Origin of the sequence: Lactobacillus sp. UMNPBX4, from assembly GCF_002554115.1 — a bacterium.
Lineage (GTDB): Bacteria > Bacillota > Bacilli > Lactobacillales > Lactobacillaceae > Lactobacillus > Lactobacillus gallinarum.
This window is the reverse complement of the sequence record NZ_PCZF01000004.1, coordinates 1-57,671: the sequence shown is the minus strand read 5'-3', so window position 1 is coordinate 57,671 and position 57,671 is coordinate 1. Positions and strand designations below refer to the sequence as shown.

Below are 57,671 nucleotides of genomic sequence, written 5' to 3'. Positions count from 1 at the left end.
GCTTAGGGTACAAACTACCTAATACTAAATTGGTTTCACCAATCATAAGCGGTAATTGACTAGGATTATGACTAAATTTAGCCCCAATAGCTGAAATTATCTCTTTGTATTTAGGGGCTTTTTCTAAAAGCAAAGTATCTGCAGGAATAAATTCGGTTAAATCATCCAAAACCCACACTTTAAATTTATCTTTCAACTTTAGTCTAATAAGATCTTCACAAAGAGATAAGCGCACAGCGAATTCTGAAATAGGTTCTAATAAAATACTTTGAGCAAAAGTTGTAAAATTAACCAAATTTAATTTATGCAAGCTTTCATAATCCATTTGGTTAACCTGCTTTTTTGCCTTAAAAGACTGCATAATTTGCTGTTGCTTTTCTTCAGAAACAGGCTGCACCTTAAAAGGTAATTCTAACCCTGTAATTTCTTTTAACTGTAAAGCTTCTATTAAAAAGTTATTTTCCTTTAAAACTTTACAATACATCCGATATACTTGCTTATTAGAAAAAAGATCAGGCTCTTCTTTAATTAAAGCATAGGCCTGATCTTCTTGTTTATTTGCACAATAGAGATCACAAAGCTCCAAGATCACATCTAATGAATGCTCTCCTCGCAATGCTTCTTCTAAATTTTGAATTGCCGCAGCAAGATCTCCCTTGTGCTTATTTTCTTCAGCAAGTTTCAATAAATTCTTTTGACTTACTGATGTCATAATTATTCTTTCTTTTCTTTATTATTTCTTGTTTTATTGTTTGATGAATGTGATTTGTTATTTTCTTGCTTTTTCTCATTACGCTTTTGCATAGCACGATGACGGTTTTGGTTTACTTCCATCACAACTGGCAAAATAACGGGACGACGATTTGTTTTCTTATATAAGAATTTCTCCAAATCGCTGCGAATATCTTGCTTTAATTCTGTCCAATCAAACTTCTTGTGCTCGAAGTTGCTGTTAATTGCCTTTTTAATCACATCAATTGAATCATTCATCAACTGTCTATTGGCTTTAATGTAGACAAATCCACGGCTAGTTACTTTAGGTTCTGCGATAATCTTTTTCTTTTTACGATCAATTGTAACTACAGCAATGAAAATACCATCATCAGAAAGCACTTCTCGATCGCGCAAAACAATGTTACCTACATCACCAACACCTGAGCCATCGATCATAGTGTCTTCACCAGGGACAGGATCAGATAAGTAGAAGCGTTTCTTCTTAAAGTCGTAGTCTAAGCAATCACCATTTTTAGTAATATAGATATTCTTAGGACTCATACCAGTCTTAATAGCCAAGCTACGAACAATTTCTAATAATCTATACTCACCAATAACTGGGATTAAGAACTTAGGCTTTAAAGTATCAATCAATAATTGAATATCACGACCGGTTGCATGCCCACTAGTATGCATGTTGCGGCCCAATTGAATAACTGTTCCGCCTGCTTTATAGACAAGGTCACTGGTTTCAGCCACCATAGTTTCAACGGCATGAGATGGAGTTGTAGCAATAAAGACTAAATCACCATCATGAATAGTAATCATACTATGGCGCTTCTTAGCCATTTTTTGTAATGAGTTAAGTGGTTCACCCATTCGACCAGTTTCCAAAATAACTGTTTGATTATCTGGCACGGTCTTTAAATCCTTAACTCGCATTAAAAGGCCATCTGGCACATCTAAATAGCCTAATTTCATTGAAGTTCTAACAATTTTAGCCAAATCACGACCAGTTAAAAGTACTCTCTTTCCAGTAGCTTTAGCTGCGTTTAGAACTTCTTGCACGCGATTCAAATTAGATGCCTTAGCTGCAACGATAATTCGACCAGTTGCATTTCTAAAAACATTAGTTACAAAGTTACCAATATCTTGTTCTGAAACATTAGGATATGAAGCTTCCGCATTTGATGAATCACTTAAAAGAGCAAGAACTCCTTTTTGTTCAATTTCAGCTAAGCGATCCATATCAGTCCGGTAGTTGTCGGCAGCAGTTGGATCAAACTTGAAATCACCAGTATAAACGATCTCACCTGCTGGAGTATGAACATCAATACCTAATGAATCAGGAATTGAGTGGGTAGTATGGAAGAATGAGATACTTGCATTCTTAAAATCGATTTCGGTATCTGCATCAATTACGTGGAATAAACTATTTTTGCGATGCTTATTTTCACGTTGAACTTCTATCTTGGCAAGTTCAATACTTAATTGAGAACCAAATACTGGAATATCATACTTACGCAAAATATATGGCAATGCACCAATTGAATCAGCATGCCCGTGCGTTAAAAAGATTCCTGCTACTCGGTCTCCATATTGTTCAAAGAAATCAAGATCAGGAATTACTACATCGATACCGAATAAAGAACTATCAGGATACTTCAGTCCGGCATCAAGAACAAAAATTTCATCATTAACCTGAACGGCAAACATGTCTTTACCCTGTTCACGTACACCGCTCAAGACCATAATCTTTAGTTGATTAGCCATTATATTTCCTTTTCTATATTAAAATTTTTAATTTTTTATGGATCTAAAAGATCACAACGTAAAAATATCTGTTTCAATTTTAGCATAAAGGAGGAAAATATGACAGATGCAAAAAAAGCCAACCCTATGGTTGACTTTTCTTTCGTTATGATTAAGAAATTAACGACGAAGACCTAACTTCTTGATCAATTCACGGTAACGGTTAACGTCGTTGTTTTCTAAGTAACGAAGCAAGTTACGACGGTGACCGATCTTCTTAAGCAAACCAACGTATGAGTGGTGGTCGTGCTTGTGGCTCTTCATGTGGTCAGTCAAGTTGTTGATGTCTGCAGTTAAAAGAGCAACTTGAACTTCTACAGAACCAGTGTCGCCTTCGTGAGTTGCGTATTCTTTAATAATGTTGTCTTTTTCAGTTTTTGAAATTGCCATAAAAATTTCACCTTTCATAAATAATTGCCATTAACAACGTTTACCGTCGGTGTGAGCGGGTAAACAGCGTTAACGGTTCACTCGAACTATATTACACAATATTTTTTAAAAAAGCAAGCTCAAATTATCTTGCATCCCAAGTGGTTCTTAAGTATAATGGATGAAGTAAATTTCTAAATCATTGGAGGTGAATTTCATGCCACAAATCAAATCAGCTATCAAACGTGTTAAGACGCAAAACGCTACTAACAAACGCAACGCTTCTGAATTGAGCAAGTTAAGAACTGCTGTTAAGAAGTTCAAGAACGCTGTTGAAAGTGATAGTAAAGAAGACGTCTCCAAATTGCATTTAGAAGCTGTTCGCGCTTTGGACAAGGCTGCTTCAAAGGGCTTAATCCACAAGAACAAGGCTGCTCGTGACAAGAGTCGTTTAACTAAATTAGCAAACAAGTAATTTTACTTATTACTAATCAAAAAGAGAGAAGAAATTTGATTTCTTCTCTCTTTTTTTGCTTTAAACAGATAATACAAACAACTTTAAGAAATTGTCTTCATGATATGTTCCATTTTTGTAATTAAACTCCAGTTGAATTGCTTTTTGCAATAACTGCTCTAATTTAGACATATTTAACTTATTTTTTAAAGCCAATTTTACTCTATAGGGATGGACGCCGAGTTCTTTCACAATTTGTACTTCGCTTCTACCCCTTTTAGCTAGAATTTTTACCACTAATATTAATTCTAATTGGTTTTCAAAAACTGCTAGCAGTTGAATCGGATTTGTACCTTCTCTTAATTGATTATCAAGACGCTCTATGGCTTCTTGATAATTTTTATTTAATGCGGCCTCTAAAATAGCAAAAATATTTTGCGCTAATGATAAATCCACGTTCTGCATAACGGATTTTTCAGTGATCTTATTATCACTAGCTGCCATCTTTAATTTCTGATAATTACTTAAAATAGTATCAATAACTTGATCGCTGCGTTCAATTAATAGTTGCAAAGCAGATTGCGTAATAGTATATCCTTCAGCTTTAATAAGCGATTTTACTACTGCCCCTACTTCATAAGAACGAATAGTTGGCTCAACCACATTAAACTGCTTTAAGACCGTCTTAGTCAGCTTTTTACGACGATCAAGTTTATCATATGAAGCAACAATTACCACTACATCTTCTAATTCACTTAGATTATCAAAAATTTTCTGTAAATCATCCATCTGTTTCTTTAGCTTTTTTGGTACCTTTGCCGTTAAGAAAAATGGATTCTTTATAAGGATTAATTTATTTTCACTAAATAAACTCGACTCTGTCAAACTAGCAATTAATTCATCCAAACCATCATTTTCACAATCTACACTGACATGCTCTAAGTCCTTAAATTGATCTTCTTTAATATATGAATTAGCTAGATAATCATTAAGAAAATCATCTCCACCCCAAATCAAAGTATGGGGGTTATTATTATTCGTATTTTTAAATAAAGAAAGTAAGGTCATTTTTTACCCCGCTTCAAAAAGTAATTAAATTCTGATTTTTGCATTCCACCATAATACCAGCTAATCATACCACAGTCTTGGGTTGAAACCCATGGTATCTGTTGTTCACTAAGCGTGGTTAGCGTCTCTTGATGTGGGTGACCAAAACGGTTCTTTCGTCCTGCTGAAATAAAAACTTTTTGCGGATGAATCACTCGTAGAAAATCCGGATTGGATGAAGTTTTACTGCCATGATGTCCCAATTTGAAATAATCAACAGATAAATTGGATTTCTGCATAATCTCTTTTTCTCCTTCCTGGCCTAAATCTCCTGTAAAAAGCCAATTCTTATTGGCGACTCTAAAGAATAAACTTAAAGAATCCTCATTCTTTCCTTCTCCAGGTTGGTACGGATAAACCACATTAAACGTAATTTTAGGATCTTTTACTTGCATCCCTGCCAGTAGTTCAACTAATTTAGTATGTTTAATTCGACCATTTAATCTTTTTTGAAAAGAAGGATTATTAATCAAACCTTTAGCCATAAAAATTCTTTTCACATGAACTTGCTCAAGTAGCGGCCCTAAATCACCAACATGGTCTGCATCCTGATGCGAAACAAATACTCCATCAAGTGTACTAATCCCCAAACTTTTTAGAAAAGGAATAGTAATACGATTGACTTGGGGTGTTACTTTTTTACCCGAAAAATTCAGCTTTCCCCCTGTGTCAATCATATATGCCTTGCGCGGAAACGGAGTAGTAATCAAAATACTATCTCCTTGTCCTACATCAATCAAGGTTACTTGTCCTCGCAACGGAAAATGTATCATGCCGAAAAATATTAGATAAGTGCTAATTAAAACCATGCTTAATTCTTTTTTATTAAATTTCCATTCCGGACGTTCTCTTAAAGCAATTATCAGCAACATTGTTATCAATATTAAAATTAAACACTGCCACCAATTTATTTTGCCAAATGTTAATAACCCTAATTGGGTATTAGATAAACTACCAATTGCTTTTTCACCCAATTCCAAAATCTGTTCAAATAATGGAGCCAATTTTTTAGTAAAGCTAAATAATACGATATTGGTAAACGTTACAGGCATAACAACCCAATTAAAATAAGGGACCACCATCAAATTAAATAAAACAGTCAGGAAATTAACCTGGTAAAAATAAAACAGTAATAATGGCGTTAATAGCACATTCAATAAAATCGATTGTTGCATTTTGCCAAATTTATTTGTCAGCTGTAAGCCTAAAGCCAACAAATAACTCAAAATTGCTCCAGCTATCATAAACAGACGTGGCACAATCATAATATGCAAAATGCAAGCTAAGCCCAATATATCAATTGCCGCTACTCGATATCCTTTGAATTTGCAAATTTTACCTAGAAAGTACGTTAAGCTGGCCCTAACAAATCCTGCTTGCCCATAGCTTAAAAAGATGCCCAACAATAGCACTGCGCAACAACAAATAAATGCTTCTTCATCTGTCATTTTTAAGTAAAAACAGATTGTACTAATTATTAAGACGTATAATCCAACGTGCAAACCAGAAATGCTTAATAAGTGAATAACTCCCAAATCACGATAATTATTCAGAATTTCTTGATTTTCTTGCGCATTATTTTCACCTAAAAGTAATTCACTGGCAAAAAAGCCTAATAATTGTGGCATTTTTTGAAAATAATTTTGCAAATTAAAGCGCAATTTATGCAAACCAGTAATTACGTCATTTGATTTGACAGCCTTCATCTCGCAGCTAAAATATTTTATCTTTTGAGTGATTCCTTTTGCCGCGTAATAAGTTTGATAATCAAATTCGCCAATATTAGTTGCAGGTTCAATAATTCCGCATTCACCTTTAATCTGGCTAACTATCAATGGCAGTCCTTGCTTTAAATTATTTTCTTGTTCAGTTGGTACTTTGCCACTTATTAAGATTTTCCCCTGCTTAAAATGACCTACGCCCGTTAAATAATTATCTTTAACACGAACTTGATCGGGATAAATCTGTATTTGACTTTGCTCAGATAATTCAAAATGCACTTCTTTTTTATTCAAAATAATCGAACCAATAAATAGAGTGACTAGTACTAAAACCAATTTCAAGCTAGCAGCATATTTTTTTAACAATAAAAAAGAAAAATAACCAGCAGCAGAAATGCAAACTATTTTTTGACTGAATGAGTCACAAATAAATGCTAAAAAAGAGATTGCAATCAATAATAAAGCTGTTAATAAATAAAATCCAACATCATTTTTAAACAGTGAGTTGATCCTTGAGACTGGCAAAAGTCTTCTCTCCTATTCCTGATACCTGCATTAAATCCTCCACTTTTTTAAATGAGCCATTTTGTTCACGGTAAGCAATAATTTGCTCTGCTTTCTTTTCTCCTATTCCCGTTAATTTCTGTAAGCCAGCTACATCTGCTGTATTTAAATTAACCTTTTCCCCACTTCCTTGATTTTCAGAGGAGCTATTAGCAGCCGCTGAAGCTGAATTATTGCCCGTACCAGCAGTTAATGCACTATCTACTTTTTCGCCTTTATACGGAATATGAATTTTGTCTTGATCCTTTAATAAAATAGCCCGATTAATCGTCTTTAATTGCGCTTTATCCGTAGTTCCACCAGCGGCTTCAATTAACTCTTGCAATCTAGCCCCATTTTTTAACGTATAAACTCCCTGATGCTTAACGGCACCTGAAATATCGCAAGTTACTGTTTTAGACTCAGAAGAAGCAACATTAGACGCGTTGCTTGCTGAACTAGCATTAGCCGCAGAATTATCATTTGAGCTCATATTACTGGACTGACTTACTTTCTGATTATTATCAAATGAGGGCTCCTCTGCCCCATCTCCTTTTTTAAGCCATAGTCCACCTAGTAGCAATACAACCGCTACAATGAAATATAATTTCTTTTCCAACACAAATTCTTTAATTTTTTCAAAATCCATAAAATTTCACCTCTACTATTTAATACGCAAAAAAAGCCCAGAATTTTTTCTGGACTTTAATTTTTTTGCAAAAATTTTTAGTAATGTGATTTCAAATAGTTCAGAGCATCATCAAAAGTATCTACTGGAACTATTTTCATCTTTGTATGGATTTTTTTAGCAGTTCTTTTAGCTACAGCATAATTAGTTTCACTCTTTTTCACGCTTGATGAATCAGTTGGGGCAAAGAAGACTTCTGCTCCTTCTCGGCTGGCTGCTACTACCTTTTTATCGACCCCACCGATAATGCCGACCTTACCTGTTGGTGAAATTGTGCCTGTACCGGCGATTTTATGTCCATGACTAAGATTTTGCTTGCTGAATACTTCGTAACTTTCCAAAGTAAACATTAAACCAGCAGATGGACCACCGATTTCGCCAGCATTAATTGCTAGTTTAGGCTTAGTTTTAACTTCAACATGTTCAACTAGCTGAATACCAATTCCCGGTTTATTGGTTCCCTTAACTTTAACAACTTTACCGCTGATCTTCTTCGTTTGTTTTTCTCTTAAAACTGAAATAGTTATTTTGGAACCAATTTTTTGCTTACGTAAATATGTCATCATTTCTTCTGTTGAATGAAAACGATGACCATTTGCACCTAAAACAGTATCTCCGATTCTGAGTTTATGCTTAAAGCTAGAATTCTTTTGAACTTCCATTACATAAACGCCTAAATACTGCAAACTATGCTTTTTACCGGCCTTTTTAGCTGCATAATAAATCGCATTTTGTTGACTAGTTTCCATATACCAATCTTGCAACTCATTATATTGCACACTAGTCTGACCACCGAGTAATTCCTTGCTAGGAACTCGTTCATCATACGGCTTAGTGTAACTCCACAAGTATTGCAAAATAGATGCCGGCCGACTAGTTACGCTAACGGTGACTAAGTAAAAATTATCCGGCTTTTTATTTTTGGATTTAATAAACTGACTCACCGGAACCGCTTCACCCGGAGATTCAATAAAATAATCCGTTGGCCAAAATATTAATATACCAACAACTAAAATAGCAATAAGTGCAAGCAGCCAATTTCGTAATTGATGCTTCTTATTCTGCGTATTCATTGTTTAATTTCTTTCTTAAAGCCTTAGCAGCTTTTTCAGGTAAAAATTGACTAACGTCTTTGTCAAATCTAGCCAATTCCTTGATCATGCTGGAAGCTACAAACGAATTTTCTGGACTGCTAAACAATAAAACTGTGTTAATATCCGGAGCCAAGCGTTTATTAATTCCCGCAATTTCTTGTTCATATCGAAAATCAGCACTATTACGGACTCCACGTACTATTGCCTTAGCTTTTAATTCATGAGCCAAATCAACTGTAATCTCATCTGGCTTTTCTAAAACTTCGATGTTAGCAATATCTTTTAATGCATCCCTCGCAAAATCAGCTCTTTCTGCTGGAGAAAACAGATAATGCTTAGAAGTATTAGTCATTGCTACTAAATAAACTTTTTCAAAAATTTGAGCTGCTTTTTTTGCCGTTTCAATATGTCCATTTGTGATAGGATCAAAACTCCCTGGAAAAAGTGCAATAGTCATTTCTAATCCTTTCGATAAATTCTCACAATCGTTTTACCCAAATGGTGTTTCTTAATTAAGGAAAAGCCACTGATATCACCCAATTCAGTGTGATCATCAGTCTCTGCTACCACAGTTGCATTTGCATTCAACAATCCCAACTTATCCATTTGCAACATATCTTTAGCAATTTTTTCTTTAGCATATGGTGGATCCAAAAATACTAAATCAAATTTCTCTTGATTTTCTGCAAACAATTTTAATGCAGCATTGCTGCGCATATTATAAACGCTAAAACGATTTTCTTCTTTAGTTAAAGCTACATTCTTTTTAATAATAGAACAGGCGGCATGATTTATATCCACCAAACTGGCATGGTCGTATCCTCTTGACACGGATTCTATTCCTAAAGCACCGCTACCAGCATATAAATCTAAAACATTACCACCATTAAAAAATTGTCCTAATGAGTTAAAAAGCGATTCTTTAACTTTATCACTAGTAGGCCGAGTTTTATTGCTTTTTAAAGTAAATAAATTTCTTTTAGCATATTTTCCTGAAATGATTCTCATTGCATTTGATCCTCATTCTTTTCTTGTTCAAGTTGTAACTTTTTCTCCGCTTCTTTAGCCATTTCAACCAACTGCCCCTCAATATGTTGGCTATCTAAATTGACTTTTTCTTCTGGAGAAATTTCTACGTGATTTACAAAATCTAATTGTGCTATTTCATTTTTTAACTCTTTAGCTTCTTTGCGATTCACATACAGAACACAGTATTTCATATTCTTAGAGAAATAAACGATGTCACCATAATGACGCAGTTTGTATTGATCACTAACAGATCTTAGATAAATAATTAGTGCTACTCGTTTGGTTAAACGAGTATTTTCTATCTCTTGATTGATACTCACGCTATTGTTTCATCCTTTTCTTTGAGCATTTTTTCATTAGCAGATACATTTAAAACTAGCCCAATTGCGGCCGTTAAGACAATCATAGAAGAACCACCATAAGAAATAAATGGTAAAGTTACCCCGGTAATTGGTAATAATCCCAATACAGCTCCGATATTAAAAAATGCTTCAGTAAAAATAATCGTGGCAACGCCAAAACAAATTAGAGCATCAAATTGAGAAACAGCATGAATTCCCACATTCATGATTTCCAGCATTAAGTAAAATAATAAGCCAACTAACAAAATAGTTAAAATTACTCCAACTTCTTCAGCTGTAATTGACAAAATAAAATCAGTATATGGCTCTGGCAAATAGCCTCTTTTTTGCATACTATTGCCTAGCCCTACTCCTAATACGCCACCATTATGAATGGCATAGTACGAGTTAACTAACTGAGCTCCACCTTTTCTTTCTAATTCAAAGGGATGCAAAAACGACATTAATCGTTGAAATTGGTAACTCTTTTGCAAAAACTCAGGATTCCAAATAATGATTATAAGAACCACCAAGCCAATAACAAGTGCTATACCGATTAGCCAAGTTAAAGCTAATCTAGCTGGTATACCGGATACTGAAAACATTACTAGAGTAATCATAAACAGAATTGCAGTACCACCTAAGTCTGGCTCAACAATAACTAAGCACATTAAAAATGCAGCTAAAATAGCAGGGTGTGATAAATTATCCTTAATCTTACCTTTAACCAATTTACCATCCCTATGGTCTAAAACATAAGCCAAGTAAATAACTAAAGCTAATTTAGTGACCTCTAGTGGCTGTAAATTAATAAAACCTAAATTAATCCAACCTACAGCACCATTAACCGCTGCCGAACTATGGAAGAAGCGCAAAAAGACTAACCATAACAGCATTAAAATACAAATAATTAAAAAGCCCGCCACAAATTTAGGACTTTTAAATACCTTTATTTTTAGTGCAAAAAATGGAATACCAAAAAATAAAAATGCTACTAAAGCATAAATCGCTTGTCTAATACCATAAACACTTGGCTTAAAACCATTAACTAATAAAATATCTGAACTTGCTGAATAGACCAAAACTATCCCCAGAACTACCAAAATTAGATATGGGATAAATATACGATAGTTAAGGTATCTTAATTTTCGACGCACGAGCGTTGCCCCTTTTATGAAATAATACTTTTTCATTATAAAACAAAAAGGCCACCACTTCTATTAAGTGATGACCTTTTTAAGGTTATCTAAAATTAACCATTAGCACGAGCACGCTTCTTATCAGCCTTTTGACGCTCTGAAGTATTCAAGATCTTCTTACGTAAACGAATTGATTCTGGAGTTACTTCACAGTATTCATCATCGTTCAAGAATTCAATAGCTTCCTCAAGAGTCAAAGTTCTAGGGGTCTTAATTGCAGCTGCGTGGTCCTTACCTGCAGCACGAGTGTTAGTTAAGTTCTTACCCTTAGTTACATTAACTGCAATATCACGTTCACGTGATGATTGACCAACAATCATACCTTCGTAAACTTCAACACCAGCACCGATGAATAATTCACCACGTTGCTCAACTGATTGAAGTGAGTAAGTAGTTGATTGACCTTGGTTAATTGATACCAAAGCACCATTACGACGGCCTGGGTTCCAGTTCTTAACAACTGGCTTGTATGCTTCAAAGGTGTGGTTCATGATACCGTACCCACCAGTTTGTGACATGAATTCATTGTTGTAACCAATCAAACCACGTGATGGAACTAAGAATTCAAGACGAGTTTGGCCGTTACCAGTTGATTCCATGTTCTTCATTTCACCTTTTCTTTGTGAAAGTGAATCGATAACTGAACCAACGTATTCATCTGGAGTATCAATTTGAACAGACTCGAATGGTTCACACATAGTACCATCAATTTCACGGTAAATAACCTTAGGACGTGAAAGTTGTAATTCGAAGCCTTCACGACGAAGTTCTTCAACCAAGATTGAAAGGTGAAGTTCACCACGACCAGAAACAGTCCATGCGTTTAATTGATCAGTAGGTTCAACCTTTAATGAAACATCAGTACGAGTTTGACGGATCAAACGATCTTCAAGCTTCTTAGGAGTTACTTGGTCACCTTCACGACCTGCAAATGGTGAGTCGTTAGCAACAAAGTCCATTTGAAGGGTTGGTGGATCAATCTTAAGAAGTGGCAATGCTTCTGGATGTTCTGCTGAAGCAATTGTTTCACCAACGTAAATATCATTAATACCACTAATAGCAATGATATCGCCGGCCTTAGCTTCTTTAATTTCGTTACGCTTCAAACCGAAGTAACCAAATAATTTAGTAACACGGAAGTTTTGAGTAGAGCCATCACGCTTCATAACAGTGATGTTGTCTCCAACTTTAACCTTACCGCGGTAAATTCTACCAACACCAATACGGCCAACGTAGTCATCCCAGTCAAGCATTGTGATTTGAAATTGTAAAGGCTCATCTGAATTGTCGATTGGAGCAGGAATATTCTTAATAATGGTATCAAAGATAGGATCCATAGTTTCTTTTTGAGTACTTGGATCTGCATCATATGATGAAGTACCATTCAATGCTGATGCGTAAACAACTGGGAAGTCAAGCTGTTCATCGTTAGCACCTAATTCGATGAAGAGTTCAAGCACATCATCCAAAACCTTCTTAGGACGAGCACCTGGACGATCAATCTTGTTCAAAACAACAATTGGCTTTACACCGGCTTCCAAAGCCTTCTTCAAAACAAAACGAGTCTGTGGCATTGGACCTTCATAAGCATCAACCAAAAGTAATGCTCCGTCTACCATGTGCATAACACGTTCAACTTCCCCACCAAAGTCGGCGTGACCTGGTGTATCCAAGATGTTGATAGTAGTATCCTTGTATCGAACAGCAGTATTCTTAGATAAAATAGTAATACCACGTTCACGTTCAATAGCGTTTGAGTCCATAGCACGATCTTCCAGATTCATATGTTCTGGTAAAGTATCAGATTGCTTCAATAATTGGTTAACCAAAGTAGTTTTACCGTGGTCAACGTGGGCAATGATAGCAATATTTCTAAGATCGTCTCTTCTTTTTTCTGACAAAAGTATTCCTCCCCACTCTTCAATAAAAAAACTGTGACTCTGTCACAGTTTCGGTAACGCAGTAGCGCCTTATCGAAGTGCTTCTATTTTTGATCTGTATAGTTACGTTAGTGAATTTTACCACCTAACTGCACGCGGGTCAACGCTTAACAATAAGTTAACTTTTAATTGTTTTCATCTAAAATCAAGCAAAATCGCTTAAAATATGGTAAAAATATATTAGATAAGTTTTTTAAAAAGGAGTAATTATTTTGATCTTAATGAAAGATATCGTGCGTGACGGCGATCCCGTTTTACGCCAAGTTGCTAAGCCTTTAACTTTTCCGCTTAGCGACCACTACAAGCAATTAGCAGAAGATATGATGGAATATTTAGTTAATTCACAAGATCCAAAGATCGCTGAAAAACATCAACTTAGAGCAGGTGTTGGATTAGCTGCTCCACAAGTTGGCGAAGGCGTTCAAATGGCTGCGCTTTTAGTTCCTGATGATAAAGGTGAAATCATCTTTAAGGAAGTTTACGTTAACCCAGAAATAGTTTCTGAATCCGTACGTCAAGCTTGCCTTAGCGAAGGTGAAGGTTGCCTTAGCGTTGACAAAGTAATTAATGGTTACGTACCACGTCCAGACAAGTTAACTATTCATTACTACACTGTTGATGGAGAAGAAAAAACTATTCGCTTGAAAGATTATCCAGCTATTGTATCTTCTCATGAAATCGATCACCTTAATGGTCATCTTTTCTATGACAGAATTAATAAAAAAGATCCATTTGCACTTAAAGAAGATACTGTGGTTATTTCTTAATTGTTATTTAACCAAAAAAAGAGTCTGCATAATGATACATTCCCTGTCAAGTAGACAGTAGAAATACATAAAGCTTTTATTCCTCAGTTGATTAATAATCAGCTGAGGATTTTTTTAGCTTCTCTAATTTTCTTTTTGCTTATATCTTGCCAGTATCGTTCAATTCGATGATTTGGGGCAATGGGGCAGTTCTTAATATTACCCTTCATTGCTTCTTTGCGCATTTCACCAGCGGTCAAGCCATTGAAACGCTTCTGTGGATCTTCATTGATGTAGTAATCTATTGTTTTACAGATGGACTCATTAAGTTCTTCGTAACTAGCAACTTGAGGATGAAGAACAATTCGCATTTCTTTGATAATACCTTGCCAGCCTTCCATGGGACCATTATCAATACAGCAGCCAACGCGAGACATTGATTGTGTCATGCCTTGATTTCCTAGTTGATTCTGAAAAGGCGCACGAGTGAATTGAAATCCACGATCACTGTGAAAGAGCGGATGAGCATCTGGATAAGCTTCAATGGCTTGTTTATAGGCTGATTGAACTAAGGCAACATCATTTCGTTTACTAATTGCATAGCCGACAGGATAGCGATCATAGAGATCAAACACTGTACAAAGATATGCTTTAGGTAAACTAGGTACTACAACTTCAGTGATATCTGTACACCATTTTTCATTAGGTTTAGAAGCATTAAAGTTTCGCTTTAATTTGTTTTCAGCTGTTTTTTCTGGTGTTGTGTGTTTGAATTTAGGCTTCTGGTATCTCGGCTTTTGAGATCTGATGCCATTAACACACATTAAACGATAAACAGTTTTATGATAAATTGGCGTTTCATCAGGCATTTGACGATTAACTGCCATGGTCATCTTTTCCGTTCCAAATAGACTGTTGTTAGACTCAGTTATTTCAATAATCTTGGCTTCAATTCTCTTGTCTCGCTTTTCTCGCTGACCAGGCTCGCGTTTAGTGTCAAAGTATCTATAGTAGGCTGATCGTGCTATCTTAGCCCATTTACACATTAAATCGATTTTCCAATTGTACTTTTGATGACAGTCACGAATTAACTGATACGTATCTTTTTTCCAGCGTCTTCTTATTGCGGCTTGTCTGTATTTTGGCTGTCCGGCAAGCACATCCTTTCTAGTTGATCCAATTTTTTTAGGAACTCATTCTTAGTTTGTTCTTCTTTGAGCTGACGTTCTAACTCTGCAATTCTGTGATTAGCTAGTTCTAATTCCGTTAATTCTTCAGATTTCTTATGTCTACCTCGTTTATCTGTTAAGCCAATTTCACCTTTAGCCAAATATTTATGTGTCCAGCTATAAACCTGCTGGTAGGAACAGTTATATTTAACAGCTGTTTGAGTGTAATCCTTATTGTATTTAAGACAATATTGAACGATTTCAATTCTTTCTTGCTGGGTAGTTTTCCTTCTTGCTTTAGCCATATGGACCTCCGGGTGGGGATCATAATCCCAATTCTCTATATGACTATTATACTTGGAAACCCATTTTCTTACTGTTTCTCGACTTCTAATACCATATTTATTGGCTAAAGTTAATAATGATTCTTTACCGCTTAAATATTCTTGTACAATATTTTCTTTGAATTTTTTAGAGTAATGTTTATTATGCAGGCCAGAACTAAGGAACATATTTCGGTTACTTTGATATTGAAGAGCCCAATCTCTCACTCGATGGTCCCCGTTTTTACCTGTCATATTAAGCTTTTTAGCTATTTCAACAGCACTCAAATTACCATTCAAGTATTGTTCAACTGCCCATTTCTTTTGATCAAGTGTGTATTTGCTTTTTCTAGACATAGAAAAATCCCACCTCCGTGAATGATTGAATACTTTACGTGTTTCAATCGTCCACTTTAGTGGGATTGTATCATAAGCAGGCTCTTTTTATATAATAAAAAACCACTGGGTGACTGGACCAGTGGTTCATACATTGGGAATTAAGAAGATTGAAGAGACTTCTTATAGCGAGTAAATGAGTTTATTCATCATTCACTACAAATTCATAGTACAACTAATGTTATTTTACGTCAATAATTATCAAGAGAATTCCTTAATGATTTTCAAATGAATATAGATCTAAACATATTTATATACTTACCTTTACAAATATGATAAAATTTTTATTAGCTATAGAGTAATTTCACTCTAAATTGAACGTTTATACATTAATTAAGGAGAATCATTTATGATTTACAAAGTTTTGTATCAAAAAGACAAAATTGTCAACCCACGTAGAGAAACTACTCAAACTCTTTACATGGAAGCTGACAACATGGTCGAAGCAAGAAGTACGGTTGAGGACAACACCCCCTATAACATTGAACTCATCCAAGAATTAACAGGCAATTCTTTGGCTTACGAAAAAGAACACGCTGACTTTAAGTTAACTACGTTCGATAAGAAGTAATAAAGAGTGCGAATTAAAAATAATGAAGTAGCCGTTTATGCAATCGGGGGTTTGCATGAAATCGGTAAAAATATGTATTGTGTCCAGTATCAGGATGAAATTATCATCATGGACTGTGGTATTAAATTCCCCGAAGACGATTTATTAGGTATTAACTACGTTATTTCAGATTATTCATACCTAATCAAAAACCGTAAGAAGATTAAGGCTCTTGTAGTTAGTCACGGACATGAAGACCACATTGGTGGTATTCCATTTTTATTGGAAAAGATTCCTGAAATTCCTGTTTATGCAACTCCATTTGCCCTCTCATTAATCAGAGGCAAATTGGAAGAACATGGTATTTTGAAGACTACCGAACTGCATGAAGAACATGAAGATACGGTTTTAAAATTTAAGAAATTATCTGTTTCTTTCTTCAGAACCACACACTCCATTCCTGATACTTTAGGAATTGCTGTTCATACACCGCTTGGTGCTGTTGTCTTTACCGGTGACTTTAAGTTTGACTTAACTCCTGTTATGAATCAACCTGCACCAGATTTCCAAAAAATGGCTCAATTAGGTAAAGAAGGTGTACTTGCCCTTCTTTCAGATTCTACTAACGCTGAAGTTAGTCAATTTACTAAATCTGAAAGATTCGTTGCACAGTCGCTTCATAATATTATTACTGGTATTCATGGGCGAATTATTTTCGCTACATTTGCCTCTAACCTTTATCGTGTTTCTACAGCTATACAAGCAGCTATCGATACAGGTAGAAAAGTTGCCATTTTTGGACGTAGTATGGAAAATGGTGTAGATAACGGAATCGATTTAGGATACTTAAATGTTCCAAAGGATTTAATTGTTGATGCAGAAGAGATTAACAAGCTGCCACCTGACAAAGTTATGATTCTATGTACTGGATCACAAGGTGAACCATTAGCAGCTCTTTCAAGAATTGCCAATGGTACTCACAGACAAATAACTTTACAGCCTGGCGATACAGTTATCTTCTCTTCTAACCCTATTCCAGGAAACACATTGAGCGTTAACCACTTAATTAACAAATTAATGGAAGGCGGCGCTAATGTCATTCATGGTCGTGTTAACAACGTCCACACTTCTGGTCACGGTGGTCAAGAAGAATTAAAGATGATGGTTCGCTTATCTAAGCCTAAGTACATGATTCCAGTTCACGGTGAGTACAGAATGCAGGTTATTCATACACAGTTAGCACAAGAAGCTGGTGTACCTGCTGAAAATACTTTCGTGTTGTCCAACGGTGAAGTTGTTTGTTTTGGGCCAAATGGAGCTAGAATTGCTGGTAGAATCCCTGCAGGCGATGTTTATGTTGATACTTCGGGTACTGCAGATGTTGGTAATGTTGTCGTACACGATCGTCAAATTCTTTCAGAAGAAGGTTTGGTTGTCGCTGTAGCAACTGTTGATTACAAACATAAACGTGTCTTAGCTGGTCCTGATATTCTCAGTCGTGGTTTCGTCTACATGCGTGAATCAACTGAACTGATTAACCAAGCACAAAAGCACGTCTACCACGTTCTTCGAAATGAAATGGCTAAATCAGACAAGCCTAAAGAAAGTGATATCAAGAAGGCAATTTCTGAAAATCTTTCTGATTTCCTTTACTCTAAGACTGAACGGCGACCAATGATTTTGCCAATTATTATTGAAAAGAAATAAAAAATTAGACTCCTTCGGGAGTCTTTTATTTTGAATATAAGATATATGAATAAAAAAATTAAAGTACATTTATTAGTTAATGAAGTAGCTGGAAATGGAAATGCTGTTGCAGCTGACCATTCCTTGCAAAAGGTATTAAATAATCTAAATATTCCATTTAGTCATAAAAAGAGCAATTATCCTGGCGAACTCATTAAGTTGGCTGAAGATTATGCCAATAAAAATCCTAACCCAAATGATATTTTAATCGTTGTGGGTGGTGATGGATCTTTCAATGAGGTTTTAAATGGCATTAAAAGATCAAATTTCCCTGAAACACCTATAACATATTTACCTGCTGGAACTGGCAATGATTTTGCGCGAGGAGCTGGATTAACTAACGATCCTTTGCAACTAGTTAATAATTTATTGCAAGATCCCGAGCCGGAACGCGTTGATTGCGGATTCTTTACTTCAAATATAGCTAAAATGCCGCATGGTTATTTTGTTAATAATTTTGGAATCGGCTTTGACGCATTTGTTGTTCATGAAAGCAATAATGAGAAACTAAAGAAAAAGTTAAATCATGTTAATTTTGGTAATTTGATTTATGGCTTAAATATTATTAAAGCTCTTGCAAAACAGAATACATTTACGGTTACGATCAAAACGGCAAATGAAACTGTGCGCTACGGGGATGCTTATTTCGTGACTACTACCAATCATCCATATTTTGGTGGTGGAATTGCGATTTTACCCAAAGCTGACATTTACAGTCATCATTTAGATACTGTGATCGTAGAAAAGCCCAACTTATTCAAATTTATCCATCTTTTTGGCAAATTATTAAAAGATGGATCACATGTAAATGCTCCCCAATTTCACTATATAGAGGCTAAAGAGATTCAAGTTACAACTCAAAAGCCAGAGTTTGCACAAATTGACGGTGAAGATTATGACGCCCAAGATTTTAAATTAACATTTAAAATAGATCACTTTAATTTGTTGAAATAAGCAAAAAAGCTAAGGTTTTCATTCAGATGAATGATTATCTTAGCTTCTTTTTATAATTTAATATTTTCCATTCCAATCATTGGATCTATCTCACCTGAATAAATCTTTTCAGGCGTCAAAATATAATCTTCTGGTTCTTGTTTTTCAGATTCAGGTGCTGCAACTTCATCTTTTGTTTTTTCTTCACTAGTTTCAGTAACTTTAATACCCAATTGAGCACAGATTTTATCTGCCAATCCAGTTTTTCGATCATTTCCTGGCGTATTAAAAGCTGCTGCAAAGGCTCGTGGATCTCCTACTAAAACCAAATTTTTCTCAGCTCGAGTAATCGCCGTATAAAGCAAATTTCGTTTAAGCATCACATAGTTCTGCATAGTCAAATTCAAGATAACTAATGGAAATTCTGAACCTTGTGACTTATGAATAGTAATCGCATACGCTCTGGTTAAATCAGTTAAATCTTTTTTACCAAAACTTACTTCCCGATCATCAAAATTAGCAACCATGCATTCTTTAGAATTATCTTCATCGATACTAATTATTTTACCAATTTGGCCATTATAGATATCTTTTTCAGGATTATTTTGCAATTGTAAAATTCGATCACCAATTCTGAAAATTTCATTGCGTACTTCTAAAAATTTACTCTTAGCTTTAGGCGGATTCATTATTTCTTGAATAACATCATTTAAATTGTTTACTCCGCCGCTACCATGATACATGGCACTCAATACTTGGACATCATCCTTATCAAAGCCACGTTTTAAAGCTAATTTGACAATTTGTCCTACTGCATCCCCCACCAACTCAGGTCTACAGCTAATAAATGAATAATTCTTAGTCTTCTTAAATAAAGCTTGTTGGTCTCTGCCCTCATTTACATCGTGAGCCAGCGTAATAATCGTTGACTCATCCCCTTGTCGGTGAATTTGCTTTAAAACTGTAGTCGGAAAAGCATGTGACTTAATTAAATCGCTAAATACGTTCCCCGCACCGACAGAAGGTAACTGATCCTTATCTCCTACAAACACAATATGACGAGTTTGGTTAATGCTAGAAAGAAGCTGCTTAAACAAGAACATGTCGACCATAGACATCTCATCGATGATCAAAATTTCACCATTTAGCTCATTTAGATCTTCAGCATTTGCGTCTCCAATGCCTAACCCTAGAAGTCGATGAATCGTTTTGGCACTAATTCCGGTTATTTCTCCCATTCTCTTAGCAGCTCTACCAGTTGGCGCTGCTAATAAAAATGGTGGATCTTCACTATATAGCGATGAAGCAGGTATTTCTGCCAATTTTCTTAATGCTAGCAATATTCCATTGATAATAGTGGTTTTACCTGTCCCAGGACCACCTGTCAAAATCGAAATAGGATTGTTCAAAGCATTCTTGATAGCAAGCTTCTGTGTGTCATCATACTTAATTTTTAATTCTTGCTCCGCATCCTTGATAGCTTGTTCAATTTTCTTATCGCTATACTGTTCATCATCCTGTGCTTTTCTACTTTCCATCAAACTCTTCATAGAACGGGCAATATCGACCTCTGTTTGATAAATATTTTGTAAAAAAGCATTTTCACCATCAACTATTACTTTGCCCTTTTTCTGCAATTCATTTACACAAATCGCAATTGGATCAAATTGTGGGATTTGCAATAATTCTTTAGCACCAGTCAGTAAATCGGATAGTGGAACATAAGTATTGCCTTCACCACTCAAAGCGTCTAGCAGAACCTGATAAATGGCCCCATTTATTCTTCTTGGATCATCATTGGGTATCTCCAATTGCTTGCCGATGGTATCTGCCGTTTTAAATGCATAACCTGTAATTTCATTAACGGCAGCATAAGGATCCTCTTTTAATTTATCTAGAGCTGCTCCATGATAACATTGGTAAATCCTAGCGGCTACCTGTTTCCTTATTCCATATTGAGCTAGTTTTAAGACGATTTCAGAATAAGAATCCATCGAATTTAGACCCGACAATAAGCTATCTTTTTGCTTTTTAGTTAAAGATAACGTGTCGATTTTAGCAGGATTTTCTTTTAAAACATCTAAAGCATTTAATCCCAATTCTTCAATAATGGTACCCGCTGTTTTTTTACCAATACCTGGGAATTTATTAGAACTCAAATAATTAGTGAGTGAGCCTTCTTCATGAGGCATGATCGGCTTATAGCTATTAGCGCGAAATTGTAAACCGAATTTTTCATGCATAACCAGTTTACCATCGAAGCGATAGCTACTACCAATTTGCACATCACCAAAATTACCAGTTACCTTAATTTCGCTACGTGAATAATTTTCGAGTGAACCAATGATTTCAACATCGAGGATTTTATATAAATCTTTATCATTTTCAAAAACAATCCCGTTAATTTTACCGGTGAATTCGCTCATTACTTTTTCTTTTCCTTATCATTCAGCATTTTCATAATTGAAGCATATTGATCCATTGCCCGCTTATAGTATTTTTCATCCATTGCTTTCGCTTTTGCAAAATATGCTTCTGCCTGAGTTCGATCTTTTTCCATGGTAGAAACACCAAGCAAGAAATATATCTTAGCTGTTCGCCTATCTTTAGGAATCATGAGATAGGCTTGCTGGGCTTGAGCATTTTCGCCTAAGCTCATCCAAATATCCCCTAATAATTCTTGCACCTTATCATCAACTTTTTTGATTGTTAAAGCATACGCAAGAGCTTTTTGGCTCTGACCTAATTTTAAATAAGTTAATGCCTTCTGATATAAAGTCAAATCGTCATTAGGAATTTGGTCCAATAATGCCAAAGCTTTATCAAAATCACCCTGCATATAGTAGCTAACAGCTAAATTGTAATTTAACTCTTGCGGCTTTTTAACTAAGTGCTGCGCTTGTTCCAACAGCTGCTGTGCCTGATCTACACTACCTTGTTCAATTAAATAAGTTGATAATTGCAAATAGTTTTCAATTTTCTGTGGTTTTTGATCAATTTTTTGAACTAATAAATGAATCGCCTGATCAACCTTGCCATTATCATAAAGCTGTGCAATTTTTTTATCCATTACAGTGAATCCGTCTTTGATAACTTTCTGCCTAAATAACTAGTTTCGTTCCAAACAACTGGTTTAAAAGTCTTACCACCATCAAGCGTTTCAAGTACTGTTAAACTGGTATTGCTTAAACCGCCATTTTTACGAATATCTTTTAAAGGATAGCCTAACAAACCACCCATAATTGCTGATAAAGCTGCTCCATGACTGACTGCTAATACTTTATCATCATCATTCGGGAATCTTTCAGCCATTTCTTTAGCAAAAGACTTGCCACGAGCAATTACGTGTTCATAATCTTCACCATGTAATTCGGTGGGATCATACTTATCCGGATGATGCCAAAAGTTGTTCATTTGCTCAGGAAACTTCTTTTCTGCTTCCGCAAATTTCATTCCTTCCATATCACCTAAGTTAAATTCACGTAATCGTTCATCAATCACTACTGGCAAGTTGGCATTCATAGCATTATCAATACCTTGAGCAGTATTAAAGGCACGATCTAAAGGACTAGCAAAAATACCTCTAAACTTAGTTCCTTTTAAATGTTCACCTAACTTCTTTATATCTTTTAAGCTTTGTGGCAAGAGTGGTGAATCACCATGTCCACCTTGAAAACGACTTGCTAAATTCCATTCAGTTTTACCATGACGAACAAAATAAATTTGCATTTTTATCCCCCAAACATGTTTAATTGATATAACTAGTTTAGCACAAAGAAAAGGGCGTTCGAAAATTCGAACGTCCTTTTTTAAAATTCATTTTATACTAATTGCAATTGCTTGTCTTCTTGGTAAGCAGCATCAATATTTCCACCACCAAGACATTCTTCACCTTGGTACAAAACAAGAGCTTGACCAGGAGTAACTGCACGAGCTGGTTCATCAAAGCAAACGTCAGCAGTATTATCATCTGCATGATACTTAACAGTTACACCAACATCACATTGACGATAGCGGAACTTAGCGCTGCAGTGAAATTCCACATCATGATCTGGCTTACCAGTAAAGAATGACATATCACTAGCCTTCAAGCGACTCGCGTAAAGAAGCTTACTATCATAACCCTGTTCTACGATTAATTCGTTCTTCTTTAAGTCCTTACCAACAACAAACCATGGATCTGTTGATTCCCTAGTTGAACCTAAACCTAAACCTTGTCTTTGACCAATAGTGTAGTACATTAAGCCGGCATGTTCACCAACCACTTTGCCATCAGGGGTAACCATCTTACCTGACTTAGCTGGTAAAAATTCGCTCAAGAACTTTCTAAAGTTTCTTTCACCGATAAAACAAATACCAGTAGAATCTTTCTTCTTAGCAGTAGCCAAACCATTAGCTAAGGCAATTTCACGCACTTGAGGTTTAGTTAAGTTAGCAAGTGGGAAAATAACCTTCTTAATCTGATCTTGATTTAATTGACTTAAGAAGTAAGTTTGATCCTTATTCCCATCCTTCGGACGCATCATATGAGTAAGACCATTTGCATCTTTAACAGTTTTAGCATAATGTCCCATTGCAATATAATCAGCATCTAGATCCATCGCAAAATCTAAAAATGACTTGAACTTAATTTGACTATTGCACATTACGTCAGGATTAGGCGTTCTTCCCTTTTTGTACTCATTTAAAAAGTATTCGAAAACACGATGCCAGTATTCTTTTTCAAAATTAATTGAATAGTATGGAATACCGATTTTATCGGCAACTTTCTTTACATCTTCGTAATCTTCAGTAGCGGTACAAACACCAGAATCATCAGTATCATCCCAATTTTTCATGAAAACACCGACAACATCATAGCCTTGTTGTTTGAGTAATAATGCTGATACTGATGAATCTACACCACCACTCATACCTACAACTACTCTAGTCTTGCTATTGTCAACCATTATTCAATCAATCCTTTACCTCAAGCAATATCTTACGCTCTTCAAGATCCTTCAAAATGTAATCTAAAAGATCTACAGTTGGCGCTAATTGCTTGTTTTTAAAAATATTAACCTTTTGCAAACCATTGCGATCAGTAACAACCATCGTTAAATGAGATAAATCCTTATTAACAGTCATCTTTAACTTAGTTGGTGCATTATAAGGTGAATCATTATACAAAGGATGTTCATAATTAAAATTACCCTTAGCAGTCTTCACAAAACCAGCATCAATTAAAGCATAAAGTTTTAACTCTGGATTTAAAGTAAACTTACGTTTATCACCATTAATCACAACTATATTTGCCATATTTTCCCTCACTTATTTATAATAAGTTACTTTCTTTTTAAAAGCAACTATTTTCTTTTAGATTGAATTCTTTGAACAATTTTTACCAGATTTTCAGCAAATGATTCTACTTCTTCATCTGTATTATACCGCCCAAACGAAATACGAATTGATTCATTAATTCGAGGAGAATCTGCACCAAAACATGCAATTAATACATGTGAAGGTTCAAGTGACCCTGCGGTACATGCGGAACCACCTGAGACAGCATAACCGTTTAAATCTAAATTAGTTTGTAATGAAGTAGTAGAAACACCCTTAAACCATAGATTTAAGACATGATGAGAATATCCAGGACCATGACCACCATTGATTTTATAATCAATCTTATTTTGATCAAGTTGGTTCAAAATAAGATCTTGGAAATGCGCATATTTTGCCTGAAGATCATCATGACCAATATTGGTCAGTTCTTTAACTGCTTCGCCAAAGCCAGCAATACCGGGTACATTTTCAGTTCCAGCACGACGTTTAGTCTCCTGTTCACCGCCTAAAACCAAATTTGGCAAATCAATATCAGAATTCTCATACAAAAATCCTAAGAATTTTGGTCCATTAATTTTATGAGCAGATACTGATAATAAATCAATATTCATTGCTTTGACATCAATATCAATCGTTCCCATGCCTTGAACATTATCAACATGGAAATATGCATTGCTCTCTTTGACCAATTCGCCAATTTCTTTAAGTGGCATAATGGAACCTACTTCATTATTTACGGCCATAATCGATACTAAAATTGTATCTGGCGTTAATTCTTTTTTCAGTTCATCTAAAGAAATATGTCCCGTCTCATCAACATTTAAATAGACAACGTTGTAGCCTTCATCTTCTAATCGCTTCATAGGATTTAAAACTGAAGGATGTTCAATTTGCGTGGTAATAATCTTCTTACCAATATTTTTTCGACTGTATGCTGTACCAAAAATGGCAGTATTATTACTTTCTGAGCCACCGGATGTAAAGATAATTTCATTATCTTTAGCATTAATACTTGCGGCAATTTGATGACGAGCTCGATCAATCACATTTCTTGCTTGACGTCCCAACTCATAAGTACTTGATGCATTACCAAAATCATTTTTCATTTCATCAGTAATTACATCAATTACCTTAGGAGACATAGGAGTAGTCGCAGCGTTATCCAAATAAATTTCACGCACGTTAATTCATCTTTTCTACGTAATCACTAATTAATTTAGCAGCCTTAGCTCCAACCTTTTTAACAAATACATCAAAGTCTTCACTTGCACTGCCATCACCATTATCAGAGATTGCCCGCATTGCAACTAATGGCTTATTAAAAGCATGAGCAACTTGAGCAAAAGCAGCACCTTCCATTTCACAAGCTAATGCATCAGGGAAGTTCTCTTTTATTTCATCCTTTTGCTTAGTTGAAGCTACAAATGAATCTCCAGTAACTACTAATCCTTCACTAAAAGCAACATTTTGCTTTTTAAGATATTCAGCGAATGCAGCTCTTTCTAGTGAATCAAGTACAAATTGAGCTGGTTGTTGTGGGATTTGGCCTTCTACATAATCACCTGCAGCAGTATTATGAGCATCATAATACATGAAGACATTAGGCAAAACTAAATCTTCTTGATGAATATCCTTATGTAAAGCACCGGCGGAACCAGTCATAAAGATAACATCAATATCTACATTGCTTAACAAACTAGCTAGGTTCATCGCAGCTTGAACTTTACCAATACCACTCAAACCTAAATAAACATCATTTCCGTTAACAGAAAAATGTTCGAATTCAGTTGATCCGAACATTTCTTTTTTTTCTGCGTGGAAATGATTACGATAAAATTCGGCTTCTTCAGCCATTGGAACAATAATCGCAATCTTCATAAATTTCCTCGTTTCAAATTATAAATGAAATAATGCTAAAAGCACTAAAATAATTAAAACAAACACTATCAGAATAGCACTGTTCAGTCTTTTTTTCAGTTTTAAAGACTTTTCTTCGCGCATCTTTTCTTTATCGATAGGCTGCTGTGCTTGATAAAACTCCTCTCCATCGCCTTCCAAAGGACGTCTTCTTTCAGAATCATCCCTTTGAAAATCAGGATTAACATTAACTTCTTCTGTTGCATCATTATCAGTAAAAGCAGATTTAACTTTGTCTACTAAACTTTTTTTCTGTCTTTTACGATAATCAGAACGCTTTTCTGTCATGATTACTTATTACTTTCAGCTTGAGCATTGCGCAATAGCATATTTTCCCAAACAGAAATGGCATAAATTGTCTTAGCATCGACAATTTTTCCTTCTGCTAATAAATTCTTTAATTCATCTAAACTATACCAATCAGAAGTTAAAAATTCATCTGCATCTAATGATCTCTTTTCAGTCAACTTAGTTAACGTATCACAATAGAAAAGATGCATTTTTTCATCACAAAAGCCTGGTGTAGAATAAAATTCACTAACTTTTTCCCAATATTCTGCCTTGTAGCCGCCTTCTTCATTCAATTCACGCTTCATAGCATCAAGAGGACTAGTGTCAGTTGGGTCAACAATTCCAGCTGGAATTTCTAAAGTGACTTGCTTGATAGCTTCACGCCATTGTTTTACCAAAAGCATTTCTTGTTGATCATTAATTGCAATAACACAAGATGCAGGGCGATGCTTAACTATTTCTCTAGTCGCAGTATCGCCATTAGGTAATTTGATTTTTCGAACAGATAAATCCAAGATTCTACCTTGAAAAATCTGTTGCGATGAGATTTCTGTTTCTTCTAAATCCACTAAGTCTCATCCTCCTTTTTTAAGCTAAATATACATTAACACATTGTAGGCCATTTTTTCCTTGAGCTAATTGATATTGTACTCGATCGCCTACTCGTAATGATTTATAGCCTTCTTCCTTAATAGCTTTATAGAAAACGAAGTACGATTTGTGGTTGCGATCGTCTTCAATAAAGCCATAACTGCTTCCTTCATCAAATTGTTTAACAGTACCTAAACGCATTATTTTTCTAATCCTTCTTGTACTGCTTCAGGGTAGTTTGCTTCAACAATTTCTGCACAACGACCACAAAGCATTGGTAACTTAGGATCTGCACCAATATCAGTTCTAATCATTCTACAACGTGGGCAAGCTTCACCTTCAGCATGCTTAACTACAACAGCAGCATTAGCAAGTTGTTCAGCGTCAGCTGGAGCTGGATCATCTGAAATAGTTAACTTAGAAACAATTAAAATTTCTCTGAAGTCAGCGTCTAATTCATCAAGCATGGCCTTAGTTTCTTTATCTGGATAAATTGTTACGGCTGCTTCAAATGATTTACCAATCAACTTCTTGTTTCTTGCATCTTCAAGTGCCTTCAAAACATCATCACGCAACTTCATGAATTTAGCCCAGTTTTCAAGCAATTCATCGCGATTTGCATAGTTTTCTACTTTTGGCATATTTGCAAGTTGAACGTAATCTTCGTCTTCCTTCAAGAAGCCCCAAATTTCTTCCATAGTGTGTGGCAAAATTGGAGTCAAAATCTTAGCCAACTTAACTGCAGCATCATAGATAACTGTTTGCATTGAACGACGTGCATGACTGTTTTCAGCTTCAATGTAAAGAACGTCCTTGGCAAAATCAAGATAGAATGCTGAAAGATCATTAGAAATGAAGTTAAAGACCTTCTTGAAGACAGTAGTAAAGTCAAACTTATCGTAAGCTGCTAAGCATTCTTTGATTAAGTCATTTAACTTAACTTCCATGTATTGGTCTACTGAACGAAGATCATCGTAAGCAACACGATTTTTCTTAGGATCAAAGTCGCTAGTATTAGCAAGCATGTAACGGAAAGTATTTCTGATCTTTCTGTAGCTTTCTGCAGATTGTTGCAAGATTCCCATTGAAACAGCAACGTCTGACGTAGTATCAGCTTGAGCTACCCAAAGACGAATAATTTCTGCACCCATTTGCTTGATTACGTCATTAGGTGAAATAACGTTACCAAGTGACTTAGACATCTTGTGGCCCTTATCATCCAAAACGAATCCTTGAGAAAGAACTTGCTTGTATGGAGCTTGACCAGTGACAGCAACTGAAGTAATCAAACTTGAGTTAAACCAACCACGATATTGGTCACTACCTTCAAGGTAAAGATCAGCTGGGTAATGTAAACCATCACGTTTTTCCATGACACCTGACCATGATGACCCAGAGTCAAACCAAACATCAAGAATATCCTTTTCCTTAGTGAATTCACCATTTGGTGAGTGTTCTGAAGTAAAGCCTTCTGGCAATAATTCCTTAGCAGTATGAGTATACCAAGCGTTTGAACCTTCTTTTTCGAAGATCTTAGCAACATGTTCAATTGTTTCTGGAGTAACGATTGGTGTGTCATCTTCAGCGTAGAAAATTGGAAGTGGAACACCCCATGCACGTTGACGTGAGATTACCCAGTCACCACGATCTTTAATCATGTTGTAAAGACGAGTCTTACCCCATGAAGGGATGAAGCTCGCTTTTTCAATTTGATCAAGAATTTGATCTCTAAACTTAGCGATTGAAGCAAACCATTGAGTAGTTGCTCTAAAGATAACTGGCTTCTTAGTACGCCAATCGTGTGGGTATGAGTGAGTAAAGACCTTAAGCTTAAGAAGTGCACTAGCATCCTTTAACTTTTCGATCATTAACTTATCTACGTCTTGGTAAAACATGCCCTTAAGTTCAGGTACTTCATCAGTGTAGCAACCGTGAGCATCTACTGGACTGAAGATTGGCAAGTTATATTTTTGACCAACGTTAAAGTCGTCTTCACCAAAGCCAGGTGCGGTATGAACTAAACCAGTACCATCATCCAAAGTTACGTGGAAGCCTTCAATTACAAGACTTTCCTTGTCATAAATTGGATGCTTAGCCTTCATGTATTCCATGTCGGCACCCTTAACTGTTTGAACAACCTTATAGTCATCCCAACCGATTTCTTCAGCTACTTTATCAAGCAAGCCAGTAGCAACAACGTAACGTTTATCGCCAACTTGAACTACTGAGTAATCAAACTTAGGATTTACACAGATTGCTTCGTTTGCTGGAATAGTCCAAGGAGTAGTAGTCCAGATTACGAAATAAGTATCCTTAGGATCGATGATGCCTTTACCGTCAGTTACTGGGAAAGCAACGAAAATTGAATTTGCTTCAACATCTTTATATTCAACTTCAGCTTCAGCTAAAGTAGATTCACTTGACCATGACCAGTAAACAGGCTTCTTACCCTTGTAAATGTAACCCTTCTTGTACATTTCACCAAAGACACGAATTTCTTGTGCTTCGAAGTCATGTTGCAAGGTAACATAAGGATGATCCCAATCTGCCATCACACCAAGACGCTTAAAGTCATTCATTTGCTTTTGAATTTGTTCTTCAGCATATTGACGACAAAGTTCACGGTACTTAGCACGATCCATACTCTTACGGTCTACGCCTTTTTTAGCAAGTTGTTGTTCTACTGGAAGACCGTGAGTATCCCAACCTGGTACGTATGGTGCATAGTAACCATTCATGTTCTTGTAGCGAACAATGATATCCTTTGAGATCTTGTTCAAAGCATGTCCCATGTGGATATTACCATTGGCAAATGGAGGGCCATCGTGTAAGTCAAAACGAGGCTTACCTTCATTAAGCTTTAATCTTTGTTCATATAATTTATTTTCACGCCATTGCTTTTGCCATTCTGCTTCACGAACTGGCAAATTACCGCGCATTTTAAATTTAGTTTTACCTAAATTAAGAGTGTCTTTAATTCTCATTAACAAATTCCTTTCTAAAAAAGAAAACCTCGCCCTAATTAGGACGAGGTTAACCGTGGTACCACCTAAATTGAACTTAAAAAAGTTCCACTTAATTTGCGTAACGTGCAAAAAACGTTTAGATCATTCAGACAGCTGATCAACCTTTAGGCTCTTATGCTAATCTTCCACCAACATTAGCTCGCTGAATTGCCCTCAAGTTTTACTGCCAATCTAATTTTTATTTTTTGTAATCATCCGGGAAAACAATTGTTGGACCTGATGAACTCTTAGGTACTTCAGGTTTTAAATTAATTGTCTCATGATGCGGACTATCGCCTGTCATTGGCTTAGGAGTAGTTTCTTCTTCATCATCAGAATCATCTGACAACTCCTCATCCAAATCATCAGGTTCTTGAGAAGAGTTTACGTCATTTACATCATCGTTGTCAATATCTTCATCATCGATTGCAGTTTCATTTGCGATTTCTTCTTCTTCACCGATTGGTTCTGCACCATTACCCGGATAAAATCGTTCCGTATGGAAATATTCATCTAAAGCATGCTGCCAAGTTTCATCATTTAAATTATTTATCTCATTTTGGAGCATTGCTTGCATATGACTACGAAATTCGCCTATTTGTTTCTTTAAACGCTTGTAATCATTAGAGATAACTTCTTGCTGTTGTTTTTGATAGCCAACTTCTGTTTGAGCTTCCTTTTTAGCATCATCCAGAATACGTTTGGCTTCTGCTTCCGCATTTTCTTTTAATTGATCTACAGTTTTTTGAGCAGAAATAAGCGACTTCTTCATATTACTATACTCATCTACTTGAGCCTGCATATCTTCTACTTTTTTATTTAAAGATACTACTTCGTTCTTTAAATCTACTACTTGATCAAGTGCATCCCCATAATTATCAACAACATCATCTAAAAAACTATCCACTTCATAGCGATCATATCCATTACGACCTCGATGCTTAAATTCCTTATTATGAATATCCATCGGCGTCAATTTCGTTTCTTTGTCTGCCAAAGTTTTAGCACCACCTTATATTTTCCTTTTCTTGTAGCCGAAACATTTTCAATCAAAACACGCCCAAAATGCCTCAAACTCAAAATATCATTCTCTTTAACCATTATATTAGAATCTGCTATGTCATGCCAATTTAATTTGACTAAATGGTTTTCAATCATTTTTTGAATCTGACCACGACTTTGTTTGCTAATTCCAGATAGTACTGCATCAATTCTCATTGAAGCAACAATTTCTATCTTTTCCGTTGAATCATCCTTCGGCACTAGAACATCTTTAAAAGAAATCTCTCTTAATTTTACTTGTGCTCTTCCAATCCGAGTAACCTGCTCTTCAAAAAAATCCACTAATTCTTTTTTAGCAAAAAATTGCCATTTACCATTTTCATCAGTAATTATATCGCCAAAAGTATCAGTCTCAATTCCAGAATTAGCCAGGGTACCTAAAATCGCACTATGATTAATTTTGATAAATTTTTGTGGATATTCAATTTCATATGGCTGAATTAAATAATCGCTGGGTTGCAAATTAACCCATTCCTCGCTTAAATAAACACGTTTTTTCTCCGCATTCGAATATCCGCCATACTCTTGCATAAAAACATCATTACCCACGATGGTTTTTAGAATTGCTCTTTTACCCGGATCTAAAAAATCGGTTAAAATTGGTTCATGTTTAAAAATTATTTGATTAAAAAGACCAGTAAAATAATCAATTACTGGTCTTTCTTCTTGATTAAAATGTGGGTAAAACTTACTTGCTTGTCGCTTTTGCATTAACCTAACACCCTCAATAAAATATTAAAAATCCAAAATAGAACATAATTCTGTACAAAGTACAAAATGAATAATCCAATAATTGGAGAAATATCAATTCCAGTAGAATAGGCCAACTTAGCAAACGGACCTTTTCTGAACAAGTTCAAGTATGGATTTACAATCTTATCTAAAAAGCGACCAATTACAGAATTACTTAACATTGGTACCCAACTTAAAATTGCATCAATAACAATAAATAGACTGTAAAGCCATAAGATCCAAGTAAGAGCTACGTAAATAAAATGTATTACGTTTAACATTAACTTAAATTATCTTTCTTATCAATTAAGTCACTAATTTTGCCATCTGTCACAAATTTAGGTGGAGTGGCTAAAAAGATCTTGTCACCGATGCGTTGAATTTCACCGTTTAATGCATAAACTGTTCCTGTGATAAAATCAACGATTCGTCGAGCGGAACTATCTTCCATTCTGCTAAAGTTAATTACTACTGCCTTATTATTCAACAAGTTTTGTGCAACATCTTTAGCATCAGAATAAACACGCGGCTCATACAACACAATTTTACTTTTGGCTGAATTTAATCCTGATTTAATCGAAACAACATTGTCTCGACTAACAGAATTCAGAGGTAAGTTTTCATTATCATCTTTGTTTGAAGTAGCATATTCTTCTTTTTCCAATTCATCTTCATCATCATTGGAAATGCCGAAAAATCTACCCAATTTATCAAAAGCCATCTGTATCTACCTCCAAACTAGTTTTCACCACGATGTTTGAAGAATGGAATATCATCACTATCATCACTATCGTCTTGAGCACTAGTTTCAATTTGAGAAATACTATCTTGATCATCATTGCTAAAAGTATCGAAGCTTTCATGATCACCCTTTGGCTCAGCAGGCTTAGTATTTCTTCTTTGATTATCTTGATTATCGTTCAATCCCCAAACACTGGTTGGATCAACCATTGTTTGCTTTGGCTTTTCCGCTTCATGATCCGCATCTGCATTATTAGATGGTTGAACAGTTTGTGGACGGTCAACAGTTTGCTTTTCTGGTTGAACAGTATTATTAGCAACAGGTTCTGCTTCCTTCTTAGGTTGAGCCTTAATTTGGTGGCTACGTCCTGGTAATTGCTTTGATGCGGCTTCTTCGGCTTTAGAATCAATACCAGTAGCAATTACAGTAACTACCACTTCATCACCTAAGTTAGGGTTAATTGATGTACCGAAGATAATGTTGACATCATCACCAGCAGCCTTAGAAACAATTTCTGAAGCATCTTGAGCTTCAAACAAAGTAAGGTCAGGGCCACCAGTAATGTTAAGCAATACTTGCTTAGCACCATCAATTGATACTTCAAGAAGTGGTGAAGAAATAGCAAGCTTAGTAGCTTCTACAGTTCTATTTTCACCACTAGCACGACCAATACCCATCAAGGCTGCACCTTGGTTTTCCATAACAGTCTTAACATCAGCAAAGTCTAAGTTTACGTAGTCAGTTGAAGTAATCAGGTCTGAAATACCTTGTACACCTTGCTTCAAGACATTATCAGCTTCTTTGAAGGCATCCATCATTGGGGTCTTCTTATCAACCATTTCAAGCAAACGATTATTAGCAATAATAACTAAAGTATCAACGTATTGCTTTAATTGGGTAATTCCTTCTGCTGCGTTCTTAGAGCGCTTAGGGCCTTCAAAGCTGAATGGGCGTGTAACTACACCAACAGTTAAAGCACCGGTCTCACGAGCAATTTTAGCTACTACAGGAGCTGCACCAGTACCGGTACCACCACCCATACCAGCAGTGATAAAGATCATATCAGCACCCTTAAGTGCATCTTCAATTGTTTGTTCACTTTCTTCAGCAGCCTTTTGGCCCACTTCAGGATGTGAACCAGCACCTAAACCTCTTGTTAACTTAGGCCCTAATTGAATCTTGTTTTCAGCTTTATTACTGTTTAAAGCTTGAACATCAGTGTTTGCTGCAATAAATGAAACACCTTGTACACCGTCATCAATCATTCGGTTAACAGCATTGCCTCCGGCACCGCCAACACCAATAACTTTGATGACAGCATTCTTATTGTCGTCTGAATCGAATGTAAAATCCATTAAATTAACCACCTTTAATCAAAGAATTTCTTAAAGAAACTCTTCAAGCCATTAGATTTTTCTTGATTATTATTTTCTTCGTCCACTGAAGAATCATCTCTTGCGGACATTTTGTTTCTATTATAAGCTTCTTTGGCTTCACTTTCACTAGTAGAAACAGTTCTTTTAGAATTCTTGGAAGTTTTTGGTTGTGAAACTGGTTCTTCAACTACATTTTCACCAAAACCGTAAATTACACTGTTAACAAGATAGTCTACTTCTGACATCTTGTAAGAATAATTTACTATTCCATATGCAGCTGTATAAATTGGGTTGCGCATACCAATTTGATCTGGTTGATAAATACGTGCTTTAACGTTTAAACCATTGGCTGTCAAACTATCAATTCCTTGAAGTAAACTAGTTCCACCAGTGATAACAATACCACCCGGTTGCTTCAAAGCATTATGCTTGGCTAAACCCTTGCCAAGACGAGTTAGAATTTGCTCAAGACGTGCATTAATGATTTCACTCAGGTAAACTTCATCAATCATTTGCTGTCCATTTGAGCCTACACTATTAATTGCAAATTTATCATTCTTAGAAGCAAATTGCGGATCAGCAAAGCCATAATCTAATTTAATTTGTTCAGCATCACGTTTAGAAATACTTAAAACAGCAGAAATATCATTAGTGATATCGCTACCACCTTCCAAATCAATATTAGCGTATTTGATTTGGCCTTCCTTAATTACTGTTGCTGTACTTACTCCACCACCGAGGTCAATAATTACAGAACCGAAAGTCTTTTCACTTTCATTTAATGCAACACTAGAAATTGCCAATGGCGTTGGAACAAAGAAATTGTTGTGATAGCCTGCACGTTCAATTGCTTTTTTAATGTTATGCAAAGAACCTGTTGGAGCTGTTAACAAAATACCGGTTACTCCAAGTGAACGAGCAATCATCTTACGAGGATCATCAACCTCAGTTTTTCCATCAATTAAGAATCGACTAGGCAAAAAAGCAATTGCTTCACGATCATCTTTTGCAGCAGCATGAATCGCAGAGCGAATCGTTCTTTTGACATCTTCATTATTTACTTCTTGTCCTTCTTCACCGACATTAGCAAATCCAGTTGCTGTCTCTAATTGCAACATTCCTACTGGAATTCCGGCTACGACACTATAAATTTTTGCATTAGTCTTTTCTGCCACGCCTTTTAAAGCACGGCTGATAGCTGCTGCAGTCTGATCAATATCAACAATTTGACCATGTCTCATGCCTGAATTGGGCGTAGTAACTGCACCAATGACTTTACCCGAATCTGCCACAACTGCTTTCACGCTTGTGGTTCCTATATCAAGACCCACTAAAAGATTTGAATTCTCCAAAATTAAGCCCCCATTAATATTTGCCTTGAAAAAATTCTAACATAAATAAACAAGTAAAACAGCTACGATACCCCGTAGGCTTTCTTTTCACTTGAAGTTAATGGCCTGCTAAACGCACCTATTTCTAAATCAATTAAGCTATTTTTTCCAGCTTTAACTTTAATTTCGTCATAATATTTTAGTTTGCTCTTTAACGTTACGGTACTGCCAATAATTACATTGCCATCTTTCATAACTAAAATTACTTGTGACTTTCGTCTAGTGTTCCCACTTAATAATTTTACCTGGTTTTGGAATGATTTGGGCAAACTATTAAATAAGTTTAAATCTTCTTTTAAAGAAGTTGCTTTATTATAGCCAACAAAAATAGGTTTATCTTGATCGACTTTTGCCCAAGTAATTGCAGTACTGCCTAACTTGCCATTACTTAAAATCTTACGATAATCATCGCCATCTTTTAAATAGCCTACGGTTTTACGTTGATTAATTTGCAATATGAGCTGGTTAACATGACCTAAATGTGCTTGGGCACTTTGTATTTCAGGATACTTCTTAGATAATTTTTGGCTCAAATCTTTTTGTTGAAACAAATAATCAAAAACCTTATCACTGGCTTTGATCTTAGATGCCTTCACGATTCCTTTAATTGGTAAATCCGAAGCACCAATCACCTTAACCGCACTTATATTGGCCAAGGGAGAAATATAATAGCCTAGCCCAGCAATCGCCAAAACTGAAACTGACATTATTAAACCAAGCCGCCGTCTTAGTGACCGTCGTCTTTCCGCCTGTAAACTAGAAAGTGAGGCAGAAATCTTGGCTTGCGATTTACGACTATTTTTTTGTTGATTGAATTCATGATTCAAATAAGGAGATAATTCCTTTCTTGGATCAATCCTCGTTACTGGTTTCTTTGCCATCTGCCTCACCGGCCTCCTAGCGTGAAATCTCTTCCATCACTTTAATCACTTGATCAGATGCATTAGGTACACCTAATGCCTTTGAAGCCTGACTCATTTCTTTAGCGTATTTTTCATCAAGCAAAATATGATCAATTGAAGAAACAAAATTATTAGGGTTAAGATCATCTTCTGGGATGACCAAGGCTGCGCCAGCCTTCTCTAAATCTAATGCATTCTTCATTTGGTGATTGTGCGTTACATTAGGACTTGGAATCAAAATTACAGGTACACCTAATGCAGTGAACTCTGCAATACTTGTTGCTCCAGATCTTGAAACAACACAAGTCATTTCTGGTAATAAACCGGGCATGTTCTTGATGTATGGCAAAACCTTAATATTATTACCAATATCTACGTTCTCTAACTTCTTTTGAACTGAATCAAAATAGTAAGTACCTGTAGCCCAAATAATTTGGTATGGCTTAGTCTTTAAATTCATTAATGACTTAAGCATAATTCGATTGATAGCTAAAGCACCACGGGAACCACCAAAAACTAAAACAGTTGGCATTTCTGGACTAAGTCCCCACTTCTTCTTTATATCAATCTTTTCTTCATGTAAGCTCAAAACCTGTTGTGATCTTGGATTACCTGTTTTAACTAGCTTCTTTTTTTCAGGGAATTCTTTTGCAGCATCGTCAAAAGTGTAACAAATGCGATCAACATAGTGGCCTAAAAACTTGTTAGCTAAACCAACAACTGAATTGGATTCATGGATCATAGTTGGAATATGCATTTTAGCTGCTTCATAAACCATAGCTCCACTAACATAACCACCTGTACCCAAAACGACATCAGGCTTAAATTCTTTTAAAATCTTCCGTGCACTCTTGGTAGCTTGCAAAAACAATTTAATGGTTTCAAAGTTTTTCAACGGATGCTTACGATTAAATCCTTGAATGTTAATTGTTTTGAAATTAACACCAGCTGCAGGAACAATTTTAGATTCCAATCCTTTTTTAGTTCCGACAAATAGAATTTCATCATTTTTGCTAATTCCACGTTCTTTCAAACGTTCAATAATTGCCATAATTGGGTAAATGTGACCACCTGTGCCACCGCCGGTAAATATAACTCTCATTTTATTTAGTCTTCAATTCCTTAATAAATTTTACAAAGTAATCGCCACGATCTTCAAAGGTTCTGAATTGATCCCATGAAGCACAAACTGGTGAGAATAAGATTACATCTCCAGGTTCACTTAACTCATATGCTCTTGGAACAGCTTCTTGAAGAGTATTAACAATTACAATATCTTTAATGCCAGCTTTTCTAGCAGCATCAGCTAATAGATATTTTGTTTCTCCATAAAGAACAATAGATTTAACATGCTTCTTGAACAATGGTACTAAATCATCAAACAAGAATCCTCTATCAAGACCACCTGCAATTAAAACTTCTGGTTCTTTGAATGCAGGAATAGCAACTGTAGCTGCTTCAATATTAGTTGACTTAGAATCATTATAAACCTTGCGTCCATCAAGAGTTGTTACATATTGTAAACGGTGCTTAGCACCAGTGAAAGTACTCAAAACCGCTGCAATATCATCATTATCTGCACCCATAATCTTTGAAATTGCAATTGCAACCAAGCTATTTTGTAAATTATGAATACCTGGTAATTTGATATCTGCAATCTTCATGATCTTTTCATTGTGACTCTCAAGATATTCATCACCAATAAAGTAATCTGCATTAGAATCTGTTTCTGAGAAAGTTTGCATCTTAGCAGGTGTTACTTCTTTTTCTTTAGCTAAAATATCTTTTTGATCAAAGTTAGCAATAAAGTAGTCATCACTATTTTGAGTTCTAGTAACGTTCAACTTAGCATTTACATAATTTTCAAAGGTCTTGTGATAGTCCAAGTGAACATTATTATAAATGTCGACAATAGCAGCCACCTTAGGATCAATATCTGTTACGCCAAGTAATTGGAAACTAGAAATTTCTACTACCAAGATATCATCCTTAGTTGCCTTAGGTACTACTTCAGAAATTGGCACACCAATATTACCTACTGCATAGGCATGATGACCTGATTTTTGTAAATGATGATCCAAAATTCTTTGAGTGAGCATCACAGTGGTAGTTTTACCATTTGAACCTGTTACACAAACATAAGGAGCATCACTACAACTTAAAGCAATTTCAGGCTCTGTAATAATTGGAATATTTAGTTCTTCAGCTTTTTTAACCATTGGATTCTCATATGGAATACCTGGATTTTTAACTAAATAATCAAAATGTTCTTTTTCAAGTAAATCAACTGGGTGATGTCCGCCAATTACATGAACGCCTTTAGCCTTTAGCTCTTGTGCTTTTTCATTTTTATCAAGATCAGCCTTGTCATTCAAGGTTAATTTAGCACCTAATTTTAAAAGTAATTCGCTAACTGCAAATCCACTTTTACCTAAACCTAAAACTAAAATATTCTTATTACTATAAGTTTTAATATCCTTCATTTTTTATTTTTATCCCCAAATTGCTAAATATAAAATACTACCTACTAAACCAACAATCCAAAAAACAATGTCTACTTTCCATTCTGACCAGCCTAACATTTCAAAATGATGGTGAATAGGAGTCATCTTAAAAATTCTCTTACCAGTAGTTTGGAAAGAAATAACCTGCATAATTACACTAGCAGTTTCACATACAAATACAATACCCACTAACAAAAGTGACCATGGTCTATTAAGCATAATACTTACTGTAGCAAGACCACCACCTAATGCAAGTGAGCCTGCATCCCCCATGAAGATTTTGGCAGGCTTATGGTTGAAAATAAAGAAAGCGATCAAACCGCCAATTACACTCATACAAAAGGCTAAAATAGCCAAATTCTTTTGTTTAAATGCGATATAAGCATATGTACCATAGGCTACTACAGATAACCCGGTAGCTAAGCCATCCAAACCGTCTGAAAGGTTAACAGCATTAGAAAAGCCAACTAACCAGAAAATAATGAAGATTACAAATAATGCTACGCTATGAACAACTCCAGCAAATGGAATGTATAAACCAAAATTAAAGTGATCGCTTGAAGCAATTAATACAATCACAATGGCAATAATAATTTGTAAAGCAAGTTTTTGCCATGCTCTTAAACCCAAATTTCTTTTGTAATACAGCTTGATTCCATCATCAAGGAAACCAATGATACCGTAACCTAAAAGACTGATTACTAAAATCCAAACAACTTTGTTCAAGCTATGTTGCCATGCAGCAACCCAGATAACAGAAATTACTGCTGCAATAACAAAAATTGTTCCTCCCATTGTAGGAGTTCCTGATTTCTTTTGGTGCCATTTTGGCCCTTCATCACGAATTTCCTGTCCTTCATGATGCGAATGCATAAACTTAATTAACAACGGTAAAAAAATTACCGTCAAAATTAATGAACTAATTAAAGCAACAAAACTTGCTTGCATAATACTCATCCTATGCTACTCCTTTAAATTAACTTTTATTTTTTCTCCAGATTTTAACTCTGCTCCCTTGGCCACACTTTGGCTGGTAACAGTTCCGGTTCCCTTTATGCTTAATTTAATACCTGATATATTAGAGAATTGATGTAAATCATTAAAACTCCACCCCTTCATATCAGGACAATTTATTTTACCTGAGGTATATACAAAGATCTTGTCCCCAGACTCCAATTTCTCACTGCTCTTAATTCCTTGAGCAGTAATTCTATCTTTTTCACCTACTTTAACTAAGTTAAGACCAACTTGCTTAGCTTTAGCTGAAGCTTGAGCAACTGTCATATTCTTGAAATTAGGAACACTAACAGTCGTGGTTGAATTATCACTTTTAGCCATTGTAATAATTCGACTCATCATTGGTTTAAAGATAGAAGCTAAAATCTTTTCAGCTGTTGTCCCAGCCAAATGAGGTTGCTTGATAGTTAGGTAAATACAATATCTAGGATCCTTGGTAGGGTAAACACCGACTACTGAGAAGATGTAGTTGCTATCACCTTTCAAATAGCCACCACCTTTTGGATTAGCTATTTGAGCCGTACCGGTCTTAACAGCAATATCTGCATTGCCCATCTTGTAGGCATTACCAGTACCAGATTGCTTATTAAGCACTCTCTTCATATTGGCCAAAACAACTTTTTTAGTCTTGTTGCTATAAATCTTTGAACCAACTTTTTTGATCTCATAGCCCTTAAGGGTTTTACCGTTAGAATCAGTAATCTTATCAACTAATTGTGGCTTTACCATTTGACCATTATTAGCCAAAGAACTATAAGCTTGCATCATTTGCATTACATTCACAGTAACGGCTTGACCAAAAGCAGTAATTGCTTGGTCAACTGGTGTTTTGAATGAAATGAAGCCAGGTTGTTCTCCCGGAAGTGTAATTCCAGTCTTTTGACCAATGTGGAACTTCTTTAAGTACTTATTCCAAGTCTTTGCACCCATCTTTTGTTCCAGCTTAACAAAACCAGTGTTACTTGAACGCTCAAATGCTTGTGAAAATGGAATCGTACCCCAACCAGAAGTCAACCAGTCGTGGATAGTTGAACCACCGACATTTACTGATCCTGAACGGTAATATTCATTCGGATTGTAATTGCCACTATTAACTACTGCCGGAAAAGAAAGAACTTTAAATACAGAACCTGGTTCATAAGTATCTTGAACCAAGATATTACGATATGCTTTGGTTAAACCTTTCTTAGTCTGAGGATTAAATGTTGGACGCTGTGAAGCTGCTAAAATTTTACCAGTCTTCATATCTTCAACAACTGCAGTTATCGAAGTAGGATCATATGCTTTTTGTACATCAGTCATATGTGATTCAAGATAACTTTGCAGTTGTGAATCAAGCGTCAAATATAAGTTATTACCATTTTTAACTGGTTTATATACTTGATTGCCATTAGGCATTTGATATTCTGAAGCATCAACTGAGGAAATTCTGTAACCATCAGTACCGGTTAAAGTCTTGTTGAAGTAAGCCTCAATTCCCATAGTACCAACCAAATTTTGTTCATTGGTCTTTTTATCATATACAGGCTGAGCTAAACCAACAATATGAGAAGCAAAATTACCATTAGGATAAAGTCTTGATGGCGTAGCTAAGAATTTGATTCCTGGCAATTTCATAGCTTCAATCTTTTTCTTCTGCTTACTCGTTAATCCACTACCCGCTGTACCAAATTGAACCTGGAAAGCCTTCTGCTTGGGATTCAAATAGCGATAAATTTTATCTGCCGACATCGGCAAAACTGTAGCCAACTTTTCAGCTGTTTCAGACTTATTCACAACATATTCTGGCTTATTCTTGTAGTTGATCGATGACTTATCCAAAATCGCGTAAATAGTATATAAATGTGAGTCTTCCGCAATTGCTAATCCATTCCGATCATATATCGTACCACGTGTTGCTTTAATAACTTGATTACGCTTATAAAGCTGCTTGGTACGTGCGGATAAGTTCTGTCCATTAACTGTTTTGGATATACCTATATATAAAAATCTAGCCGTAAATACAAGAAAAACCAAAGCGACAGCTACTTGGAGAAATCTCCCCACTGTAAAGCGGTAGCTGTGGGCTTTGGATTTTTGTAATTTTAAATTACTGTTTTTTTTCATTAGCGAATTGTCCTAATGTTTTTATTAATCAGAGTTAATCCTTTTTCACGCGCAATCTTGTTTAAGCGTGAAGTAGAAGTTAACTCACCAATTTCTTGACGTAAATCGGTGATCCTATTCTGTTCCTTAGCAACTGTCTGCTGAGTTTGACTTAGCTCATGTTGAGCCGAAGTTGCAGAAATACTAGAAGAAACCAAGAAGATCATCATTCCCAAGGTGACGATACTTCCTATTGCTAGTAAAGTCTTTTCTAAAATATTGTAAGGAACTTTATGCGGATCAAGGGTAATTCGTTGACGTTTCTGCGAACCATTCTGTTTTCTAGGTTCATATTCAATTTTTCTTGCTGAGCTGTCAGCCATAGCATTTTCCTCTTTATAACTTCTCTGCAACCCGTAGTTTTGCACTGTGTGAGCGGTTGTTGTTTTCTAACTCGGAAGTTGAAGCAGTAATCGGTTTGCGATTTACCAAACGAAGTGTTGGTTTCATATCGTCTGGCACAAAGGGCATTCCTCTTGGAACCTCAACCTCTGAATACTTCTTAAAAATCTTTTTAACGATTTTATCTTCATGGGACTGAAAGGTAATCACGCTAAGTCTGCCACCAGGTCTTAAAATCTTAATAGCTTCTTCAAGTGAAGCCTGTAAAACATCAAGTTCGTGATTAACAGCAACTCGTAAAGCTTGAAAGCTTTTCTTAGCTGGATGTCCTCCAGTCCTTCGTGCATACGCGGGAATCGCCTCTTTAATAATGTCAACCAATTCAAAGGTTGTCACAATCGGCTTATCCTTACGTCTTTCTACGATCCTATGAGCAATCTGCCGGGAGAATTTTTCATCTCCATATTGATATAAAATATCTGCTAGCTCTTTTTGACTTAAGGTATTAACTAACTGATATGCATCCGTATCTTGACTTTGATCCATTCTCATATCTAACCTTGCATTATAACGATATGAGAAGCCACGATCAGCTTGATCAAACTGAGGTGATGAAACACCTAAATCGTAATATATGCCATCTATTCCATCTGCGTAACCCAGCTTAACTAGATCCTGCTCCAGATTACTAAAGTTGTCATGTACTAATTTCAATTTAGGTTCACTATCTGGCTGCAATAAATCAGCGAAGTTCAACTCTGCCGATTTTATCGCATATTCATCTTGGTCAAAACCGACTAACGTACCAGTTTCAATTTTACTTAACAAATACTTGGCATGCCCACCGCCGCCAAAAGTTGCATCTACATAAAGACCACCGTTTTTTGGTTTTAAATTATCTATAGTTTCGTGTAAGAGTACACTGGTGTGTTTGAATTTCATAGTTTTATAGTTCAATGTCGTCCAAATTTTCAGCAATATCATCATAGTCTTCGTTAGCTTCTTCCTCAAAGCTATCCCAACGTTCCTTAGCCCAGATTTCAATTCGGTCAGAAACTCCTACAATGACACATTCTTTAGTAAGTCCAGCATGAGCTTTTAATGTCGATGTAAAATTGACACGCCCCTGCTTATCGAACTCACTTTCCATCGCACCAGAGTAGAATAAACGCATAAATTTACGCGTATTCCTCTTAGTCAACGGAAGTTTTGCTAATTTGGCTTCTATCTTTTGCCATTCTTCCATCGAATAGCCAAAAATACAGCCTTCCATTCCTCGAGTAAATACCATCTTATTTCCAATTTGATTGCGAAGTTTCGCTGGTATAATTAGGCGACCCTTGCTATCAAGATTGTGGTGATATTCACCCATGAACATGGTCTAGCCCCCTTCCACTAAATAATTTACCACAATTCACCACTCTCTACCACAAACTCTGGAAAAAAATACATATTTTTATGCTTATTTATCTTTTTATTTTATAAAATTTAAAAAAGCTGCAAAATATTATAATTTTGCGGCTTTTGCATATACAAATAATTTTTATTTTATTAAAAAATTAGTAACTAAATTAATAAGCAAACATTAAAATTAACGAACCAAGATACCAAAAACAACTGCAAGCAGCTAAATAATCCCATAACTTGCGAATCGTTTTACCTAATGAAATATTTTTATTTTTAATTGCATCGTTTAAAGACACAATAACAACTAAGATAAAATAAAATAAAAATCCATATGGTAAAAAAGAAGGCAAGTTAGCATGTGTAGTGGCTAAATTGCATGCGGCAAACAAGAAAAAAGGCAAAACATCATAGCCTCTAAACTGAGCATGTGGGAAAATTTTATTAATTAAAAAAGCTGCTACCAAACCGATAACTGGTATTAAGAAAATAAAAAGCATAAAAGATCCTCCATCCTTTTTATTCTAAACTACAATTCATTTGAAAAAAACTATTAATAAGCATAAAATATTGTTCAAGTAGGAGGGCTTTTTATGGCACGAAAAAAGAAGAAGAAATCTGGTTTTCAAAAATTGACAATTGTAATGGCTTGGTTAATGGCAGTTATTACATTAGCCGCAGTTGTTGCTGGTGCTGTCGGTGCAATGGCCGGAGCAGGAATGTTTTAAAAAAGAGACGAGAAAAATTTTTCTCGTCTCTTTTTATTTTTATACACGATAAGCATTTAAATCAATTAAGAACGGATAATCTTGTGCTAGGTTACCCCAAATCCAGTATAAACAAGCGAAGAATCCTGCCGTCCATCCTTGATTCACTAATAGACTCATTAATAAGCCATGAATCGACGTCGTAGCTATTCCTATCATGTTAAAGATCAGCCAACTATATGCTACAAAAATTGTCGTTCCTAATAAAACTACAATTAGTCTTGCCCAAAATATTTCTGGTAAAAAGCGAGCAATTTTTTGACAAATCCAACAGCTGAGGGGTAAGAAAACTGCATAAACTCCAATAAGGCCATAAAAGTAAATGTCAGCAACTATTCCCGTGCCTAAGGCCAGCCAAATTTCATTTTCATTGGTGTCATCAAAAAGTCCAATCAGCATTACACTAATCGGTAAAATTAGACTAGCGGCACCAAAACTTCCATAATCCATAAATTGATGCAAATAAAATGAACAAACACCATCTACAACAATGGCAACAAAAAGTCCAATTGCTAAAACCCATTTACGAAAAATAGACATTAGTTAGCCACCTGTCTTTCAATAACTGTAACAACTGACGGATCGCTAATATCACCTGCTGGTTTAATTCTAATTTGATCAGATAAACCAAATGAATCACGGGTAGTCTGAGTAACAGTACCAATTAAAAGTCCTTTAGGCGAATTACCACCCATACCACTCGTGTAAACTCTAGTGCCGGCCTTTAACTTGCGGCCATCAACTACCTGAGTAAAGGCTAATTGGTTATTAGCTGTAACAGTAATGATCCCGTGAACGGTCTTGCCATTAGCAACATCTGCTTGAACAGAAAAACGGTTAGCCGATTCATCTGTAGTAGTGATCAATTCGACTTTTGAAGAAGCGGCATTAGCTTCAACAATTCGTCCAATAACTCCACCACCACACATTACAGCCATATTCTTCTTAATACCTGAAGAACTACCTTTATTAATTGTAAGTAGATCTGACCAGGTATCTGGAGCACGAGAAATAACTGAAGCATTGATCAAAGTATAACCACTTAAAGTATCTTTCAAATTCAATGCTGCTTTTAACTGCCGATTTTCTTTCTCTAAGCTGGCATTACGGACCTTAGTTTGACCTAAATTAGTAATTTGGCGCTTCAGATGGTTATTCTCATCTTGTGCATTTAAAATCTCATGTGCATTATTCAAACCACCAGAAATAAAACCTACCGGAACATCAATAATTCTAGATCCTAAGGCTACAATATCATTTCCTAAGCTTTGAACAAGCAATGGAGCATTACGTTTATTACGTAAACTAACACTCCCACCTAAAACGGCAAAAATGACAATAATTACAATAAATGTTGATAATAACTTTTTATTTTGTAGAAATTTTTTCATTAAGAATTGATCCTAAAGAAAAACCGGCCATAGCCGGCTTTTTTATTATTTGCGACTTCTACGCATTACTTCAATATTCTTGAGTGATTCACCAGTACCAATTGCCACACAATCAAGTGGATCTTGTGCAATAAATACTGGAACCTTAGTTGCTTCAGAAATTACTTCTGGCAAGTTCTTAAGCAATGCACCACCACCGGTTAAAACGATACCGTGGTCGATAACATCGGCAGCAATTTCAGGAGAGGTTTGTTCTAAAGTTTCCTTAATTGCAACGATGATGTCTTGAACAACATCTTGAATAGCCTTAGCGATATCTTCAGCGTTGATATCAATTGACTTTGGCAAACCAGTAACCAAATCACGACCACGAATATTCATAGCTTCAATTTCCTTAGCTTTTTCAATTGAAGCAGAACCTACTTGAATCTTAATATCTTCAGCAGTTCTTTCACCAATCAATAAGTTAAAGTTGGAGTGAATGTAATTAATAATTGCATTGTTAAACTTATCTCCAGCTTGACGAATTGAAGTTGATGAAACAATACCACCTAATGAAATAGTAGCAACATCAGTAGTACCACCACCGATATCAACAACCATTGAACCAGTAGGATCCATAACTGGAAGGCCTGCACCAATAGCTGCAGCAAATGGTTCTTCAATCACGAAAGCTTCGCGAGCACCAGCTACTCTAGCTGCATCAATTACAGCACGCTTTTCAACTTCAGTAACACCTGAAGGAACACAAATCATTACTGAAGGCTTAGAATTGCCAACAGTCTTTTCCATAAAGTACTTAAGCATAGCAGCAGTAGTGTCGTAATCAGCAATAACCCCATCCTTCATTGGACGGATAGCTACAATACTACCTGGGGTTCTACCAATCATTTCCTTGGCTTCTGAACCAACTGCGATTACTTCACCTGTATGTGTATTCTTTGCTACTACAGAAGGTTCTCTTAAAACAATTCCTTTACCCTCCATGTAAACAAGTGTATTGGCTGTACCTAAATCGATACCAATATTCTTTGTACCTAATCCAAACACAAAAATCTCTCCTTAATTGTTGCGGTCTCTAAATCTTGAATAATTATAGCATACTATAACTTTAAAGGTGATTTTCACGCAAATTTTAAAGAAGTTTAAAACAATTCTTTTTCACGCATGCTCAAATATTGTCCTTGTCCCACAATAAAATGGTCTAAAAGATCAATTTTCATCATTTTTGCCGCCCGATATAGATCTTTAGTTAATTCAAAGTCGTTGGAAGACGGCATTAATTTACCACTAGGATGATTATGAGCAATAAAAATCCCCGAACAGTCATAGATTACGGCCCAGCGAAAAATTTCTCGCGGATGTGCGACTGATTTATTTAACGTGCCTTGAAAAACCTTTTTCTCAGCTACAATTCGATTTCCATTATCGACATATAATGCCCAAAGCTCTTCTTGCTTGTGACCTACTAATTTATCAGCTAAATATGTCCCAACTTCAACACTTGAGGTTAAAACAGGTTTGCGTTTAGATGACGCCATTCGCAGGCGATCCATTACCTCTTCAGCCGTAATCGCCAAATTGCTGGGGCAACTTGAACCTGTTATGAATTGAACTATATCATCGAAGGAATTAAAATCTCTTTTTCTTAAAAAAGACTCTAACTCTTCAAAAGTTCTAATTCCTTTATCCTTGAACTGCTCAAATAACTTAGCTAGTAATTCTAGGTCTGTATTTACAAAGTAATGATTTGAGTTTATTTCTATCATAAAAATTTCTCCCTTCATTACTTAATACGCAAAAAAGAGCTAAATTTTTTTAAGAAAATCAAAAAAGTTTTGACAAATCATTATAGCATTCTGTTTGTCTTGGTCAGTCGGAGCCATTAGATCTGGCACCATTACACATTTTAAGCCTGCATTTTTCGCAGCTTGGACACCAGTTGATGAATCTTCAAAAACCAAAATATTTTCTTTTGCTAGATTCATTTTTTTAGTAGCTGCTAAATAAATATCTGGTGCCGGTTTAGCTTTAATGTGTCCCTTTTGCACATCTAAATAACTTAAATGAAAATCAAAATAATTTCTAATCCCTGTTGCCCACAAAAAATGTTGCAACACATCTTCGTAGTTGCTTGAAGCAATTGCCATTTTCAAGCCACGATTTTTAAATTCATCTAATGCTTCTTGAACACCAGGACGTAACTTTAATTTTCCTTCATCGGTCCACTGCCAAACCAAATCATCGGTTCTTTTAATAAATCGGTCACGATCAGCATCAGTTTTGAAATATTTATGATAAAAATCCTGCATTTCTTTAACAGTTGCACCAGTTAACTTTAAATATGCATCCCTAGGCGTCCCAAGTTTTTCTTCTTCTGCAGCTTGGATATTAGCCTTCCAATACAATTCTTCAGAATTAACCAATAGACCATCCATATCAAAGATAATGCCTTGAATATCATCGTTTATCCCTTTAACCTGCATTGCCTTTTCCTTTCCAATTTAAAATTGCACTTACTAAATAAAACGATCCGGTCACCAGCAGAATATCGCTGGCATTCATCTTCTCTTTTAATTTAGCAAAGCCTTCCCGATAATCTCCTTCATAATTATATCGTCTTTGGACATCAATGGGAAAATCATTTTCTTTAGCAACACGAGGATAATCTAATGTTGTTAATAACACTTGATCATCTTGGTTAAATAAATTAAAAACTTGCTCTAAGTCTTTATCTTTCATCATAGTCACTAAAGCATAAACATGGCTATGCCGTTTTTTTGCTTCGGCATGAATTACTTCCAGCAAATTGGACATTGCTTGAATATTATGAGCTCCATCCAAAATGATTAATGGTTCTTTTTGCAAAATATGATAACGTCCAGGAATCTGAGTTTGATCAATTGCAGCTGCTATCTCTTGATTATCTAGCTTCAATTTAAGAAGTAAAAAGGTCTTAACGGCTACAGCAATATCATAGGCCTCTACCTGCGGACGAAAATCAAAAGAAATACTGCGTTTATCATCTGTATACTTCAACGCTCCATTTTGCGTTGTAATTGCAAAATCATGCTTTAATCGGAAAAGTGGTGCATGCTCTACATCTGCCTTTTTCACCAAAATAGGCAGAACATCATCAGGAACATTCCCTAATACTACTGGACGATTTTTCTTGATAATGCCACTCTTTTCTCGCGCAATATCTTGAATTGTCGGTCCAATAATCTTCTCATGATCTAATCCTACCGTAGTAATGATGCTTGCCTCTGGGACAATCACATTAGTTTTATCATGCTCGCCGCCAATTCCGACTTCAATCACGGCATAATCACAATGCTCTTGTTCAAAATAAACAAAGGCCATCGCAACTTCATACTCAAATGTAACTAACGAAAATTCTTTATCTTCTTGCTTAATTTCTTCAAAGGCAGCTTGAACCTTATTAGCCACATTAACTAAATCTTCATCGCTTATATCTTGATTATTTAATTGAATTCGTTCATTAAATTGATAAACATAAGGTGAGACAAAAAGGCCAGTCTTTTGACCGGCCTTTTTTAATAGATTTGCTAAGTAGTATGATGTTGAACCTTTACCGTTGGTCCCCGTAATATGAATCGTTTTTACCTGATCCTGCGGATTACCTAATTGCTGGAGCAACTTCTTGATAAAATATAAATCATTCTTAGGATGCAAATGAGGCAATGAATATAAATAATGGATTACCTCTTCAGCATTGGTAAATTTCAATTATTTACTCTCTTTCAAATCTTGAATTCGTTCACGAACACCAGCCAATTGGCTTTCGTAATCTGCTTTCTTTTCCTTTTCCTTGTTTACAACAGCTTCTGGAGCATGGTCAACAAAGCCCTTGTTTGCAAGTTTCTTTTCGGCACGTTGAACCTCGTCTTCAAGACGCTTTTCTTCTTTTTCCATCTTAGCCAATTCGTCATCAACGTTAACTAATTCAGTTAATGGAACAAAGATTTGTGCACCTGGAATAACGGCTGTCTTAGCAAGTTTTGGAGCTTCGATTTCTGCAGCTACAGTTAATTCCTTTGGATGTAAGAAGTTCTCAACGTAGTCAGCATTTTCATCCAAAACATGCTTGTTAGCTTCATCATCTAATTGAATCATAATATCAATTTGGCTAGACATTGGAGCATTAACTTCCATGCGGATGTTACGTACAGCCTTAATAATTTCAATTAAGAAGGCCATGTCACTATCTGCTTGCTTGTTTTCAAATTCTTTATGAGTAGTTGGGTATTCAGCTACCATAATTGACTTGCCTTCATGAGGCATTGAAAGCCAAAGCTTTTCAGTAACAAATGGCATAATTGGGTGCATCAAACGTAAGATTTGATCAAGAATCCAAATTAAGTTTTCTTGCTTTCTTGCCTTTAATTCTTCATCGTCACCATTCAAAGCAACCTTAGAAATTTCGATGTACCAGTCACAGAAGTCATTCCAGATAAAGTTGTAAGCTTCACGGCCTGCTTCACCAAATTGATATTCATCAAATAAACGAGTTACTTCACTAACAGTGTGGTTCAAACGATCGAAGATCCATCTATCTGACAAGTCAAACTTGCTTACATCTGGCATGTGTGCAGGCTTAGCATCAGCAGGCAAGTTCATAATTACGAAACGGCTTGCGTTCCAAATCTTGTTAATGAAGTTCCAAGCTGCTGACAACTTCTTAGGATCGTAACGAGTATCTTGACCAGGAGCAGTACCGTTAAGAAGGAACCAACGAAGAGCGTCAGCACCATACTTGTCTACTACGTCCATTGGGTCAACACCATTACCAAGTGACTTACTCATCTTGCGTCCTTGTTCGTCACGCATTAAACCGTGCAAAACAACATCGTTAAATGGACGCTTGCCAGTGAAGTGAAGACTTTGGAACATCATTCTTGATACCCAGAAGAAGATGATGTCGTAACCAGTTACTAACGCATTAGTTGGGAAGTAACGCTTGAAGTCTTCTGAATTAGTATCAGGCCAGCCAAGAGTTGAGAATGGCCATAATGCACTTGAGAACCAAGTATCAAGTACGTCTGGATCTTGCTCCCAGTTTTCGATATCCTTAGGAGCTTCTTCACCTACGTAAGTTTCGCCAGTCTTCTTGTTGTACCAAGCTGGAATACGGTGACCCCACCATAATTGACGTGAAATACACCAATCATGAACATCTTCCATCCAGTGGTCCAAAGTACCTTCGAAACGATCTGGAACAAAGTTTACCTTGCCATCAGTCTTTTGGTTTTCAAGAACCTTGTCAGCAAGTGGCTTCATCTTAACGAACCATTGCTTTGAAAGACGTGGTTCAACTTGAACGCCTGAACGTTCTGAGTGACCTACTGAGTGAACGATTGGTTCAACCTTAATTAAGTAGCCTTCTTCTTTAAGGTCCTTAACTAAAGCTTCACGACAGTCAAAACGATCCATGCCAGCGTACTTGCCGCATTCTTCATTCATAGTACCATCGTCGTTCATAACGTTGATTCTCTTCAAATTATGACGGTTACCTACTTGGAAGTCGTTAGGGTCATGGGCTGGAGTGATCTTAACTAAACCAGTACCGAATTCTGGATCTACGTGTTGGTCTTCGATAATTGGAATATGACGACCAACAAGTGGTAATACTAATTCCTTACCAACGATATCTTTGTATCTTTCATCCCCTGGTGCAACCGCAACAGCAGTATCACCAAACATGGTTTCAGGACGAGTAGTAGCAATTTCTACATAGCCTGAGCCATCTGCGAATGGATACTTAACATGGTAAAAGGCACCCTTGTCATCCTTGTGAATAACTTCGATATCACTCAAAGCAGTTTGAAGTGCTGGGTCCCAGTTAATGATGTATTCACCACGGTAAATAAGACCTTCTTTGTAAAGTTGGACGAAGACCTTCTTAACTGCCTTTGAAAGACCCTTGTCTAAAGTAAATCTTTCTCTTGAGTAGTCAAGTGAAAGACCCATCTTAGCCCATTGGCCCTTGATAATTGAAGCATATTCGTCTTTCCAGTCCCAAACTTGCTTAACAAAAGCTTCACGACCCATTTGGTGACGATCTTTGCCTTGCTTGCGAAGCTTAGCTTCAACCTTAGCCTGGGTAGCAATACCGGCATGGTCCATACCTGGAAGGTAAAGAGTGTCGTAGCCTTGCATACGCTTGAAACGAATTAAAGTATCTTGAATTGCGGTATCCCATGCGTGACCTAAGTGTAATTTACCAGTTACGTTTGGTGGTGGGATAACAATTGAATATGGGTGAGCTTTCTTGTCACCGGATGGCTTGAATAAATCTTCATCAAGCCAAGTTTGATATCTGCCTTTTTCAACCTCATTAGGGTTGTATTTAGGTGCTAAATCTGTCATTAAAAATCCTCCAATAAAAAAAGTCCTAGACAATGTTGTCTAGGACGATTTACTAACCGCGGTACCACCTATGGTTAAGTACAAAAATGTACTTCTCTTATAAGCGATAACGGCGCTGAAGTGTCCGGATTAACCTACTTAATTTCAATTAATCAGCTAATCAAGCTACTAATCAACTTCTGGCCTCTCAGCTGTTTGGCTTTTCTCTGTAAATAAAGTCGATACCTCTTGATTCTTGCTTTGGTTACGATTATAACATGAATTTATTTTAGAAAAAAGAGATAGATGTATTGTATGCATCACTTAATCCACTGATTGCCACCTAAATTATAAACACGTTTGCCATGATATTTAGCTATAGCAAAGTAGTTCCAATGGCTGTGGGCACGCAAGGTTTTGCCGGCTGACTTTTTAAACGAAAGATCTGTCCAAACCGGTGTTGCTTTGTCAACTTTAACCAAACCTACTTGCGCACGAGGAGCTGAAGACTCATGGTGAAACAGATTTTTCTCACTCACCCACATGTTGGGTTGAACATGATACCACAATTGATTATTTACCAACTTAACTTGGTCAGCCTGCACTTGATTACCATTCTTTAACTTAAGATTAGCAGCAAGCTTTTCAGTCGGAAAAATTATCGATTGATAGTGAATGCGAAAATGATTATTCTCTTGCAGAATTTTGGCTAAACGAATCGGGAAATCAGTCAATAAACCGGTAACGCCCTTATCAGGATTTAAAAATTTATACATTTGCTTACTACTGTTTACGCCCCATAGCATGTATTTCTTGTTTTTATCACGTAAATAATTGGCAGCGTCACTAGTATAAAAACTAGCAGCAAAATCCTGACTGCGTCTGATCGCTTTATATGAGCCGGCTAATTGCGTGCGCGGAATTTCGGGTGCTAAGCAAGCTAGCTTACTGAGTGCTGAATCAGAAAATGATTCAAATAAAACCCGCTTTTGCAAATGATACTTATTAACTATTCTTTTGGCATCTTCCCCATTGCCTTTTGGCTCTAGCATAAACTTCACTTGCGGGTTATTTTGATAGCGTTGAAAAACCTCTTCGAGTGAATGAATGCTTTCCCCGCTTTGATTACGATAATTAGTTAACTTCTTAAAAGTATTTTTTTCAATTGATTGATCCACGCCAAAAACGCGACTCAAGTTGTTATCATGACTAACGACTAAAACATGGTCGGCACTTTCTTGCAAATCCAATTCTAAATAATCAACTTGTGCGCAAACGGCACGATCATATGCTGCAAAGCTGTGTTCAGCGTATTTCCCCTGCTCGTTATCGCCGCGGTGAGCGATGTTCATGAACCCACAAGTGAATGGAAATATTGCTAGAAATATTAATGTGATGAGCTTTTTCATTGATCTATCCCTTCTGCGTTTCATCTTCTTTATTTTACACAAAATTTGATTTTTAAACGCAAAAAGAGCAAGAATCAAATCTCACTCTTTTAGTTTTGATATTATTTCTTTCTCAATTAATTCTGTGAAGCTCCAGAAGTAGCGTCTGACTCCGTTGGCATATCTTCATAAGCAGTATTAGCAGCGATGCGGCCGAAGGTAAAGATATCAGCCAATGAGTTACCACCCAAACGGTTACCTGCGTGAATACCACCAGCATTTTCACCAGCTGAGTACAAGCCATCAATGATCTTGCCGTCTTTGTTAAGAACATGAGCCTTAGTATCGATAACCAAGCCACCCATAGTATGGTGAATTGCAGGCTTACGAGGGGTTGCGTAGAATGGAGCAACTTCACATTTCAAGCCCAATACATTCTTATGGAATTCTGGATCTTTTCCTGCATCAACATATGAGTTGTACTTCTTAATAGTTTCAACTAAGACATCTGGATCCATCCCAATTTGCTTAGCCAAACCTTCCAAAGTATCATCTCTAAACAAAGTACCAGCTTTAACTTGAGCATCAAGTGATTCTTGAGTAGTATTATAGGCTGTTTCCTTAATCTTATCATCAGCAATTTGATAGATTAATCCACCATTAGCAATGACTGCCTTAGCTAACACATCCCGTTCCGCAAATTCGTTAACGAAACGTTTACCATCCTTATTAACCATAATGTAGTTTGCCGGAGGAGTAACAACACCAGTGAATAATTCACCAGTTTTTGGATCAGCTACTGGCATCAATTGGATAAAGCCCATACCGAACAGGTCGGCACCAGCTTCAAGACCCAAGTTAATCCCGTCACCAGTAATTGATGGTGAGTTAGTTGTAGCAATATCATCATCAATCTTTTGCCAATAAGTATTGTACTTTTGGACCATCTTAGTGTTGGCACCAAAACCACCGGCAGTTAAGATGACAGCCTTTGAGTGAACAGTCAACTTGCTGCCATCGGCGCGGGTAGCAACTATACCGCGAACCTTGCCATCTTCGATGATTAATTTTTCAGCACGAGTTTCAAGATATGGATCAACACCGTGGTCTCTTACCCAGTCACCTAAAATATGGATGTAAGCATAACCCATCGGTTCAACTGGTTTGTGACCACGACGCCATAAACCACCAACTGGTTCAGTTACATCACTATTGTCGAACTTAACGCCTAAATCAGCTAACCATTTAACTGAGTTCAATGCATTTGTTACTAATTCATGAACTAAAGCATACTTACCGTGAATTTCATTTCCTTTAAGGTCAGTTCTCTTACCACCCAAGTAAGTTTGGATTTCGTGAAGTAAAGTTGAATCAAATAAGTAATCTGCACCTGAATCAACGTATTCTTTAATTTGCTTTTGTAATTCCTTAAAGTCATCTTGATATTCAGGATCAATTTGATCAATTGGAGTTGCAGCTAATTCCTTCAAAGTATCCTTTTCACCTGGAAGTGCCTTAAAATTCTTTTGCCAGTCAGGTTCGGCAGCGTTCATTGGACCACCGGCACGACTAGTATTACCACCAATTTGTGGGTACTTTTCTAAAATAGCAACTTTTTCACCATGTTGGATTGAGCGAACTGCAGCAGCCAAACCGGCACCACCAGCACCGACAACTGCTACGTCGACTGTTATTTCTTCATCTGTTGCTTTGGCAGCTACCGGCTTATTACGCTTCTTCCATTCTGCAGCATCCCCACCAGCTTCAGTAATTGCTTGTGCGATTCCATCTACAACGCCGTGACTTGAAATAGTTGCACCACTAACAGCATCAACATTTAAAGTTTGATTATCAACAATTTGCTTGGGCAAGCGGTTGAAGACTTCATCGGCAACGCCTTTAGTTTCGCCGGATGAATCAATTTCAATATTTTTGATCTTATCATCTTCGATAGTAACAGCCATTGGCATTGATTCTGAACCATGACCTTGTGCGCGTACTTGATATTTACCGTTCTTCATTATTTAACTTCCGCCTTTCTTTTTCTCTATATATTTAGAATAGCGTTTTCATGGCTCATAAATCAAATACTTATTTAACAATTGAAAAATAACAAAGTTGTTATTACGGTGAATTAAAAAGACCTATGTACTAAAATTTCAATAGTACATAGATTCTGTTAATCGTTTATCTTAAGCTAATTTTTCTTTGTTTTACAAAAATACCATACACAATCAGTGCGATCCAACCCAAAATACTGATCACTAGCAATACTTTAAACCAAATCGGCGTCATAAACTGCAAACTAGCGGCATTCTTGCCTTTCCTTGCTTTGATAATTGGCTGCGTAATAGTATTTTGCTTCATCTTAGTTTGGACCTCCCCATTCAAAGTTAAGCGAGATTGATGATACATCACAATTGGCAAAGTTTTCATCTTTGCTTTTTTACTATGCCAAGTAAGGATCAGCTTACTGCCTTGAACTTGGTAATGATAATGCTTAGCTTGATTCGAAATCCTCTTTTGATATGTCGCATTTGAAGCATGCTTAGTATATGGCATATAATCTGGCTCAGTATGGTTAATGGCCTCAAAGAGCTGATCATTATTGGTATAACGCAAAATGTGTTGCAACTTTTTGCGGTGTTTCGTAATTTTGCTGTAAGTTTGAATAATTACTACGTGATGTGGATCCAAGAATTCTAATGCTCTAGTTCTATTAGTCGTATAATTAGCAGCAAAGTTTTGAGCAAATGCTGAAACTAATCCAATAATCACCAACATGTTAACTAACTTGATATTTTTCTTCATCAAATTAGTCATTGAAATTCCTATTTCCAGTAAAAGCAATGGCCATGCACCCACTGTTAATCGGTAAGGAAACTGCAGTGAAGAAGTTAACTTAGGAAAAACTGCTTGGATCTTAGCCCATGGCATCAGATACGATGAAATCAACAAGATGAATAATCCAACAAAGGTAGTCAACGTATTAACAACCGATTCTCGCAAATGCGTCAATACATAGATCAGTTGAAAGACAAGAAGTAAAATCAGCGAGAATAAAAGAAACCCATGAATATTAGTGAATTTCTTATACTTGATGACATGATAATACAAGTTATATCTATTGGGCATTGAAATCTTATTATTCCAAAATAAGACTAACAACGCGCCCCAGATATTAGCTGTTAATACCAGCGTTGTGCCAACTGCCTTGAAGAAATCAATAATCATCTGCTTCTTTTCAGCAGTTTTAACTAGAGCATAAATGGCAAAAGGGACAAAGGTACAAGCTATGAAAATAGTCAATAGCTAGTGTACTTGAGCAATCAATGCCATGATTAAAGCTAAACTCAACCAATGAATTGGTCGTTTTTTATCTTCAATCATATAAAGTACTTGCATCATAGCATACGGAGCAAGTGCTGCACTCCACGCCATAAAGTTGAAACGCAGAATTCCCGCAACAATCCCAAATTGCAAATACAATATAGCAAGTAAAATGGCGATAACTTCATTGACCTTTGCCTTCAAAGCCAATCGATACATTCCAATTCCGGCGATTAAAAATACGATAAAAATTACTAGAATCTGGAAAGTCAACTACCCTAGACTGAAGTCTAGGGCTTAGTGGCTCGTTAGCTTACGCTAACCAGAACACCAACTTGCTTAGATACGGACTTGACTTACCAGCAATAGTCTTTTGACTATTGCCGATAGAGGTCGTCTATTTACCAAAGCCTTTTAAGTCCGCGAATTGCTAGCGGACTGCAGCCTTTCTAGGCTGCTTTTTTTATTTTAGGATTTTGCCACTTGCCTAATCCTTTTTCTAAGATGTTCACTGCCGCATTCCAATCACGAATATGGTGCGTTCGACAGATTGGACAAGTCCATTCCCGATCCTTAAGGGTTAATTTCTTATAGCTATTTTGTCCCATAATACTGCCACATTGATGGCATCTTTGGGTGGTGTACTTAGGATCAATTGTTAGAAATTCTTTGCCATATAGATCTGCCTTATAAGCCAGCATGTTCAGGAAACTACGCCAACCAACATCAGAAATGGCTTGAGACAAGGCATGATTCTTTAACAGATTTCTGCTTCTTAGTTCCTCGGCAACTACTAAATCGTGGTTTTT

The 57,671-nt window shown here is 36.2% G+C and carries 58 protein-coding genes (1 of these 58 running past the window's edge); 6 read left to right on the top strand and 52 right to left on the bottom strand.

What is annotated here, in order from left to right; genetic code table 11:
- From CP355_RS01620 to rpsO, 3 genes are all read right to left on the bottom strand, one after another.
- Nucleotides 1–712: the 5' portion of a tetratricopeptide repeat protein gene (locus tag CP355_RS01620; RefSeq protein ID WP_098043750.1), read on the bottom strand. The gene continues 122 nt to the left of window position 1, outside the view; 712 of the gene's 834 nt are visible here — the first part of the coding sequence; it begins with the start codon at nt 710–712; its stop codon lies beyond the left edge, outside the window.
- A gap of 2 nt (nt 713–714) precedes the next feature.
- Complete coding sequence (locus tag CP355_RS01615) at nt 715–2,487, bottom strand: ribonuclease J (RefSeq protein ID WP_098043749.1); 1,773 nt, start codon at nt 2,485–2,487, stop codon at nt 715–717.
- 159 nt (nt 2,488–2,646) lie between these two features.
- Nucleotides 2,647–2,916, bottom strand: a complete 270-nt coding sequence (rpsO, locus tag CP355_RS01610) for a 30S ribosomal protein S15 (protein ID WP_087175854.1) — start codon at nt 2,914–2,916, stop codon at nt 2,647–2,649.
- A 196-nt stretch (nt 2,917–3,112) separates the two neighbouring features.
- On the opposite strand from rpsO, the gene rpsT reads away from it, so the two are divergent.
- Nucleotides 3,113–3,370: a 30S ribosomal protein S20 gene (rpsT, locus tag CP355_RS01605; RefSeq protein WP_014919008.1), complete on the top strand. Its 258-nt coding sequence runs from the start codon at nt 3,113–3,115 to the stop codon at nt 3,368–3,370.
- Between the two features lie 60 nt (nt 3,371–3,430).
- Here rpsT and holA read toward each other — a convergent pair whose 3' ends face one another.
- The 9 genes from holA to typA all read right to left on the bottom strand — a co-directional run bounded on the left by holA (nt 3,431) and on the right by typA (nt 12,972).
- Entirely contained in the window at nt 3,431–4,417 is a 987-nt protein-coding gene (gene holA / locus CP355_RS01600) for a DNA polymerase III subunit delta (protein WP_098043748.1), read from the bottom strand.
- Nucleotides 4,414–6,702: a DNA internalization-related competence protein ComEC/Rec2 gene (locus CP355_RS01595; RefSeq protein WP_098043747.1), complete on the bottom strand. Its 2,289-nt coding sequence runs from the start codon at nt 6,700–6,702 to the stop codon at nt 4,414–4,416. The genes holA and CP355_RS01595 overlap by 4 nt, the downstream gene beginning before the upstream one ends.
- Entirely contained in the window at nt 6,671–7,369 is a 699-nt protein-coding gene (locus CP355_RS01590; protein ID WP_087175806.1) for a helix-hairpin-helix domain-containing protein, read from the bottom strand. Before CP355_RS01590 ends, CP355_RS01595 begins: the two co-directional genes overlap by 32 nt.
- A gap of 77 nt (nt 7,370–7,446) precedes the next feature.
- On the bottom strand, nt 7,447–8,481 hold the full coding sequence (locus CP355_RS01585) for a SepM family pheromone-processing serine protease (RefSeq protein WP_025005025.1): 1,035 nt from the start codon (nt 8,479–8,481) through the stop codon (nt 7,447–7,449).
- A complete protein-coding gene (gene coaD / locus CP355_RS01580) occupies nt 8,465–8,959 on the bottom strand; it encodes a pantetheine-phosphate adenylyltransferase (RefSeq protein WP_025005026.1) in 495 nt (164 codons plus the stop codon). Before coaD ends, CP355_RS01585 begins: the two co-directional genes overlap by 17 nt.
- Before the next feature lie 2 nt (nt 8,960–8,961).
- Nucleotides 8,962–9,510, bottom strand: coding sequence for a 16S rRNA (guanine(966)-N(2))-methyltransferase RsmD (gene rsmD / locus CP355_RS01575; protein ID WP_098043746.1), 549 nt, complete (start codon nt 9,508–9,510; stop codon nt 8,962–8,964).
- Complete coding sequence (locus tag CP355_RS01570; RefSeq protein WP_025005028.1) at nt 9,507–9,851, bottom strand: YlbG family protein; 345 nt, start codon at nt 9,849–9,851, stop codon at nt 9,507–9,509. Before CP355_RS01570 ends, rsmD begins: the two co-directional genes overlap by 4 nt.
- Nucleotides 9,848–11,029 carry an FtsW/RodA/SpoVE family cell cycle protein gene (locus tag CP355_RS01565; protein WP_087175803.1) on the bottom strand — a complete coding sequence of 394 codons (1,182 nt, stop codon included), beginning with the start codon at nt 11,027–11,029 and terminating at the stop codon, nt 9,848–9,850. Before CP355_RS01565 ends, CP355_RS01570 begins: the two co-directional genes overlap by 4 nt.
- A gap of 95 nt (nt 11,030–11,124) precedes the next feature.
- Nucleotides 11,125–12,972 carry a translational GTPase TypA gene (typA, locus tag CP355_RS01560; protein WP_025005030.1) on the bottom strand — a complete coding sequence of 616 codons (1,848 nt, stop codon included), beginning with the start codon at nt 12,970–12,972 and terminating at the stop codon, nt 11,125–11,127.
- 251 nt (nt 12,973–13,223) lie between these two features.
- Here typA and def point away from each other — a divergent pair, with 251 nt between their 5' ends.
- Nucleotides 13,224–13,778 carry a peptide deformylase gene (gene def, locus CP355_RS01555; protein ID WP_025005031.1) on the top strand — a complete coding sequence of 185 codons (555 nt, stop codon included), beginning with the start codon at nt 13,224–13,226 and terminating at the stop codon, nt 13,776–13,778.
- A 98-nt stretch (nt 13,779–13,876) separates the two neighbouring features.
- Here the strand turns inward: def and CP355_RS01550 are convergent, their stop codons facing one another.
- Nucleotides 13,877–14,917: an IS3 family transposase gene (locus CP355_RS01550; RefSeq protein ID WP_143468299.1), complete on the bottom strand. Its 1,041-nt coding sequence runs from the start codon at nt 14,915–14,917 to the stop codon at nt 13,877–13,879.
- Nucleotides 14,878–15,606, bottom strand: a complete 729-nt coding sequence (locus tag CP355_RS01545) for a helix-turn-helix domain-containing protein (RefSeq protein WP_098043744.1) — start codon at nt 15,604–15,606, stop codon at nt 14,878–14,880. Before CP355_RS01545 ends, CP355_RS01550 begins: the two co-directional genes overlap by 40 nt.
- Before the next feature lie 388 nt (nt 15,607–15,994).
- Between CP355_RS01545 and CP355_RS01535 the strand changes: the two genes are divergently transcribed.
- Genes CP355_RS01535 through CP355_RS01525 form a run of 3 tightly spaced genes read left to right on the top strand, consistent with a single transcriptional unit; the run spans nt 15,995 to nt 18,895 of the window.
- On the top strand, nt 15,995–16,216 hold the full coding sequence (locus CP355_RS01535; RefSeq protein WP_025005032.1) for a DNA-dependent RNA polymerase subunit epsilon: 222 nt from the start codon (nt 15,995–15,997) through the stop codon (nt 16,214–16,216).
- 6 nt (nt 16,217–16,222) lie between these two features.
- The gene (rnjA, locus tag CP355_RS01530) at nt 16,223–17,902 is read left to right on the top strand and encodes a ribonuclease J1 (protein WP_087175802.1); all 1,680 of its coding nucleotides are present in this window, start codon (nt 16,223–16,225) and stop codon (nt 17,900–17,902) included.
- A 45-nt stretch (nt 17,903–17,947) separates the two neighbouring features.
- The gene (locus CP355_RS01525) at nt 17,948–18,895 is read left to right on the top strand and encodes a diacylglycerol kinase family protein (protein ID WP_098043743.1); all 948 of its coding nucleotides are present in this window, start codon (nt 17,948–17,950) and stop codon (nt 18,893–18,895) included.
- A 50-nt stretch (nt 18,896–18,945) separates the two neighbouring features.
- On the opposite strand, the gene CP355_RS01520 is transcribed toward CP355_RS01525, so the two are convergent.
- The 26 genes from CP355_RS01520 to CP355_RS01395 all read right to left on the bottom strand — a co-directional run bounded on the left by CP355_RS01520 (nt 18,946) and on the right by CP355_RS01395 (nt 44,117).
- Entirely contained in the window at nt 18,946–21,300 is a 2,355-nt protein-coding gene (locus CP355_RS01520) for an ATP-dependent RecD-like DNA helicase (protein WP_098043742.1), read from the bottom strand.
- On the bottom strand, nt 21,300–21,944 hold the full coding sequence (locus CP355_RS01515; protein ID WP_098043741.1) for a lipopolysaccharide assembly protein LapB: 645 nt from the start codon (nt 21,942–21,944) through the stop codon (nt 21,300–21,302). The genes CP355_RS01520 and CP355_RS01515 overlap by 1 nt, the downstream gene beginning before the upstream one ends.
- Complete coding sequence (locus tag CP355_RS01510) at nt 21,944–22,603, bottom strand: histidine phosphatase family protein (RefSeq protein WP_025005037.1); 660 nt, start codon at nt 22,601–22,603, stop codon at nt 21,944–21,946. The genes CP355_RS01515 and CP355_RS01510 overlap by 1 nt, the downstream gene beginning before the upstream one ends.
- A gap of 92 nt (nt 22,604–22,695) precedes the next feature.
- Nucleotides 22,696–23,823, bottom strand: coding sequence for a tRNA 2-thiouridine(34) synthase MnmA (gene mnmA, locus CP355_RS01505; protein WP_098043740.1), 1,128 nt, complete (start codon nt 23,821–23,823; stop codon nt 22,696–22,698).
- A gap of 7 nt (nt 23,824–23,830) precedes the next feature.
- A complete protein-coding gene (locus tag CP355_RS01500) occupies nt 23,831–24,172 on the bottom strand; it encodes a DUF1831 domain-containing protein (protein ID WP_025005039.1) in 342 nt (113 codons plus the stop codon).
- A gap of 47 nt (nt 24,173–24,219) precedes the next feature.
- Entirely contained in the window at nt 24,220–25,377 is a 1,158-nt protein-coding gene (locus CP355_RS01495; protein WP_098043739.1) for a cysteine desulfurase family protein, read from the bottom strand.
- A 1-nt stretch (nt 25,378) separates the two neighbouring features.
- Nucleotides 25,379–26,074 carry a 5'-methylthioadenosine/adenosylhomocysteine nucleosidase gene (locus CP355_RS01490; RefSeq protein ID WP_098043738.1) on the bottom strand — a complete coding sequence of 232 codons (696 nt, stop codon included), beginning with the start codon at nt 26,072–26,074 and terminating at the stop codon, nt 25,379–25,381.
- 18 nt (nt 26,075–26,092) lie between these two features.
- Complete coding sequence (locus tag CP355_RS01485) at nt 26,093–26,401, bottom strand: hypothetical protein (RefSeq protein ID WP_098043737.1); 309 nt, start codon at nt 26,399–26,401, stop codon at nt 26,093–26,095.
- Nucleotides 26,402–26,403: 2 nt separating this feature from the next.
- Nucleotides 26,404–26,973, bottom strand: coding sequence for an NUDIX hydrolase (locus CP355_RS01480; RefSeq protein ID WP_025005043.1), 570 nt, complete (start codon nt 26,971–26,973; stop codon nt 26,404–26,406).
- A gap of 19 nt (nt 26,974–26,992) precedes the next feature.
- Nucleotides 26,993–27,196 (bottom strand): cold-shock protein, encoded by a 204-nt coding sequence (locus tag CP355_RS01475; protein WP_003627651.1) that lies wholly within the window; start codon nt 27,194–27,196, stop codon nt 26,993–26,995.
- Nucleotides 27,196–29,979 carry an isoleucine--tRNA ligase gene (gene ileS / locus CP355_RS01470; RefSeq protein WP_098043736.1) on the bottom strand — a complete coding sequence of 928 codons (2,784 nt, stop codon included), beginning with the start codon at nt 29,977–29,979 and terminating at the stop codon, nt 27,196–27,198. The genes CP355_RS01475 and ileS overlap by 1 nt, the downstream gene beginning before the upstream one ends.
- A gap of 220 nt (nt 29,980–30,199) precedes the next feature.
- Nucleotides 30,200–30,997: a DivIVA domain-containing protein gene (locus CP355_RS01465; protein WP_087175793.1), complete on the bottom strand. Its 798-nt coding sequence runs from the start codon at nt 30,995–30,997 to the stop codon at nt 30,200–30,202.
- The gene (locus tag CP355_RS01460; protein WP_087175792.1) at nt 30,973–31,773 is read right to left on the bottom strand and encodes an RNA-binding protein; all 801 of its coding nucleotides are present in this window, start codon (nt 31,771–31,773) and stop codon (nt 30,973–30,975) included. Before CP355_RS01460 ends, CP355_RS01465 begins: the two co-directional genes overlap by 25 nt.
- Nucleotides 31,773–32,075, bottom strand: coding sequence for a YggT family protein (locus CP355_RS01455; protein ID WP_087175791.1), 303 nt, complete (start codon nt 32,073–32,075; stop codon nt 31,773–31,775). Before CP355_RS01455 ends, CP355_RS01460 begins: the two co-directional genes overlap by 1 nt.
- Nucleotides 32,075–32,515: a cell division protein SepF gene (locus CP355_RS01450; protein ID WP_025005048.1), complete on the bottom strand. Its 441-nt coding sequence runs from the start codon at nt 32,513–32,515 to the stop codon at nt 32,075–32,077. The genes CP355_RS01455 and CP355_RS01450 overlap by 1 nt, the downstream gene beginning before the upstream one ends.
- Nucleotides 32,516–32,532: 17 nt before the next feature.
- The gene (ftsZ, locus tag CP355_RS01445; protein ID WP_087235781.1) at nt 32,533–33,891 is read right to left on the bottom strand and encodes a cell division protein FtsZ; all 1,359 of its coding nucleotides are present in this window, start codon (nt 33,889–33,891) and stop codon (nt 32,533–32,535) included.
- A gap of 14 nt (nt 33,892–33,905) precedes the next feature.
- Nucleotides 33,906–35,264, bottom strand: coding sequence for a cell division protein FtsA (gene ftsA / locus CP355_RS01440; RefSeq protein ID WP_025005049.1), 1,359 nt, complete (start codon nt 35,262–35,264; stop codon nt 33,906–33,908).
- 62 nt (nt 35,265–35,326) lie between these two features.
- The gene (locus CP355_RS01435; protein ID WP_098043735.1) at nt 35,327–36,184 is read right to left on the bottom strand and encodes a cell division protein FtsQ/DivIB; all 858 of its coding nucleotides are present in this window, start codon (nt 36,182–36,184) and stop codon (nt 35,327–35,329) included.
- Between the two features lie 16 nt (nt 36,185–36,200).
- Complete coding sequence (gene murG, locus CP355_RS01430; RefSeq protein WP_087175788.1) at nt 36,201–37,307, bottom strand: undecaprenyldiphospho-muramoylpentapeptide beta-N-acetylglucosaminyltransferase; 1,107 nt, start codon at nt 37,305–37,307, stop codon at nt 36,201–36,203.
- Between the two features lies 1 nt (nt 37,308).
- On the bottom strand, nt 37,309–38,688 hold the full coding sequence (murD, locus tag CP355_RS01425) for a UDP-N-acetylmuramoyl-L-alanine--D-glutamate ligase (protein WP_098036559.1): 1,380 nt from the start codon (nt 38,686–38,688) through the stop codon (nt 37,309–37,311).
- 9 nt (nt 38,689–38,697) lie between these two features.
- Entirely contained in the window at nt 38,698–39,666 is a 969-nt protein-coding gene (gene mraY, locus CP355_RS01420; protein ID WP_025005053.1) for a phospho-N-acetylmuramoyl-pentapeptide-transferase, read from the bottom strand.
- Between the two features lie 6 nt (nt 39,667–39,672).
- Complete coding sequence (locus tag CP355_RS01415; RefSeq protein ID WP_098043734.1) at nt 39,673–41,832, bottom strand: penicillin-binding protein; 2,160 nt, start codon at nt 41,830–41,832, stop codon at nt 39,673–39,675.
- Entirely contained in the window at nt 41,832–42,194 is a 363-nt protein-coding gene (ftsL, locus tag CP355_RS01410) for a cell division protein FtsL (protein WP_087175785.1), read from the bottom strand. Before ftsL ends, CP355_RS01415 begins: the two co-directional genes overlap by 1 nt.
- Nucleotides 42,195–42,207: 13 nt before the next feature.
- Entirely contained in the window at nt 42,208–43,155 is a 948-nt protein-coding gene (gene rsmH, locus CP355_RS01405; RefSeq protein ID WP_087175853.1) for a 16S rRNA (cytosine(1402)-N(4))-methyltransferase RsmH, read from the bottom strand.
- A 4-nt stretch (nt 43,156–43,159) separates the two neighbouring features.
- Complete coding sequence (gene mraZ / locus CP355_RS01400; RefSeq protein WP_087175784.1) at nt 43,160–43,591, bottom strand: division/cell wall cluster transcriptional repressor MraZ; 432 nt, start codon at nt 43,589–43,591, stop codon at nt 43,160–43,162.
- 193 nt (nt 43,592–43,784) lie between these two features.
- Nucleotides 43,785–44,117, bottom strand: coding sequence for a DUF3397 domain-containing protein (locus tag CP355_RS01395; protein ID WP_087175783.1), 333 nt, complete (start codon nt 44,115–44,117; stop codon nt 43,785–43,787).
- Nucleotides 44,118–44,210: 93 nt separating this feature from the next.
- Between CP355_RS01395 and CP355_RS01390 the strand changes: the two genes are divergently transcribed.
- Entirely contained in the window at nt 44,211–44,345 is a 135-nt protein-coding gene (locus CP355_RS01390) for a DUF4044 domain-containing protein (protein ID WP_081776546.1), read from the top strand.
- Between the two features lie 39 nt (nt 44,346–44,384).
- Here CP355_RS01390 and mreD read toward each other — a convergent pair whose 3' ends face one another.
- The 12 genes from mreD to CP355_RS01330 form a co-directional block, all read right to left on the bottom strand.
- Entirely contained in the window at nt 44,385–44,924 is a 540-nt protein-coding gene (gene mreD, locus CP355_RS01385) for a rod shape-determining protein MreD (protein WP_098043733.1), read from the bottom strand.
- Entirely contained in the window at nt 44,924–45,775 is an 852-nt protein-coding gene (gene mreC / locus CP355_RS01380; protein WP_087175782.1) for a rod shape-determining protein MreC, read from the bottom strand. Before mreC ends, mreD begins: the two co-directional genes overlap by 1 nt.
- Nucleotides 45,776–45,820: 45 nt before the next feature.
- Nucleotides 45,821–46,825, bottom strand: coding sequence for a rod shape-determining protein (locus tag CP355_RS01375; RefSeq protein WP_025005061.1), 1,005 nt, complete (start codon nt 46,823–46,825; stop codon nt 45,821–45,823).
- Nucleotides 46,826–46,920: 95 nt separating this feature from the next.
- Nucleotides 46,921–47,544: a RadC family protein gene (locus CP355_RS01370; protein ID WP_098043732.1), complete on the bottom strand. Its 624-nt coding sequence runs from the start codon at nt 47,542–47,544 to the stop codon at nt 46,921–46,923.
- 39 nt (nt 47,545–47,583) lie between these two features.
- Complete coding sequence (locus CP355_RS01365) at nt 47,584–48,261, bottom strand: HAD family phosphatase (RefSeq protein WP_087175780.1); 678 nt, start codon at nt 48,259–48,261, stop codon at nt 47,584–47,586.
- The gene (locus CP355_RS01360) at nt 48,251–49,525 is read right to left on the bottom strand and encodes a folylpolyglutamate synthase/dihydrofolate synthase family protein (protein ID WP_087235783.1); all 1,275 of its coding nucleotides are present in this window, start codon (nt 49,523–49,525) and stop codon (nt 48,251–48,253) included. The genes CP355_RS01365 and CP355_RS01360 overlap by 11 nt, the downstream gene beginning before the upstream one ends.
- Nucleotides 49,526–52,165, bottom strand: coding sequence for a valine--tRNA ligase (locus tag CP355_RS01355; protein WP_087175778.1), 2,640 nt, complete (start codon nt 52,163–52,165; stop codon nt 49,526–49,528).
- Between the two features lie 299 nt (nt 52,166–52,464).
- Nucleotides 52,465–53,553: a glycerophosphodiester phosphodiesterase gene (locus CP355_RS01350; protein WP_098043731.1), complete on the bottom strand. Its 1,089-nt coding sequence runs from the start codon at nt 53,551–53,553 to the stop codon at nt 52,465–52,467.
- A 116-nt stretch (nt 53,554–53,669) separates the two neighbouring features.
- Nucleotides 53,670–55,553 carry a flavocytochrome c gene (locus CP355_RS01345; protein WP_098043730.1) on the bottom strand — a complete coding sequence of 628 codons (1,884 nt, stop codon included), beginning with the start codon at nt 55,551–55,553 and terminating at the stop codon, nt 53,670–53,672.
- 166 nt (nt 55,554–55,719) lie between these two features.
- Nucleotides 55,720–56,766, bottom strand: coding sequence for a hypothetical protein (locus tag CP355_RS01340; RefSeq protein WP_098043729.1), 1,047 nt, complete (start codon nt 56,764–56,766; stop codon nt 55,720–55,722).
- Nucleotides 56,767–56,844: 78 nt separating this feature from the next.
- Entirely contained in the window at nt 56,845–57,081 is a 237-nt protein-coding gene (locus tag CP355_RS01335; protein WP_158227536.1) for a hypothetical protein, read from the bottom strand.
- A 230-nt stretch (nt 57,082–57,311) separates the two neighbouring features.
- The coding region (locus CP355_RS01330; protein ID WP_143468920.1) for an RNA-guided endonuclease TnpB family protein at nt 57,312–57,671 on the bottom strand (360 nt) is incomplete at its 5' end.

What these genes read in the sequence shown, in the direction of transcription:
- CP355_RS01615 (WP_098043749.1), bottom strand. Translation starts at nt 2,487, where the DNA reads ATGGCTAATCAACTAAAGATTATGGTCTTGAGCGGTGTACGTGAACAG.
- rpsO (WP_087175854.1), bottom strand. Translation starts at nt 2,916, where the DNA reads ATGGCAATTTCAAAAACTGAAAAAGACAACATTATTAAAGAATACGCA.
- rpsT (WP_014919008.1), top strand. Translation starts at nt 3,113, where the DNA reads ATGCCACAAATCAAATCAGCTATCAAACGTGTTAAGACGCAAAACGCT.
- holA (WP_098043748.1), bottom strand. Translation starts at nt 4,417, where the DNA reads ATGACCTTACTTTCTTTATTTAAAAATACGAATAATAATAACCCCCAT.
- CP355_RS01590 (WP_087175806.1), bottom strand. Translation starts at nt 7,369, where the DNA reads ATGGATTTTGAAAAAATTAAAGAATTTGTGTTGGAAAAGAAATTATAT.
- CP355_RS01585 (WP_025005025.1), bottom strand. Translation starts at nt 8,481, where the DNA reads ATGAATACGCAGAATAAGAAGCATCAATTACGAAATTGGCTGCTTGCA.
- coaD (WP_025005026.1), bottom strand. Translation starts at nt 8,959, where the DNA reads ATGACTATTGCACTTTTTCCAGGGAGTTTTGATCCTATCACAAATGGA.
- rsmD (WP_098043746.1), bottom strand. Translation starts at nt 9,510, where the DNA reads ATGAGAATCATTTCAGGAAAATATGCTAAAAGAAATTTATTTACTTTA.
- CP355_RS01545 (WP_098043744.1), bottom strand. Translation starts at nt 15,606, where the DNA reads ATGTCTAGAAAAAGCAAATACACACTTGATCAAAAGAAATGGGCAGTT.
- CP355_RS01535 (WP_025005032.1), top strand. Translation starts at nt 15,995, where the DNA reads ATGATTTACAAAGTTTTGTATCAAAAAGACAAAATTGTCAACCCACGT.
- CP355_RS01525 (WP_098043743.1), top strand. Translation starts at nt 17,948, where the DNA reads ATGAATAAAAAAATTAAAGTACATTTATTAGTTAATGAAGTAGCTGGA.
- CP355_RS01520 (WP_098043742.1), bottom strand. Translation starts at nt 21,300, where the DNA reads ATGAGCGAATTCACCGGTAAAATTAACGGGATTGTTTTTGAAAATGAT.
- CP355_RS01515 (WP_098043741.1), bottom strand. Translation starts at nt 21,944, where the DNA reads ATGGATAAAAAAATTGCACAGCTTTATGATAATGGCAAGGTTGATCAG.
- CP355_RS01510 (WP_025005037.1), bottom strand. Translation starts at nt 22,603, where the DNA reads ATGCAAATTTATTTTGTTCGTCATGGTAAAACTGAATGGAATTTAGCA.
- mnmA (WP_098043740.1), bottom strand. Translation starts at nt 23,823, where the DNA reads ATGGTTGACAATAGCAAGACTAGAGTAGTTGTAGGTATGAGTGGTGGT.
- CP355_RS01500 (WP_025005039.1), bottom strand. Translation starts at nt 24,172, where the DNA reads ATGGCAAATATAGTTGTGATTAATGGTGATAAACGTAAGTTTACTTTA.
- CP355_RS01490 (WP_098043738.1), bottom strand. Translation starts at nt 26,074, where the DNA reads ATGAAGATTGCGATTATTGTTCCAATGGCTGAAGAAGCCGAATTTTAT.
- CP355_RS01485 (WP_098043737.1), bottom strand. Translation starts at nt 26,401, where the DNA reads ATGACAGAAAAGCGTTCTGATTATCGTAAAAGACAGAAAAAAAGTTTA.
- CP355_RS01475 (WP_003627651.1), bottom strand. Translation starts at nt 27,196, where the DNA reads ATGCGTTTAGGTACTGTTAAACAATTTGATGAAGGAAGCAGTTATGGC.
- ileS (WP_098043736.1), bottom strand. Translation starts at nt 29,979, where the DNA reads ATGAGAATTAAAGACACTCTTAATTTAGGTAAAACTAAATTTAAAATG.
- CP355_RS01460 (WP_087175792.1), bottom strand. Translation starts at nt 31,773, where the DNA reads ATGCAAAAGCGACAAGCAAGTAAGTTTTACCCACATTTTAATCAAGAA.
- CP355_RS01455 (WP_087175791.1), bottom strand. Translation starts at nt 32,075, where the DNA reads ATGTTAAACGTAATACATTTTATTTACGTAGCTCTTACTTGGATCTTA.
- CP355_RS01450 (WP_025005048.1), bottom strand. Translation starts at nt 32,515, where the DNA reads ATGGCTTTTGATAAATTGGGTAGATTTTTCGGCATTTCCAATGATGAT.
- ftsZ (WP_087235781.1), bottom strand. Translation starts at nt 33,891, where the DNA reads ATGGATTTTACATTCGATTCAGACGACAATAAGAATGCTGTCATCAAA.
- CP355_RS01435 (WP_098043735.1), bottom strand. Translation starts at nt 36,184, where the DNA reads ATGGCAAAGAAACCAGTAACGAGGATTGATCCAAGAAAGGAATTATCT.
- murG (WP_087175788.1), bottom strand. Translation starts at nt 37,307, where the DNA reads ATGAGAGTTATATTTACCGGCGGTGGCACAGGTGGTCACATTTACCCA.
- murD (WP_098036559.1), bottom strand. Translation starts at nt 38,688, where the DNA reads ATGAAGGATATTAAAACTTATAGTAATAAGAATATTTTAGTTTTAGGT.
- mraY (WP_025005053.1), bottom strand. Translation starts at nt 39,666, where the DNA reads ATGAGTATTATGCAAGCAAGTTTTGTTGCTTTAATTAGTTCATTAATT.
- CP355_RS01415 (WP_098043734.1), bottom strand. Translation starts at nt 41,832, where the DNA reads ATGAAAAAAAACAGTAATTTAAAATTACAAAAATCCAAAGCCCACAGC.
- ftsL (WP_087175785.1), bottom strand. Translation starts at nt 42,194, where the DNA reads ATGGCTGACAGCTCAGCAAGAAAAATTGAATATGAACCTAGAAAACAG.
- rsmH (WP_087175853.1), bottom strand. Translation starts at nt 43,155, where the DNA reads ATGAAATTCAAACACACCAGTGTACTCTTACACGAAACTATAGATAAT.
- mraZ (WP_087175784.1), bottom strand. Translation starts at nt 43,591, where the DNA reads ATGTTCATGGGTGAATATCACCACAATCTTGATAGCAAGGGTCGCCTA.
- CP355_RS01395 (WP_087175783.1), bottom strand. Translation starts at nt 44,117, where the DNA reads ATGCTTTTTATTTTCTTAATACCAGTTATCGGTTTGGTAGCAGCTTTT.
- CP355_RS01390 (WP_081776546.1), top strand. Translation starts at nt 44,211, where the DNA reads ATGGCACGAAAAAAGAAGAAGAAATCTGGTTTTCAAAAATTGACAATT.
- mreD (WP_098043733.1), bottom strand. Translation starts at nt 44,924, where the DNA reads ATGTCTATTTTTCGTAAATGGGTTTTAGCAATTGGACTTTTTGTTGCC.
- mreC (WP_087175782.1), bottom strand. Translation starts at nt 45,775, where the DNA reads ATGAAAAAATTTCTACAAAATAAAAAGTTATTATCAACATTTATTGTA.
- CP355_RS01370 (WP_098043732.1), bottom strand. Translation starts at nt 47,544, where the DNA reads ATGATAGAAATAAACTCAAATCATTACTTTGTAAATACAGACCTAGAA.
- CP355_RS01365 (WP_087175780.1), bottom strand. Translation starts at nt 48,261, where the DNA reads ATGCAGGTTAAAGGGATAAACGATGATATTCAAGGCATTATCTTTGAT.
- CP355_RS01355 (WP_087175778.1), bottom strand. Translation starts at nt 52,165, where the DNA reads ATGACAGATTTAGCACCTAAATACAACCCTAATGAGGTTGAAAAAGGC.
- CP355_RS01350 (WP_098043731.1), bottom strand. Translation starts at nt 53,553, where the DNA reads ATGAAAAAGCTCATCACATTAATATTTCTAGCAATATTTCCATTCACT.
- CP355_RS01345 (WP_098043730.1), bottom strand. Translation starts at nt 55,553, where the DNA reads ATGAAGAACGGTAAATATCAAGTACGCGCACAAGGTCATGGTTCAGAA.
- CP355_RS01340 (WP_098043729.1), bottom strand. Translation starts at nt 56,766, where the DNA reads ATGATTATTGATTTCTTCAAGGCAGTTGGCACAACGCTGGTATTAACA.
- CP355_RS01335 (WP_158227536.1), bottom strand. Translation starts at nt 57,081, where the DNA reads ATGTATCGATTGGCTTTGAAGGCAAAGGTCAATGAAGTTATCGCCATT.